A 55,610-nucleotide genomic window follows, 5' to 3' on the forward strand; every position below is an offset into this window, starting at 1 on the left:
CCGGGCCGGTCAAGGGCATCATCGTGCAGCTCGGCGGCCAGACCCCGCTGGGCCTCGCCCGGCGCCTGGCCGAGGCCGGGCTGCCCATCCTGGGCACCAGCCCCGAGGCCATCGACGCCGCGGAGGACCGCGGCATCTTCGGGCAGGTCCTGCTCGACGCGGGCCTCCCGGCCCCGGCCTTCGGCACGGCACGGTCGCTCCCGCAGGCCCGCGAGATCGCGGACCGCATCGGCTACCCCGTGCTGGTGCGCCCGTCGTACGTGCTGGGCGGCCGCGGCATGGAGATCGTCTACAGCGAGGACCAGCTGACCGGGTACGTGGAGCGCGCGCTGGAGGCGGCCGCCGTCTCGCACGCCGACTCCGGGGCGCACGGCACGCTGGCCGCGCCGCTGCTCATCGACCGCTTCCTCGACGACGCGATGGAGATCGACGTCGACGCCCTGTTCGACGGCGAGGAGATGTTCCTCGGCGGCGTCATGGAGCACATCGAGGAGGCCGGCATCCACTCGGGCGACTCGGCCTGCGTGCTGCCCCCCGTGTCGCTGAGCGAGACCGAGATCGCGCGCATCCGCCGCTCCACCGAGGCCATCGCCCGGGGTGTCGGGGTGCGGGGCCTGCTCAACGTCCAGTACGCGCTCGTGAGCGACGTCCTCTACGTCCTGGAGGCCAACCCGCGCGCGTCGCGGACCGTGCCGTTCGTCTCCAAGGCGACGGGCACCCCGCTCGCCAAGGCGGCCGCTCGGGTGATGGTCGGGGACTCGATCGCCGACCTGCGGGCCGAGGGGATGCTCCCGGAGCACGACGGCGCGACGCTCGACCTGGGCGCCCCGCTGGCGGTCAAGGAGGCGGTGCTGCCGTTCAAGCGGTTCCGTACCCGGGAGGGCCTGGTCGTCGACTCGGTGCTCGGCCCGGAGATGCGCTCCACCGGCGAGGTCATGGGCTTCGACAAGGACTTCCCGCACGCGTTCGCGAAGTCGCAGGCCGCGGCGTTCGGCGGGCTGCCGACGTCGGGCACCGTGTTCGTGTCGGTGGCGGACAGCGACAAGCGGCACGTCGTCTTCCCGGTGAAGCGCCTGGTGGAGCTCGGGTTCAAGGTCCTGGCGACCGAGGGCACCGCCACCGTGCTGCGCCGCAACGGGATCGAGGCGACGGTGGTGCGCAAGCACACCGAGGGTCGCGGCCCGGACGGCGAGCTCACGGTCGTCGGCCTCATCACCGAGGGCATGATCGACCTCGTCGTGAACTCGCCCTCCGGCCAGGGCGCCCGCGCTGACGGCTACGAGATCCGCGCCGCCACGACGGCGGCCGACAAGCCGATCGCGACGACCGTGGACCAGCTCGCGGCCGCCGTGCAGGGCATCGAGGCGGTGCTCGCCGGCCCGTTCGAGGTGGCGAGCCTCCAGGAGCACCAGGCCGCGACGGTGGCCCGCCTGGCGGCGGCCAAGCTGGCGGGGGCGAGCGCGTGAGCGACGTCGTGCCGTTCGGCGCCCGGCTCGCGGCCGCGATGGACGAGCACGGCCCGTTGTGCGTGGGCATCGACCCGCACGCGTCGCTCCTTCAGGCCTGGGGCCTGCGGGACGACGTCGACGGGCTGCGCGAGTTCTCGCTGCGCGTCGTGGACGCGCTCGGCGGCAAGGTCGCGGCGTTCAAGCCGCAGGCGGCGTTCTTCGAGCGGCACGGCTCGCGCGGGCTGGCGGTCCTGGAGGAGGTCATCGCCGCGGCTCGTGCGGCGGGCTCCGGCAGTTCCGGAAGCACGGGCAGCACGGGCACGCTGACGATCGTGGACGCCAAGCGGGGCGACATCGGCTCGACGATGGGTGCCTACGCGGAGGCGTTCCTCGCGGAGGGCTCGCCGCTGGCCGGGGACGCCCTCACGGTGTCGCCGTACCTCGGGTTCGGTTCCCTGGCGCCGGCCGTGGAGCTGGCCGCGGCCACGGGCCGCGGGCTGTTCGTGCTGTGCCTCACCTCCAACAAGGAGGGCTTCGAGGTGCAGCACGCCCGCACCGGAGGGCCGGAGGGCGCCCTGGGCGGCACGGTGGCGGCGCTCATGGCCGCGCGCGCCGCGGTGCTCAACGCGGGTGCGGAGCCCATGGGCTCCGTGGGCCTCGTGGTGGGCGCGACGATCGGTGACGCCGTCGCTGCCACAGGGACCGACCTGGTGGCCGTGAACGGCCCCCTGCTGGCGCCCGGTGTGGGCGCCCAGGGCGCGGGGGAGCGGGAGCTCGCCACGACCTTCGGTGACGCCCGGCGGAACGTCCTGGCGTCGTCGTCCCGGGCGGTGCTCGCTGCCGGACCGGACCCGGACGGGCTGGTGAGCGCCGCACGAACGGCCGCGCGGGAGGCGAAGACCGCGCTGCGGGGCTGAAACTCGCGCCTCGGACAAAGCGCCCTCGATCCCTATGGATCGGGGGCGTTTTGTTGTGGAACGTACCAAATGCGTAAAAGCGCATGTGCATGAGTTTTCACGAAGTGGCGTTCTGCGATTGCCGACCGCTGGGGCGGTGGCTACTTTCGATGCAGCAGTTCACACCAGACCGGTCGCGGGCCAGGTCACGGACTTGGGCCACGAGCCCGAGCGAGGACCGGACGTCCGAGCCAGGAGGCCGGTCGAGACACGAGTAGGTGACTTGCGTGGCACTACCTCCCCTCACACCCGAGCAGCGTTCGGCAGCACTCGAGAAGGCTGCCGAGGCGCGACGCGCTCGGGCAGAGATCAAGAACAAGCTGAAGTACTCGCAGGGCTCCCTCAAGGAGGTCATCGAGCAGGGCCAGCAGGACGACGTCGTCGGCAAGCTCAAGGTCGTCCAGTTGCTCGAGTCGCTGCCCGGGGTCGGTAAGGTTAAGGCCAGGGCGATCATGGAAGAGATCGGGATCGCCGAGACCCGCCGCGTCCGAGGCCTCGGACCGCACCAGACGGCGGCGCTCATCGAAAGGTTTGGCTGAGATCAGTACGACACAACCCGCACGGCTGACCGTGCTCGCAGGCCCCACCGCGGTGGGTAAGGGCACGGTCTCCGCCGATGTGCGGGATCGTTATCCGCAGGTCTGGCTCTCCGTGTCGGCGACCACCCGGTCGCCGCGCCCGGGCGAGGTGGACGGAGTGCACTACCTGTTCGTGTCAGCGGAGGAGTTCGACCGTATGGTCGCCGCCGACGAGATGCTCGAATGGGCAGTGGTGCACGGTCGCAACCGTTACGGGACACCACGGCGGCCGGTCGAGCAGAAGCTCGCCGCCGGGGTGCCCGTCCTCCTGGAGATCGACCTCCAGGGCGCGCGCCAGGTGCGCGACGCGGTGACGGCGTCGGGCCTGCAGGCCCGGTTCGTCTTCCTCGCTCCGCCGAGCTTCGACGAGCTGGTCCGCCGGCTCGTCGGACGCGGTACCGAGGACTCCGAGGAGCGTGAGCGCCGGCTCGCCACCGCGCGGGTCGAGCTCGCCGCGGAGAAGGAGTTCGACGTCACCATCGTGAACGACGACGTGCACCGCGCGACGGACGAGCTCGTCTCCGTCATGGGTGTGGGTTCCACCACACCGGTCGCCGGCTAACGCGCGGTGCGCACGCCCGTCCGACGACGGGCGTTTCGCGCTGCCCCCCTCCGAGCGATGGACCAGGTAGACTCATCCCTCGGACTTTCCCCCTGTACCTCAGACTTCTGGAGCTTCACCATGGCCGGAACCGTCGCCGCCCCCGAGGGCATCACCGACCCGCCGATCGACGAGCTGCTCGAGCGTATCGACTCGAAGTACGGCCTCGTGCTGTACGCGTCCATGCGCGCCCGTCAGATCAACGCCTACTACTCGCAGCTCAACGAGGGCCTGCTGGAGAACGTGGGTCCGCTCGTCGAGACCCGCAACCAGGAGAAGCCGCTCTCCATCGCGATGCGCGAGATCACCCAGGGCCTCCTCACGATCGAGGAGGTCGACCCGGCGGAGGTCCAGGCGCAGGCCGACGCCGCCGCGGCAGCCAAGGCCGAGCAGCCGCTGCCCGAGTTCCCGGCCTGACCGGCCTCGACGCGCGGTCACGGACCTTCCTGATGGCTTTCTGATGAGCGTGTCGTCGAGCGTGCCGAGGGGCGAGAACCGATGAGGATCCTCCTCGGCGTGACCGGGGGGATCGCCGCGTACAAGGCGGTGCTCCTGCTGCGTCTGTTGCGCGAGCAGGGGCACGCCGTACGGGTGATCCCGACCCGTTCCGCGCTCGAGTTCGTGGGCGCGCCGACCTTCGAGGCGCTGTCGGGCGAGCCCGTCAGCACCGAGGTGTTCGACGACGTGCCCGGCGTGCAGCACGTGGCGCTGGGCAAGGGCGCCGACCTCGTGATCGTCGCCCCGGCGACCGCCGACTTCATGGCGCGGGCCGTCGCCGGCCTCGCCGACGACCTGCTGACCACGACGCTGCTGGCGGCCCGCTGCCCCGTCGTGCTCGCTCCCGCGATGCACACCGAGATGTGGGACCACGCCGCGACGCGGTCGAACGTGGCGACGCTGCGCGAGCGCGGCGTGCACGTGATCGAGCCCGCGTCGGGCCGGCTCACCGGTGTGGACACCGGTCCCGGGCGGCTGCCCGAGCCCGAGGACATCGCGCGCGAGGCGCTCTCGCTGGTTGATCCTTCGTCGGTCGGCGCTGTCCCGCAGGACCTGGCCGGACGCCGCGTCGTCGTCTCCGCGGGGGGCACGCGGGAACCCATCGACCCCGTCCGGTTCATCGGCAACCGGTCCAGTGGGCGGCAGGGTGTCGCCCTGGCGCAGGCGGCCGCCGCGCGCGGCGCCGACGTGACGCTGGTGGCGGCGAACCTCGCCCAGGACGTGACCGACCAGGTCGACGCCGCGCGTGGAGCGGCAGGCCGGCTCGCCTGCTCCGTCGTATCGGTGGAGTCCACCGCCGAGCTGCGCTCCGCGGTACGCGCCGCGGGCACCGAGGCGGACGTCGTGGTGATGGCCGCCGCGGTCGCCGACTTCCGGCCGGCCGCCACGCCGGACGCCAAGATCAAGAAGGTGCCCGGCCACGGGCCCGCGCCGATCGAGCTGGTGGAGAACCCGGACATCCTGGCGGAGCTGGCGCACGAACGCCTCCGCTCCGACCAGGTGGTGGTGGGCTTCGCGGCCGAGACCGGCGACGCGTCCGGCAGCGTGCTGGACCACGGCCGCACCAAGGCGCGCCGCAAGGGCGCGGACCTGATCGCGGTCAACGCCGTCGGCTCCGGGCGGGGGTTCGGCACCGACAGCAACGAGGTCACCCTCCTGGACGGTGCCGGTGACGTCGTCGGGCACGCGTCGGGGACGAAGCGCGAGGTCGCCGACGCCGTCTGGGACGCCGTCGTCAAGCTGCTGCCGTGAGCCGTTCTCCGGCTCGCCGTGCTGATCGATCCTCAGTCGTGATCGCCGTCTCATCTTTCAGGATCGACTGTTCGCTGTGCGAGACCGTAGGCTGTGGCACATGAGCGAGCTGCGTCTGTTCACGTCCGAGTCCGTGACCGAGGGTCACCCGGACAAGGTCTGCGACCAGATCAGTGATGCGATCCTCGACGCCCTCCTCGAACAGGACCCGGCGTCGCGCGTGGCGGTGGAGACCATGGTCACCACCGGCCTGGTGCACGTCGCGGGCGAGGTCACCACCGAGGCCTACGTCGAGATCCCGCAGATCGTGCGGGACGTGGTGCGCGGGATCGGCTACACGTCCTCCACCATCGGGTTCGACGCCGACTCGTGCGGCGTCTCCGTGTCGATCGGGCAGCAGTCGCCCGACATCGCGCAGGGCGTCGACAAGGCCCTCGAGATGCGGGACGACACGAGCGACCTCGACCCCATGGACGCCCAGGGCGCGGGGGACCAGGGGCTCATGTTCGGCTACGCGTCGGACGAGACGCCCTCCCTGATGCCCGTGGCCGGCTGGCTGGCGCACCGCCTCTCGGAGCGGCTGGCCGCCGTCCGCAAGTCGGGCGAGGTGCTGGGCCTGCGCCCGGACGGCAAGACCCAGGTCACCGTCGGGTACGACGGCGACCGCCCCGTGGCCGTCGACACGGTGGTGCTCTCCACGCAGCACGACGCCGACGTCCAGCAGGAGAAGCTGCACGTCGAGGTGGCCGAGCACGTGATCGCCCCCGTGCTGGCGACCGCCGGCCTCGAGTGGTCGGGCGCCAAGCAGTTCGTGAACCCGACCGGCAAGTTCGTCATCGGCGGGCCGCAGGGCGACGCCGGCCTGACGGGGCGCAAGATCATCGTCGACACCTACGGTGGCATGGCACGGCACGGTGGCGGTGCGTTCTCGGGCAAGGACCCCTCGAAGGTGGACCGGTCCGCCGCGTACGCCATGCGCTGGGTGGCCAAGAACGTCGTCGCGGCCGGGCTCGCGCGGCGCTGCGAGGCCCAGGTCGCCTACGCGATCGGCAAGGCGCACCCCGTCGGCCTCTACGTCGAGACCTTCGGTACCGAGACGGTGCCCGTCGAACGGATCACCGCCGCCATCCGCGAGGTGTTCGACCTGCGTCCGGCCGCCATCGTGCGCGACCTCGACCTGCTGCGACCCATCTACCGCGCGACGTCGACCTACGGTCACTTCGGGCGCGACCTGCCGAACTTCACGTGGGAGCGCACCGACCGCGTCGACGACCTCCTGAGCCTGTTCTGACGGCGGCCGACCCACCCTGGTCCGGGGTGGGTCGGCCGATCCCGGCGTGCGCTCCGGGATGTCGGTGACGCGTGGTGGGATAGGGACGTGAACGGGGACACGGAGCAGGACACGCTGCCGGACGGCGCGCTGCTGGGGCTGGACGAGGTGGGCGCGGCGCCCGCTCGCGGGCGTGGCAAGGGTGGCCGGTCCGGATCGCGGAACCCGCTCGACAAGGCCGAGACCAACGGCATCCCCATCACCGAGACGCTGCCGGTGGCGCACGTCGTGCTCGACCTGCAGCCCGCGCACCTCGACCAGGCGTACGACTACCTCGTCCCGGTCACCATGGCCGACGACGCCCAGCCCGGCGTCCGCGTCAAGGCGCGGTTCGGGCGGCAGGACGTCGCCGGGTACGTCGTGGCCCGTCAGGAGACCTCCGACCACGACGGCCGCCTCGTCCCGCTGCGCAAGGTGGTGTCCGGCGAGCGCGTGCTCACGCCGCAGGTGCTGGACCTGTGCCAGGCCGTCGCGCACCGCTACGCGGGCACGCTCGCCGACGTGCTGCGCCTGGCGCTGCCGCCGCGGCACGCACGCGTGGAGAAGGAGCCCGCGCCGGCCGATGTGCCGGACCAGCCGCTGGTCGAGCCGGTCGAGGCCTCCGGAGCCACGTCCCTGCCGCCGCAGACCTCTGCCTGGGCCCCCTACCGCGGGGGAGAGGCCTACCTGCGCCGGATCCTGGCCGGCGAGGCGCCGCGCGCCGTATGGTCCGCCCTGCCGGGCGTGGGCACGGACACGGACACGGAGACCGACGCCGACACCGACACCGACACCGGGAGCGGAGCCGGCGCAGGCACGCCGCACTGGGCGGCTGCCGTCGCGCAGGCCGTGCGAGCGTGCGTCGCGGGCGGTCGGGGGGCGCTCGTGGTCGTGCCGGACGCCCGGGACGCGGCACGGGTGACCACGGCGCTGGAGGTCGCAGGGCTGGGGTCGGACGATGTCGTGCGGCTCCTCGCGGACGACGGCCCGGCACCCCGCTACCGGGCGTTCCTGCGTGCCCTGCGGGGTGCCGCGCACGTGGTGGTCGGTACCCGGGCGGCGATGTTCGCGCCGGTCGCGGACCTCGGCCTGGTAATCCTCTGGGGCGACGGCGAGGAGACCCTGGCCGAGCCGCACTCCCCGTACCCGCATGCCCGCGACGTGCTGGCGCTGCGGGCGGAGCGGGAGGGCACGGCGTTCCTGCTGGGCTCGCCGGGGCGCACGGTGCAGGCGCAGGCACTGCTGGCCTCCGGCTGGGCGCGTGAGCTGGCGGCCGCCCGGGACGTGGTGCGGTCCCGCGCACCGCGGGTACGGGCGCTGACGTCCGTGGAGCTGGCGCGGGACGGTGCCGCTGCCGCCGCCCGGCTGCCGTCCGCGGCGTGGCGGGCCGCCCGGGAGGCCCTGGAGCACGGTCCCGTGCTGGTGCAGGTCCCGCGCTCGGGATACCTGCCGGTCGTGGCGTGCTCGCGCTGCCGGGTGGCGGCCCGTTGCGGTCACTGTCACGGCCCGCTCGGTCTGCCGCACGCCGACGGCGCACCGCAGTGCACGTGGTGCGGCCGGCTGGCAGGTGGGTGGCGCTGCGAGGAGTGCGGCTGGACAGGGCTGCGGTCGGTCCGCGTCGGTTCGGCACGCACGGCCGAGGAGCTGGGGCGCGCGTTCACGGGTGTGCCGGTGCGGCTGTCGTCGGCCTCGGCTCCGGGCGGAGTGATCGACGCCGTCCCCGCCACGCCCGCGCTCGTCGTCGCGACGCCCGGCGCCGAGCCGGTGGCCGAGTCCGGGTACCGGACGGCCCTGCTGCTCGACGCCGCCGTGATGACAGGCGGTACCGGACTCGCGGCGGGCACCGAGGCGCTGCACCGCTGGCTCGCGGCCGGGTCGCTGGTCCGGCCGGACGGGCAGGTGCTGCTCGTCGGGGACGGTGCTCCCGGTCCGACGCAGGGCCTGGTGCGCTGGGACCCCGCCGGTTTCGCGGAGCGTGAGCTCGACGAGCGGGCCGAGCTGCACCTCCCACCGGCGGTACGGGTCGCCGCGGTGACCGGGGACCGGACGGCGGTCGACGCCGTCGTCGCGCGGGTCGGTCTGCGCGAGGATCCCGGGACGGGTTCGGGCGTGCTGGGGCCGGTCGAGGTCGACCCGGACGCCACCGGGCGCGGGCCTGCAGGCAGGGGCGCGGGAGCGCCGTCGGGTGGCCGGGGCGGAGCGGGCGGGGTGCAGGCACTGGACCTGCCCGTGCGGACCGTGCTGCGTGTCCCGCTCGCCCAGGGCGACGAGCTCGCCCGTAGGCTCAAGGCCAGCCTTGCCGTCCGCTCCGCGCGCCGCGAGGGCGGGACGGTCCGTGTCCAGCTCGACCCGAAGGAGATGCTGTGAGCAGTGCTGACCCTACGACCCGTCCGGAAGCCGGCAGAGCGTCCGGCATCGACACGGTCGTCTACGACTTCGGGAACGTCCTGGTCGGCTGGGACCCCTACGGCCCGTACGTGGGCCGCCCCCGGGCCGAGATCGAGGCGTTCTTCGAGGCGGTGGACTTCAACACGATCAACCACGCGGCCGACGCCGGCACGCCGTACTCCGTGCTGATCGAACGTGTGGGTCGCACCCGTCCGGACCTCGTCGAGGACCTGCGCCGGTACGTCGAGCACTACGAGCTGTCGCTCACGGGACCGATCGAGGGTTCCGCGGAGCTGGTGGCCGAGCTGAAGGGCCTCGGGCTACGGCTGTACGGGCTGACGAACTGGCAGGCCGAGACGTTCCACAGCGCCGAGCCCGCCGCGCCGGCGATCGGGCTGATGGAGGACGTCATCGTGTCCGGCCGCGAGGGCATGGCCAAGCCCGACCGGCGCATCTTCGAGCTGGTCGTCGAACGGTTCGGCGTCGACCCGTCCCGCACGGTCTTCGTGGACGACAAGGACGTGAACGTGGACGCCGCCCGCAACGTCGGGTTCCACGGCGTGGTGTTCACGACCACGGAGGCGCTCCGCAAGGAACTGCGTGGGCTGGGGCTCCCGGTCGCCGAGTAGCGAGAGTCGCCGCAGGGTGGGTGACCCATCCGACGTCGGGCAGCCAGGGGGTCGAGGCGGCCCCGCAGAGGACGCACACCTAAACTGACCAGGTGCGTCTTCTCTTCGCAGGAACCCCTGAACCCGCCGTCGCCTCCCTCGAGGCCCTCATCGGCTCGCGCCACGACGTGGTGGCCGTCCTGACCCGCGCCGACGCGCCGTCGGGCCGCGGCCGCAAGCTCACGCCGAGCCCGGTGCGGTCCCGCGCCGAGGAAGCCGGGATCCCCGTCATCACGGACGTCCCGCGCGGCGACGAGTTCGTCGAGCGGCTGCGCGGCCTGGAGATCGACGCGGCCCCGGTCGTCGCCTACGGGCACATCCTGCGCCCGGCCGTCCTGGCGGTACCCCGCCTCGGCTGGATCAACCTGCACTTCTCGGTGCTGCCCGCCTGGCGCGGCGCCGCGCCGGTCCAGCGTGCCGTGATCGCCGGCGACGAGGTCACGGGCGCCACCACGTTCCTGCTCGACGAGGGCATGGACACCGGCCCCGTGCTCGGCACGGCCACCGAGACCATCCGCCCCACCGACACGTCCGGCGACCTCCTCGGCCGGCTCGCGACCTCCGGCGCCGAGCTGCTCGTCGCCACCCTCGACGCGCTCGAGGACGGCGCCCTCCAGCCCCAGCCCCAGCCCGCCGACGGCGTCTCCGTCGCCCCCAAGCTCACCACCGACGACGCACGCGTGACCTGGACGGACCCGGCGCTCGCGGTCGACCGTCTGGTGCGGGGCTGTACGCCGGCACCGGGCGCGTGGACCGTGCTGCCGGACGGCTCTCGTCTGGGGCTCGGGCCGGTCGCACCGCGGCCGGAGGTCACCGACCTGCGGCCCGGCGAGGTGCGTGCCCTGAAGCACGAGGTCCTGGTCGGAACGGCAACGCACGCCGTGGCGCTGGGTGAGGTGCGGCCCGTCGGCAAGAAGGCGATGGCTGCGCCCGACTGGGCGCGCGGCGGCGGACGTTCGCTCGTCGAGGCGGGCCTCGTGCTCGGTGCGTCGGCGACCGGTCCGTCTACGACGGGCGCCTCGAGCGACTCCACGGAGGTGTCGGCATGAGTGGCTACGAGGGTGCAGGCGGTTCGCGGGACGGCCGGAGCATCGACGACGAACGGCGCAATCCCTCCGGGCGCCAGCGCTCCGCCTCGCGCTCCCGGGGCGACGAGCGGTCACGTACGTCGCAGGCGCCGTCGGAGCGCCGTAAGCGCACCGACCCGGCCCGGACGGCCGCGTTCGACGTGCTGCGCGAGGTCGACGAGTCGGACGCCTACGCGAACCTCGTGCTGCCCCCGCTCCTGCGCGAGCGGCACATCCGCGGTCGCGACGCCGGCTTCGCGACCGAGCTCACCTACGGCACGCTGCGTCTGCGTGGCCGGTACGACGCGATCCTCGCGACCCTGGTGGACCGGCCGCTGCCCGGGCTGGACCCTGCGCTGCTCGACGTCCTGCGCCTCGGCGCGCACCAGGTGCTCGGGATGCGGGTGCCCGTGCACGCCGCGGTCTCCGAGACCGTGGGGCTCGCGCGCAACCGGGTCGGCGCAGGCCCCGCCCAGATGGTGAACGCTGTGCTGCGCCGGGTCTCCGAGCGTCCGCTCGACGAGTGGCTGTCGGTGCTCACGAAGGACGCGCCCGACGCGCTGACGGGCCTCGCGGCCACCGAGTCGCACCCGCTCTGGATCGCCCGGGCCCTGCGTGAGGCGCTGGCGGGCAACGGGCGCGACGCCGACGAGATCGGCGACCTGCTGGCCGCTGACAACGTCTCACCGCGGGTGACCCTGGTCGCGCGGCCGGGCCTGGTCGACGCCTCGGACGAGGTCGCCTGGGGCGACGTCGACCTGGTCGCCGGCCGCTGGGCGCCCACAGCGCTGCGGCTCGAGGCCTCGGACCCGTCCGGCATCCCCGCGGTCAGGGAAGGCCTCGCCGGTGTGCAGGACGAGGGTTCGCAGCTCGTCACGCTCGCGCTGGCCGGTGCGTCCCTGGAGGGCCGGGACGAGCGCTGGCTCGACCTGTGTGCAGGACCCGGCGGCAAGTCGGCGCTGCTCGGCGCCCTGGCCGCGCGGCGTGGGGCGACGCTCGTCGCCAACGAGGTGGCGCCGCACCGCGCTCGCCTGGTCGAGAAGGCGGTGGCCGCGCTGCCCGACGGCGTGGTCGAGGAGGTGCGGACCGGTGACGGACGTGAGGTCGGCGCGGACGAGCCGGGCGCCTATGACCGCGTGCTCGTCGACGCGCCGTGCACGGGGCTCGGCGCGCTGCGCCGTCGGCCCGAGAGTCGGTGGCGGCGGACGCCGTCGGACCTCGGCACGCTCACCGGGTTGCAGCGTGAGCTGCTCGCCTCCGCGCTGGACGCCGTCCGGCCCGGGGGAGTGGTGGCCTACGTGACGTGCTCGCCGCACCTCGCCGAGACGCAGCTCGTCGTGTCGGACGTGCTGAAGAAGCGCTCCGACGTCGAGCGGCTCGACACGCCGGACGTGCTGCGGTCGGTGGTGCGCGCCGAGGCCGCCGACGAGATGCCGCTCGGGGACCGTGACGACGTGCAGCTCTGGCCGCACGTGCACGGCACCGACGCGATGCACCTGACGCTGCTGCGGCGCAAGGCGTAGCGCCGCTCTTCCGAAGACCTGGCCCCTACCGGGGGCCAGCAACGTCGTCACGCTCGACCGGCCGGCGGCTCGCCGGCCGGTCGCGGCGGATGGTGCGGACGAGACGCGGGACGACGGCTGGGATGCTCGCCGCAGCGAACGCGCCGGACGAGACGAGGACGGCGAGCGCGCTCCACTCGGCCCAGCCCCACGGGACGGCTCCCGCTTCGATGACGTTCTCCGGATGCTCTGGGTCGAAGACGATCTTGATGCGTTCTTCCTCGAAGTGCGGCTCTGTCAGGTGCGTGGTCGTCGTATGGACGGTCGCGGTAGGCGGCTCGGCACGCGCGACGAAGCTGACGTCGGCGTACTCGCCCCATCCGGAGACCATGTTCGTACGGTCGACGACCGCGGTACCGGACACCCCGCGCTGGTAGAGCGCGGCAGCCTGTGTGGCCTGGACCACGGCGAAGGTCCCGCTGGTCAGGACGAGCAGACCCGGGATGAGCAGGAACAGGGTGAAGGCCAGGAAGGGCGGCTGGGTGTCGGCGTCGTCGCGCAGGTCCTGCACCGTCGCGGTGTAGGTGGGCCCGATGCCTCGGGAGCCTGATCCGTGCTCCGGCGCCGGGCGCTTCCGGGCGCGGCGGAAGAGCTCCGCGGAGAACGGGAGGACCAGAAGGCCGAGAGGCAGCACGATCAGGTCCAGAACGGCGAACAGGATGATCCCCCCGTCGATCCACGGTGTACTCGCGGCGATCGCTCGGTTCGGATGCTGCGGGTCGTAGGTCAGCTCGAACCGGTCGCCGACCTCGAGGTGGGGAGGAAAGCGATGGAGCAGGACCGAGAACTGCGGACCCTCGATCGTGCGCACGTCGAGATGGGGTGTTCTGCCGCTGCCTCGGAAGTCGACGACCGCCTCGACGGTGACGCCGCGAGCGTCGAGGATCACGGGCTTGGTGAGATGGTCAGCGGTGAACCAGGCGAGGGGGATCCAGAAGACGAGGAGCCCGATGGTGCCGGTCCACAGTTCCGTCGTCGAAGTCTTGGAGAGATGGGTTCGCATGTTGGCGGCGCCGTTGCGGAACTTTTCCACAAGAGTTCTCCCCGGGGCCGACTGGTTCGCCTGAGCCGCGATGCGGCGCTCCATCGCCCTGCGGGCTTCCTTCTGGCGGCGAGTCACCTCGCCCGCCGGTGCCTGAGGTGCCCGCCGAGATCATGCCGGCCGAGATCTCCGAGGCTGTCGCCACTGTCCACCGCGAGAGCGTAGCGGCAGAAGATCATCCGGAACGAGTGGATCGCCAGGTGAAACCGTGGCCCGGGACCTCAGACCTCGCTGAAGGTCCGTCGGTAGGCGCCGGGTGTGGTGCCGAGGTGCGCCCGGAACCGGCGTCGTAGGTTGACCGCCGAGGTGAGACCGACCCGGGTCGCGATGGCCTCGACCGGTAGGTCGGTCTGTTCCAGCAGCGCCCGTGCCGCATCGAGCCGCCGGCCGAGCAGCCACTGTCCCGGGCTGGTGCCGAGCTGTTCGGTGAACCGCCGGGCGAGGGTCCGGCTGGACAGCCCCGCACGCTCGGCGAGCCGGTCGAGGGTCAGCGGGCTGTGGAGCCGGGTGGTTGCCCACTCCAGCAGCGGCGCGAGGGACTCGTCGGTCCTGGCCGGTGCGGGCTGCGTGGCGTACTGGAGCTGGCTGCCCTCCCGGTGCGGCGGCAGGACCATGTTCCGGGCGACCTGGGCAGCGTAGGCCGCACCGTGGTCGGTACGGACGAGATGCAGACACAGGTCGATGCCCGCACCGGATCCCGCACTGGTCGCTACGTCGCCGTGGTCCACGTAGAGCACGTCCTCGTCCACCTCGACGTCCGGAAAGCCGGCAGCGAGCCGGGCGGCGTTGCGCCAGTGGGTAGTGGCCCGTCGGCCGTCGAGCAGTCCGGCCTGCGCGAGGACGAATGCACCGGTACAGATGGCCACGACCCGTGTCCCGCGACGGTGGGCCGCCCGCAGTGCCTCGAGGACGGCCGGCGACACCCGCGCCCCCGGCGGCTGCCAGCCCGGGAGGACGACGGTGTCCGCCTCCTCCAGCGCCGCCAGCCCTGAGTCGACGAGCAGCGAATAGCCGATCGTGGTCCGCAGCGCGCCGGGACGCTCGGCGCAGATCCGGAAGCTGTAGCGGCCAGGCGTCCCTGGCAGGGCGGTGCCGAAGACCTCGGCGGCACAGGAGAGCTCGAAGGGCGACTGCGGCTCGTTGAGCAGGGCGACGACGCGGTGCAGTTCCATGGCAGAAATATACCCATGGGTGTCTTTCTTGACTCTCGGCCGAGCGGCCGGCCCCGGCCACAGTGGTCCCATGAGCGAGATCACCCCAACAAGAGTCCTGCGGAGAACCGTCCAGGTCGACGGCGAGGCCGCCAGCTACCTGACCGTCGAGCACGACGGCCCGCCCGTGCTGCTGCTGCACGGCACCTACTGGAGCCGGGTCTGGCTGCCGGTGCTGGACCACCTCGCCGAGGCAGGGCTGCGGCCCATCGCCGTCGACCTCCCAGGGCTGGGCCGGTCAGGAGGCGAGCTCACCCTGGAGACGGCCACGGTCCCGACCCTCGCCGAATGGGTGACGAGGTTCGTCTCCGCGCTGCGGATCTCCGGGCCGATCGCCCTGGCTGGTCACGACATCGGTGGCGGCATCGCCCAGCACCTCCTGGCCCACGACCGACTGGAGGTATCCCGGTTCGCGCTGGCCAACTCGGTCACCTACGACTCCTGGCCGGTGCCCAGCGTGGCCCGGTTCCGGGATCCGGACGTCGTCGCCGCGACCACCGGGGACGAGATCCTCGCAGCCCGCCGGAAGACCGTGACAGCGGCGCTCGCCGGTGCCGCCATCGAGCAGCGGATCGCCGACTATCTGGAGCCGTGGACGAAGGCCCGGGTCCGCCGCTCCTGGATGGCCATGGCGGGCGCGGCCGACAGCCGCTACACCCTGGAACTGCTTCCCACGCTGCGGCGGTCCGCGACGCCCAAGCTGCTGGTCTGGGGCGAGGACGACGCCTTCCAGAGGGTGGAGTACGCCGAGCGGTTCGCCGCCGAGATGCCGCGGACCACGCTCCTGCGCATCCCGGACGCGGGGCACATCCCCATGGAGAACGCACCCGACCGGATCGCTCGTGCGCTCATCGACTTCTTCAGGTCGTAGACGTAGGCGCAGGCGCGATCAGCTCCTGCGGGACCAGGTGGGCGCCGTCGACACCCGTCAGGAGCAACGGATCGATGGGCTCGCCGGTGCGCAGCACGCTGATGGTTCCCGAGGGTTCCAGCACCGCGATCGCCACCTCCCGGGGATGGCGGATGCCGGCCTGGCGTAGTTTCGCGGCGAGCTCGCTCGGCACGACGTGGCAACGCCGGAGATTGCGCTCCAGGACGGTCTCGCCGGCCATGAGGAGCATCGGGCGCGTGGTGACGGCACGCGCGCCCCAGCCGCGGGTACGCACCAGCCCAACGGCCGCCTGGCAGGCGGCCAGGGTGGCCAGCGCGACAAGTCCGCCGACCAGCCGGGGTGCCTCACCGAGCGCCGCGCGGCCCAAGATCGAACCGATGCCGATGATGGCTGCGAGGTCGAACGTCGACAGGCCTGCGAGCATGCGCTGGCCCAGCAGCCGGACCAGCACGACGAGCGCCCCGTACATCCCAGCGGTGGCGACGGCGACGGCCGCTGCCTCGAGCGGCGTGATTCCCAGGAGTTCTTCCACGCGGGCGATTGTCACGCACGGCAGCACGGCGGGGCGAAAGCGTCGGTGGGCACGAGGGGGTGCCGCGCCAGAGAACGCTTGCCGTCAGACACCCGCCGGCGGCCACACCCCGATGATGACGGCGACGACCAGGATGGTGACCAGCTCGTGCCCCAGGTTGATGGTGGTGAGGGCAGCCGGACGGCCCTCGAAGGCATCGTGTATGGCGACGCGGGCGACGGTGAACCCGACCCAGAGGAGGACGGCGGTCACGATCGCGGCCGTCAGGAAGCTGCCCTCGTAGAACTCCCACGAGATGTAGGTGGCGCCGGCGAGCACCCAGACGGTCACGAAGCCACCCACGATCACCACGACGAACGGCCAGACGGTCGGCTGGTTCGGAGACTTCGGGCCGACCCTCGTCAGCTCCGTCCAGCGGTTGCCGAGCACCTTGGGCGTGTACCAGACGGCGCCCACGACCACCGTCGACAGCGTGGCGACGATCACTGCCCAGTAGTTCACTTCGGGGATCATCTTTGCTCCCGGTCTGTTGGAACCGCGCAGCGGTGCGGGGTTGGGCCCTTCGGCTCGGAACCCGAGGGAATCGCGCTCTAGGCTGGCATCATGGCAGCCCTCATCGCCCCGAGCATCCTGTCCGCCGACTTCGCGAACCTGGAGCGCGACCTCGGCCGGATCGCCGACGCCGACTACGCGCACGTCGACGTCATGGACAACCACTTCGTGCCGAACCTGACGCTGGGCCTGCCGATCTTCGAGCGGCTCGCGAAAGTGTCGCCGATCCCGCTCGACGCGCACCTCATGATCGAGAACCCGGACCGGTGGGCACCCGCGTTCGCCGAGGCCGGGGCGGCGTCCGTCACCTTCCACGCGGAGGCGGCGCAGGCCCCGGTGCGCCTGGCGCGGGAGCTGCGGAAGCTCGGGTCGCGGGCGGGTGTCGCGCTCCGTCCGGCGACGCCCGTGGAGCCCTACCTCGACCTGCTCGCCGAGATCGACATGATCCTCGTCATGACCGTCGAGCCGGGGTTCGGCGGGCAGTCCTTCATCGAGGGCACGCTGCCGAAGATCCGGCGCGCCCGGGAGGCCGTGAGCGAGTCCGGGCTCGACGTCTGGATCCAGGTCGACGGGGGAGTGTCCCGCGAGACCATCGAGCGGGCGGCCGACGCCGGCGCGAACGTCTTCGTGGCGGGCTCGGCGGTGTACGGGGCCGAGGACGTCCCGGCCGAGATCGCAACGCTGCGCGAGCTGGCGAGCAAGCACTCCCACTGAGCTGAGCTGTGCGCGGGACGGGCGGCCCGTCGGGCTGCTCCCGTCATCCCTCCTCCTCCAGAAAAAGTGTGCCAAGCGCCTGTCGCACCACCTCCGCCCAGGAGGGACCTCACCACCAGCCAGGAGGCGCGACCACCGACCGGCGAGCCCTGCTCGTACTTTTGCCTGATCCGGCGGTGCCTCGGGCCCTCGTAGCATGAGCCCGTGTCCGCCATCCGCTCGGTCTGGGACGAACCGCGGCCCGTCGATGCACCTATCCGGGTGTGGCGGGACTGGGTGCTCGTCGCCGTCGTCGTGGGCGGCGCGGTGATCGAAGGGATCACGCGCGCGGACGTCCAGGGACGGTGGCTGGAGCTCGCCACCGTCGCCGTGCTCGCACCGACGCTGCTGTGGCGCCGGACGCATCCGCTGGCGATGGTCGCCGTCGCGTTCGTGGCGTCGGCGGCACCGGCGCTCGTTCTCGGCCGAGACCTGGCCTTCGCCTCGAACGTGTTCATGCTGGTCCTGGCGTACGCGCTGTTCCGGTGGGGGAGCGGGCGGTCGATGGTGCTCGGCGCGGCGGTGGTCCTCGCGAAGATGGGGATGAACGCGGCGCTCGGCTTCCTCACGCTCGCCGACGTGGGCGTCGGCTGCCTGATCCTCGGCTCGACGTTCGCGCTCGGCCTGGCGCTCCGGTACCGGTCCGGGTCGCGCCGGCGCGAACGCGAGCGGGTGGTGCTGCTCGAGCGGGAGCGACTGGCCCGGGACCTGCACGACGTCGTCGGGCACCACATCTCGGCCGTCGCGGTGCGGGCACAGGCAGGGCTTGCCGTGTCGCAGACCGATCCCGGTGCCGCGGCCGACGCCCTGCGCGTGATCGAGGAGCAGGCCTCCCGTGCACTGGCCGAGATGCGCACGCTGGTCCGCGTCCTGCGGTCGGACGAGCTCCGCCCCGAGGAGAGCGAGGGACGTGCCGACGAGCTCGCTCCCGGCCCTGTCCTGGCCGACGTCGGACGTCTCGCCGACCCTGCAGCGCCGCGCGTCGAGGTGGACCTGGAGGGCGACCCCGCCCAGGTGTCGGCGGCCGTGGGCGGCGCGGTGCAGCGCATCGCGCAGGAGTCGGTCACGAACGCGCGTCGACACGCCCGGGGCGCCACCCGGATCGCGGTCCACGTCACGGTGGGCGAGACGTCCGTCCGGCTCCGGGTGTCCGACGACGGCGGTGCGCCGGCCCCTGCGAGCCGCGACGGGTACGGGCTGGCCGGTATGCGTGAGCGTGCCGCGCTCCTGGGTGGCACGCTCGAGGCCGGGCCCGGCGCCCTCGGTTGGACGGTGGAGGCGGTGCTTCCGCTGTCGACCGGGCCGGCGCCGCGGCGGGCGTCCCCGGGCCGGCGGGCGGCATGACGGGCCGCGAGGTCATGGAGGCCCGGAGCATCAGGGTCCTCGTGGCCGACGACCAGGAGATCGTCCGCACGGGCCTCTCCATGATCCTGAACGCCCAGGAGGGCATCGAGGTCGTCGGGCAGGCCGCCGACGGCCGGGCCGCCGTCGAGCTCGCGCGGCGGCTGCGCCCCGACGTCAGCCTGCTCGACATCCGGATGCCGGACGTCGACGGCATAGCGGCCACGCGACTGCTCGCCGGGCCCGACGTCGCCGACCCGCTCGCCGTCGTGGTGATCACCACGTTCGACCTGGACGAGTACGTGTACGCCGCCCTGCGGGCCGGTGCTCGTGGCTTCCTGCTCAAGGACGCCGGGCCGGCGCTCCTGGCCCAGGCCGTCCGGGCCGCCGCGTCCGGGGACGCCCTGATCGCGCCGAGCGTCACCACGCGGCTCCTGCGCACGTTCGCCGACGCCGGTCCGCTCGACGTCCCCGCCCAGCCGCTGGACCCGCTCACCGCACGCGAGGAGGAGGTCCTGCTGGCGGTGGCCGGCGGACGCACGAACACCGAGATCGCGCGCGAGCTGTTCGTCACGCTCAGCACGGTGAAGTCGCACGTCGCGAACCTGATGACCAAGCTGGGCGCGCGCAACCGCGTCGAGGTGGCGCTCTGGGCGTACGACACGGGGCGCGTCCGCCCGGGACGGTCCGCCCGGCGGTCCTGACACCTCGTACTTTCGGCCAGGTCGAGACCGGTCCGCGGGCCGATGACCTGCAGGGGGCTGGCAAAGCAGGCTCGCACCATGACAACACCCCAGGTGATGACCAGGTCCACCAGCCGCCGCGAGTGGCTGGTGCCCGCAGGGCTCCTTCTGCTGGCGCTCGTCCCGGCGCTCGGCGGCGCCGTGCGCGTCTCCGAGCTGGCCGCCGACCCGGCGCTCACGACGGAGAACGCCCGCTTCGTGACCCAGCCGATCCCGGTGCTGGTGCACATCGTCTGTGTCACGGTCTACAGCCTGCTCGGTGCGTTCCAGTTCGTCCCGAGCCTGCGGCGGCGCAGCTGGCACCGCCTGGCGGGCCGCGTCCTGTTCCCCGCGGGCCTCGGTACCGCGCTGACGGGGCTCTGGATGACCGCGTTCTACGACATGCCCGCCAAGGACACCGCGGTGGTCAACGGGGTCCGCTACGTGGTCGGCGTCGTGATGGTGGTGGCACTGGTCCTGGGGGTGCGTGCGGCGCTGCGGCGTGACTTCGTGACCCACCGGGCGTGGATGGTGCGGGCGTACGCGCTGGCCATGGGCGCCGGCACGCAGGCGCTGCTCCTCGGCCCGTTCATCGTGGTCGCGGGCATCCCGGGCCCGGTGACCAACACGGTGCTCATGACCGCCGCGTGGGTCATCAACGCGGCATTCGCCGAGTGGGTGATCCGTCGGCGCCGGGTGGCGAGACGGACGACGGGTCGGGCGGCGGGCAGGGTGGCAGGCCCGGTGTGACGCAAGCCATGCCGACGGCGTCGGGAGTTGTGGCATGCTGGCAAGCAGCAGTACGCACACACGTGCTCCGGGGTCGGTGTAATTCCGAGCCGGCGGTGACAGTCCGCGACCCGCGTCCTTCGCAAGGAGGGCCGGTTGATCTGGTGAAACTCCAGGACCGACGGTGAAAGTCCGGATGGGAGGAAGCACGTGCGGCGGCGCCGTCCCCTGGGGCGTGCGACGTCGTGACGTCGTGCGCGCGGGCAGGGGCCGGTCGGCCTCGTCCGCGTTCCCGTCGTCCACCCCGGAGCGCCGAAGCTCGGGGAGGACCGCATGACCCATGCACCACAGGACCGCGCCGCGGCACACGCGACCACACCCGTGGGAGCGCGCGTCGAGACCGCCATGCGCCGCGCTCTCGCACTGGCCGCACAGGGCCCGTCGTACGGCCCGAACCCGCGCGTCGGCTGCGTGCTCCTGGACCCGGGCGGTCGAACGGTCGCCGAGGGCTTCCACCGCGGCGCGGGTACGCCGCACGCGGAGGCGGCCGCACTGGCGGACGCCCGCTCGCGCGGCATCGACCCGCGCGGCACGACGGCGGTCGTGACGCTCGAGCCGTGCGCCCACCACGGCCGCACCGGGCCGTGCGCCGACGCCCTGATCGAGGCCGGTGTCGCCGCGGTGCACGTCGCGGTCGCCGACCCGAACCCGGTCGCGACGGGCGGTGCCGACCGGCTCCGTGCCGTCGGGATCGAGGTGACGACCGGCATCCTCGCCGACGCGGGGGAGAACCTGCTCCGGACGTGGCTGCATGCGGTCCGGACCGGTCGCCCCTACGTGACGCTCAAGCTCGCCACCAGCCTCGACGGCCGCGTCGCCGCCCCGGACGGGACGAGCCGCTGGATCACCGGCTCGCGGGCGCGTGCTCACGCCCACACGGTCCGCGCGCAGGTCGACGCGATAGCGGTGGGCTCGGGGACGGCACTGGCGGACGACCCGACCCTCACGGCGAGGACCATCGACGGCAGCCTGTTCGAGCACCAGCCGCTGCGGGTCGTGGTCGGCCGCCGCCCGGTGCCCGACGACGCCCGCCTGCGCGGGCCTGGGGGCGAGCTGATCCACCTGCCGGAGCACGACCCTGAGGTCGTGCTCCAGCGCCTCGCCGAGCGCGAGGTGCGCCACGTCCTCGTGGAGGGCGGCCCCACCCTGGCGACCGCGCTCCTCGCCGCCGACGCGGTCGACGAGCTCCACGCGTACGTGGCGCCGGTGCTGCTCGGCGCGGGCGCGACCGCCGTCGGCGACCTCGGCGTCACCACCATCGGCGAGGCCGCGCGCTTCACTACCCAGGACATCACCCGGCTGGGCGACGACGTGCTCATGGTCGCGCGCCGCGCAGAGCCCGCCCAGTCAGTTCAGCCGGCTCAGTCGGTTCAGTCGGTCCAGTCAGGTCGGCTCAGCCGGCACACCAAGGAGGAGATCTGATGTTCACCGGAATCATCGAGGAGCTCGGCTCTGTCGTCGCGCTCGACCACCCGGGCGGCGATGCTGCGGCCGACACCGCAGGCGACGCCGTCCTGACGGTCGCGGGCCCGCTCGTGACGTCGGACGCGCGCCCCGGCGACTCGATCGCCGTCGACGGAGTGTGCCTGACGGTCACCTCGGTGCTGGACGGCGTGTTCGTCGCCGAGGTGATGCCCGAGTCGCTGCGCCGCAGCTCGCTCGGCGGCCTCGTCCCGGGCTCCGTGGTCAACCTGGAGCGTGCCCTGCCCGCGAACGGCCGGCTGGGCGGGCACGTGGTCCAGGGGCACGTCGACGGCGTGGCGACGCTGGTGCGCCGCACACCGGGGCCGCGCTGGGACGACCTCGAGCTCACCGCCCCCGCCGCCCTGACCCGGTACGTGGCAGAGAAGGGGTCGGTGGCCCTGTCCGGGGTCTCGCTCACCGTCACCTGGGTGTCGGACGAGGGCTTCGGCGTGTCGCTCATCCCGACCACCCTCGCCGCGACGACGCTCGGCCGGCTGGTCCCGGGCGATGCGGTCAACGTCGAGGTGGACGTGCTCGCGAAGTACGTCGAACGCCTCATGGTGGCGGGCGCGTCGGTGCCGGGCGCACCAGGTGCGGCCCTCGTCGGCGACCTGGCCGGGGCCGCGCGATGAGCGCGGGCAGCACGGTGCACACGATGCACGCCCCTTCCGGGGGTGCGAGCTCCGCGGGAGGTCCGACGGAGGCTGGCCTGGTCGAACGGGCGCTGGCCGAGCTGGCGGCCGGCCGCCCCGTCCTGGTGGCGGACGACGCGGGTCGCGAGAACGAGGTGGACGTCGTGCTCGCGGCCAGCGTCGCGACCGCCGAGTGGGTGGGTTGGACGGTGCGGCACTCGTCGGGGTACCTGTGCGCGCCGATGCCTGCGCACCGTGCGGACGCGCTCGAGCTGCCGCTCATGGTCGAGCGGAGCGAGGACCCGCGGGGGACGGCCTACACGGTGTCGGTGGATGCCGCCGTGGGTGTGACGACGGGGATATCCGGGGCGGACCGGGCGCGGACGCTGCGTGTGCTGGGCGATCCGGCCGCGGGTCCACGGGACCTGATCCGGCCCGGGCACGTGCTGCCCCTGCGGGCACGGGCCGGCGGCGTGCTGGAGCGCGCGGGCCACACGGAGGCGGCGGTGGACCTGGTGCGGCTCGCGGGCAGGGCCGGCCAGGATCTGGGTGAGGTGGGCGCGATCGCCGAGCTCGTCCGGGACGACGGCGCCGTCATGCGGCTCACCGAGGCGCGTGCGCTGGCCCTGGACAAGGGGCTCGTGGTACTGACGGTCGCGGACCTGGTGGCATGGCGTCGGGCGCACGACCCTGCGCCGGCGTCCGGCACCGAGGCCGGGAAAGCGGTCCCGGCCGACCGGGTGCACCGGGTGGCGGAGGCGTCGCTGCCGACGCAGCACGGGGACTTCCGGGTGGTGGCCTACCGGGACCTCCGGTCCGGTGCGGAGCACCTGGCGCTGACGCCGGCGGTGCTGACCGGTCCGTGGCAGGAGGGTGCGGGCCGCGATGCGACACGCGGGTCGGGGCGGGAGGATTCCGCACGCGGCTCGCTGGTCCGGGTGCACTCGGAGTGCCTCACCGGTGACGCGCTGGGCTCGCTGAGGTGCGACTGCGGCCCTCAGCTGGAGGCTTCGCTGGCGGCGGTCGCCGCAGAGGGCGGCGCCGTGGTGTACCTGCGAGGCCACGAGGGCCGGGGCATCGGCCTGGCGGCGAAGATCCAGGCGTACGCGCTGCAGGACGGCGGCCGCGACACCGTGGAGGCGAACGTCGACCTCGGGCTGCCGGTGGACGCGCGGGAGTACGGCGCGGCGTCGGCGATCCTGGCGGACCTCGGGCTCGACGGCGTGACGCTGCTGACGAACAACCCGGAGAAGGTGTCGGGTCTGCGTGCGGCGGGTACCGACGTCGTCGGGCGCCGGGCGCTCGTGGTGGGGCGCGGCGTGCACAACCGCCGGTACCTGGAGACCAAGCGGAGGGTGATGGGGCACCGCCTCGACACCCTGGACATGGAACGAAGCAGCAACGAGGACGAAGGAGCATGCGCATGAGCGGCGCCGGAGCACCGAAGGTGACAGTGGACGGCAGGGGGCTGCGGGTCGTGGTGGTCGCGGCCAGCTGGCACGACCAGGTGATGGAAGGGCTGCTCGCCGGCGCTCGCCGGGCACTGGGGGAGTCGGGCGCGGACTGGACGGAGGTCCGGGTGCCTGGTTCGTTCGAGCTGCCGGTCGCCGCGGCGAGAGCGGCCGCCGGGGGAGCGGACGCCGTCGTGGCACTCGGAGTGGTGATCCGGGGCGGGACGCCGCACTTCGAGTACGTGTGCTCGGCCGCGACGACCGGCCTGACGGACGTCAGCGTCCGTACCGGTGTCCCGGTCGGCTTCGGGGTCCTGACCTGCGACGACGAGGCGCAGGCGCTGGACCGGGCAGGCCTTGAGGGATCGAGCGAGGACAAGGGCGCGGAGGCGGCGGAGGCTGCTGTCGCGACGGCGGTGACGCTGCGTGACCTGTTCCGCATGACCTGAGGCTGTCGACACGCCGCCGACCATGGCTCGGACCACGACTGGGTTCACCTCTATTAATAGTGTGCCAGGCGTCTCCACAACAACCCACCTCGGTCAGAACACCTCACGACAAGCCCGAAAGAACCGGGGGCCTCGGCACATTCACTGGGCATGAGAACCTCGTCTGCTCGACGGTCGGCCGCGCACACTGCCGGGGGGTCGCGACCAACCGCAGTACTGACGGTCGCCGTGGCTGTGGCCGTGGCGACCGTGCTCGCCGCGTGCGCCACCGCCGGACCCACGGGAGGGGAAGGCCCGCCGGGTGCGGCGGTGTCGGAGGATGCGCCGGAGCCGTTGCCGACCGATCCGCCCGGGACCACGTGTCTCGACTGGATCAGCTTCGAGAGCCCTCGGGAGGCGGCGTCCGCCGCCGGCGCCGTGCTCCTGGGGACCGCCGTGGAGCAGGCGGGCACCGTAGAGCTCTACGGCGTCGACGCGAACCGCTGGACGTTCGATGTCGAGCGGGTGCTCGAACGACCGGAACCACTGCGGACCGGGGCGGAGCAGCCGCCAGAGCTGCCGGTCTCGGCGGGGGACCGGATCCCTGTGGTCTCGACGCCCGAGACCTGTACCGCCGGTGGCGCCTACCCGGACGGTGACCCGCTCGACCCGGCCACCGGTCGCGGGGCCGAGGACGGCACCGTCATCGTCATTCTCTCCGGCGCATGGGGCGGCGAGGGCGAGATCGAGGAACCCTCGCTGATCACGCCCTACCAGGGTGTCCTCACGCCCACGGCTGACGGCGCCCTGCCGCCGGAGTGGCCAGCGCCATAACCGGAACTTGGCCAGAACGTGGGACGGCGGCGGGTAGTGCCCCTGATGCCCGACTAGGCTGAGCCCGTGAAGACCTTCGAGACCCTGTTCGCCGAGCTGACCGAGAAGGCCGAGACCCGTCCAGAGGGTTCCGGCACCGTGGCCCAGCTGGATGCCGGCGTCCATGCGATCGGCAAGAAGGTCGTGGAGGAGGCCGCCGAGGTGTGGATGGCCGCCGAGTACCAGTCGGACAGCGAGACCGCGGAGGAGATCTCCCAGCTCCTGTACCACCTGCAGGTCCTGATGGTTGCCAAAGGACTGACCCTCGAGGACGTGTACACGCATCTGTAGCGGGGTCTCCGGGCCGAGACCCGGACCCCGCATTCAGCTCCGTCGTACACCCAGAGAGGAAAGAACCACATGCTGCGTATCGCCGTCCCCAACAAGGGTGCCCTGTCGGGTCCCGCCTCCGAGATGCTGCGCGAGGCGGGCTACCGCCAGCGCCGCGACACCCGTGAGCTCGTGCTCGCCGACCCCGAGAACGACGTCGAGTTCTTCTTCCTGCGGCCGCGCGACGTCGCGGTCTACGTGGGTACCGGCACCGTCGACGTCGGGATCACCGGCCGCGACCTGATGCTCGACTCGGGTGCGGACGCCGTCGAGCACCTCGGCCTCGGGTTCGCCCGGTCCACGTTCCGGTACGCGGCGCCCGCCGGCCCCGGCGCGACCGACCCGGTGACCGAGGTGAGCCAGATCGCGGGGCGGCGCGTGGCGTCGTCGTACACCACGCTCGTGGCCCAGCACCTGGCGAAGCAGGGCATCGAGCCCGCCGCGATCGTGCACCTGGACGGCGCCGTGGAGTCGAGCGTGCGGCTCGGCGTCGCGGACGTCATCGCCGACGTCGTGGAGACCGGCACCACCCTGCGGGCCGCGGGCCTCGAGGTGTTCGGCGACCCGATCCTGCGCTCCGAGGCGGTGCTGATCCGGCAGTCGGACGCTGAGCCGCCGGCCGGCCTGAAGATCCTGACCCGTCGCCTGGAGGGCGTGATCACGGCCCGCGAGTACGTGCTCATGGACTACGTGGTCCCGGAGTCACGACTGGAGCAGGCGGTGGCGATCACGCCGGGCAAGGAGTCCCCGACCGTCTCGGCGCAGCACCACAGCGACGCCCGCGCCGTGCGCGTCATGGTTCCGCGCCGGGAGACCAACCGGATCATGGACGCGCTGTACGACGTCGGTGCGCGCGCCATCATCGTGACGTCGATCCACGCCTCGCGACTGTAGGCCTCATGGGTGCGGGGACGGGTACCGACGGGGGCGGCGGCGCCTTGGGCAACGGCCGGGGCGATGACCGCTTCCGTACCTTCCGCGGTCGCTTCGGCACGGCGACGGCTTACGGCGTGGCGGCCCTGGCTGCCGGCGGCTGCACGTTCGTCGCACTGGCGTCGGACACCGCCGACGTAGCGAACCGGGTCGCGATGATCATCTTCGGGCTGCTGGGAGCGGTGATCGCCTGGCGCTTCGGTGCGGTGCGCGCCGTGCCCGACCCGGCCGGGCTCACCGTCATCAACTACGTCAAGAGGCGCCGTCTGGCGTGGGCCGAGATCGTGGCCGTGCGGTTCGGGCCCAACGACCCGTGGGTCCATCTGGACCTGGCCGACGGCGACGTACTGGCGGTCATGGGCATCCAGCGTGCGGACGGCGAGCACGGCATGACCGAGGCCCGCCGCCTGGTGGCGCTGATCGCCGAGCTGGGCGAGGTTGACGAGCCCGGCCGCCCTCAGCCGAAGTAGAACTCAGCCGAAGTAGAACTCAGCCGAAGTAGAACTCTGGCGAGACAGGACCGCAGCGTGTGCGGTTCCATCTCGCCAGAGTTCTGCTTCGCCAGGGTTCTATCTCGCCCTGGTTCTACTTCGAGGGACTTCAGCGGCTGGTGCGCGCGTCCCAGTGGGGCGTGGTGCGGGCACGGGGGCCACGCTCGCCGTCCGGGCGGCGGTGGTCGCCACCGCTCCGGGGTGCGCGGTCGCCACCGGCACGCGCCGCGGGGCCGCGGTCGAGCGTGATGCGCAGCGGCTTGCCGGCCACGCGGGCGCGGGCCAGGCGGTCGAGCGCCTCGTTGTCCAGCGGCGCGATGATGTCGACCAGCGAGAAGCTGCCGAAGATGTCGATCTTGCCGACGTCGGCACCGGTGATGCCACCCTCGCCGGTCAGCGCGCCGACGATCCCGCCCGGCTGCACGCCGTGCGTGTGGCCGACGGCGATGCGGTAGCGCGTGCCCCGGGCCGGACGGCGGATGCCGCGGTCGCCCTCGGACCGGCCACGCGGCGAACGGTCACCCGAACGCTCGTGGCGGTCGCCGTCACGGGAGGTGCGCCGGGCCGCTGCCGACTTGGCCTCGGTCCGCTCGCGCTCGTACTCCTCCTGCTCCGCACGGGCACGGGGGCCGTCGTCCCCGACCGCGAGCGCCGCCATGGCGGCTGCGATCTCGACGGGGTCGGTGCCGCTCTCCTCGGCGTAGGTGCGGATCATCTCGGTGTACATGTCGAGGCGTCCGGCTTCGCGGCGTGCCGCGACCTTGCCGAGTGCGCGCTTGACCTGGTGGGCCGAGACGTCGCGGGGGGAGGGGATCTCCACCTCTTCGAGCGAGGCGCGGATGGTGCGCTCGATGCTGCGGAGCTTGCCGCGCTCGTGGGGGGTGACGAAGGTGAGTGCTTCGCCGGTGCGTCCGGCGCGGCCGGTGCGGCCGATGCGGTGGACGTAGGCCTCGGGCTCGCCGGGGACGTCGAAGTTGACGACGAGTCCGATGCGGTCGACGTCGAGGCCGCGGGCGGCGACGTCGGTGGCGACGAGGACGTCGAGGGCGCCGGAGCGGAGGCGCTCGACGATCTTCTCGCGTTCCTTCTGGGCGACGTCGCCGGAGATGGTGGCGGCGGAGATGCCCTTCTCGATGAGGGCGGAGCCGACGTCTTCTGCGGCGCCGCGGGTGCGGGTGAAGACGATGGCTGCGTCGGCGTCGGAGGTGGCGAGGACGCGGGCGAGGGAGCCGACCTTGTGGCGGAAGGGCACGACGGCGTAGGTCTGGCGCACCGCGGTGACGGTGGAGGCCTGCCGGGTGACGGCGATCTGCACGGGGTCGGTCATGTGGTGGTCGGCGACCTTGCGGATGGCCGGGGGCATGGTCGCGGAGAAGAGGGCGACCTGGCGCTTGGCGGGTGCCTGGCCGAAGATCTCCTCGACGTCCTCGGCGAAGCCCATGCGGAGCATCTCGTCGGCCTCGTCGAGGACGAGGAAGCGGATGTCGTCGAGCTTGAGGGCGCCGCGGTCGAGGTGGTCCTTGATGCGGCCGGGGGTGCCGACGACGACGTGGACGCCGTCGCGCAGGGCGCGCTGCTGGGGGATGTAGGGGGCGCCGCCGTAGACGGGCAGGACGCGGACGTCGTCGAGCTCGGTCGCGAAGGACTCGATGGCGTCGGCGACCTGCATGGCGAGCTCGCGGGTGGGTGCGAGCACGAGAGCCTGCACCTTGCGGAGCTTGGGGTCGACGGCGGCGAGGAGCGGGAGGCCGAACGCGGCGGTCTTGCCGGTGCCGGTCTGGGCGACGCCGGTGATGTCGCGGCCGGAGAGCAGCTCGGGGATGGCGCGGGCCTGGATGGCCGAGGGGGTGACGAAGCCGAGCTTGTTGACCGCGGCCATGAGGGGCGCGGGCAGGTTGAGGCTGGCGAACGTCGGTCCGGTGGGCTCGGGCTCGGCGGGTGCGGCGGCCGGCTCGGGCGTGGCCGCGGCGGCGGGCTCGGCGGCGCGCTCCGGGGTGGTGTCCTCGGTGACTGCCGGGGCGGGCGCCTCGGTGGTCGGGTCCTCGGGGGTGCTGCTCGTCGAGGTGGTGTCCTCGGAGTGGGTGACGGCCTCGGGGGTCGTCTGGTCGCCGGTGTCGGCGATGGCCTGCTCGGTTGCCAGCTCAGCGGGCACGATCAGGTCATGGGTGTCGATAGACATGCAGTGATGCACCGTTCGTCGTCGGAAGGGGAGTCAGGGCCGAGGTGAGGACCCTCGCGTCGCTTGCTCCCGAAACACCTTCCCCGCAACCGAGGCTGCGGGCCTGTCTCGCACGTTGTGTGCACACACGGGATGACGACGAACTCCAAGGGGATGTGTCACCACCCTATCGGCTGTGGGGGCGTTCGGCACAGATGTGGGCGGCGTGACGTGCAGCACGCGGGTGATGTTGTCGGTGGTGAGGGCGTTGCGGAGCGGTCGGACGGCGCGCCAGTGCGGATATGCAACGCCCGCCCCGTAGTATTGCGGCGAGACGAAACCGGCGTGAGCAAGGGCGGTGTGCGTGTCCACTGGGGCGGAGATGAGCTCCCGGGTCCTGACCGTGCCCAACATCATCAGCCTGGTGCGGCTGGCGCTCGTGCCAGTCTTCGCCGTGCTGATCGTCGTGGGCGAGGACGGCTGGGCCCTGCTGGTCCTTGCGGTCTCGGGCGCCACGGACTGGCTCGACGGTGTGCTGGCCCGTCGCCTGAACCAGGTCACCCGGCTGGGGCAGATCCTGGACCCCTTCGCCGACCGGCTCTTCATCTTCGTGACCCTGATCGGTCTGGCGTGGCGCGAGGTGGTGCCGCCGTGGCTGGTCATCGCGATCATCGCGCGTGACGTGCTGCTCGCGCTGACGGTGCCGGTCCTGGCTCGGCTGGGGTACGGCACGCTGAACGTGACGCTGGTCGGCAAGGTCGCGACGTTCGCCCTGCTGTACGCGTTCCCGCTGCTGCTGCTCGCGGAGGTACCCGGCTGGGTCGGGGCCAGCGCGCACGTGGTGGGCTGGGCCTTCACCTGGTGGGGTGTCGGACTGTACTGGCTCGCGGGGCTCCAGTACGTCGCCCAGGTGCGGCGCCTGGCGGCCAGGGCATGACCGCTCCGGGCACCGCGGTGGACCGGACGGCGGGCACGGCAGGGGGTGGGGCGCGTCGTCGCCCGGACGAGTCGATGACGCTGCTGCGCGAGGTCACCGAGCGCCCCCTGGACCCCGGGTACGCGCAGATGGCGCAGCGGCGCGCGGCGGGGGAGACGACATCGCGCCGCAGCGGGGTGAGCGTGGTGGGCCTGCTGCTGGTCGCGCTCCTGCTCGGCGCGGCGACGACCGTCGCGGTGATCGACCTGCGAGCGCCGCAGCCGGTGGTGGCGAAGGGGCGGACGGTGCTGATGGAGCAGATCCAGGAGCGCAGTGGAGAGGTGGAGGCGTTGTCGCAGCGTTCCGCGGTGCTGAGCGCGGAGGTGGACGGTCTGCGGACCGGGGGGTTGCTGCCGTCCGCGCTGCTCGAGATCAACGAGCTGGACCGGTGGGTCAACGGTGCGGTGCCGGTGCGGGGTCCTGGCATGGTGGTGAAGCTGACGGACGGCGCGGGTGGTGGGCTGGTGGAGCCGGGTGACGCGCCGGCGGAGTCGCGGGTGCGGGACGCGGACGTGCAGTTCGTGGTCAACGAGCTGTGGGCGGCGGGTGCGGAGGCGGTGGCGGTGAACGACGAGCGGTTGACGTCGTTGTCGGCGATCCGGAACGCGGGTGACGCGATCCTGGTGGACCTGCAGCCGTTGAACGGGCCGACGTACACGATCGAGGCGGTGGGGGACCCGGAGGACATGCAGGTCGATTTCGCGCGGTCGGCGGGGCTGGGGTTCCTGCAGCTGCTGAGCGCGGAGTACGGCATCGAGAACGAGGTGACCACGAGCGAGGGGATGTACCTGCCGGGTACGGGTTCCCCGACGCTGCGGTACGCGCACGCTCCGCGCTCCGGGGACGCGCACCGGGACGAGCCCACCACGGACGCACCAGCCACACCACCAACCACAGAGGACCGTCCCGAGGAGGACAACGGATGATCGCGATCGTCGGGCTCGTGATCGGGGTGGTCGCCGGCCTGGTGCTGCAGCCGACCGTCCCGCTGATGCTGCAGCCGTACCTGCCGATCGCGGTGGTGGCGGCGCTGGATGCCCTGTTCGGCGGGCTGCGGGCGATGCTCGACGGTGTGTTCGACGACAAGGTCTTCCTGGTGTCGTTCCTGTCGAACGTGGTGGTGGCGGCGTTCATCGTGTTCCTGGGTGACCAGCTCGGCGTCGGCGGGCAGCTGTCGACGGCGGTGGTGGTCGTGCTCGGGATCCGGATCTTCTCGAACGCCGCCTCGATCCGCCGGCACATCTTCAAGGCGTGAGCATGGGCGACGAGCGCGACGGCACCGAGGACCAGACCGAGGACCGTACCGAGAACCGGATCCAGGACCAGATCCAGGACCAGACCGAGTCTGAACCCCGGGAGCCGGAACCGGCGTCGGGCTGGAAGCGCGTGGCACAGCTCCTGCGGCCCCGTGGCACCCGTTCGGAGCTGCTCACCGGCCTGCTGTGCCTGGCGCTGGGGTTCGCCCTGGCGGTCCAGGTGGGGCAGTCGACGGGCGACCAGCTCAGCAGCCTGCGCCAGGACGAGCTGGTGCGGCTCCTGGACGAGGTGACGCAGCGCGCGGAACAGCTCGACGCGGAGGTCGCGAACCTGGAGGAGATCCGGGACGACCTGCGCTCCGAGGACGGGCGCGACCAGGCGGCGCGGGACCTCGCACGGCAGCGTGCCGAGCAGGAGGGCATCCTCTCCGGCAGGCTCCCCGCCCACGGCCCGGGCGTGCAGATCCACGTGGCCGACGGCGACCGGCCGCTGGAGGCGCAGGTCCTGTTCAACCTCCTCGAGGAGCTGCGCAACGCGGGAGCCGAGGCGATCCAGGTCAACGGGGTGCGGCTGGTCACCACCAGCTACTTCATCGACTCGGGCGGCGGCGTCGTGCTCGACGGCGCGGCCATCACGTCCCCGTACGAGTGGACGGCCATCGGCAACCCCGAGACGATCGACCGCGCGCTCGAGATCCCCGGCGGTGCGCTGCCCCGGATCCGGGAAGAGGGCGGCGAGGCGACCACGACGGTCTCCGACCAGGTCAGTGTCGACGCGGTGCGCATCCCGGGCGAACCGGAGCATGCCGAACCGGCCGAGGACGAGTGACCCCTGCCACGTTCGGCCGTGCGCGCGGCCCGATCACGGGCCCATCGGACCGGGCTCCGGACAGAGCTTCGGACAGGGCTGTGGAAACCGGCATGCGGAACCGGCACGACGTGGGTAGTTTTATCCGGGTTGGTTCCCGTCTTTGGTTCCCGCGTCCATCTCGATCGAGGTAGGTTGAGTGGAACCCGGACGCGGTCCCAGCCGTTGTCCCCACGTAGCACCCGCCTCATCGTCACCGCAGTTCACCACCGCAGTCCCCCGAACATCACCATCGCACCCGAGGAGACCTGATGACGGACCCCAGCGCCCATCCGGTCGGGCCCGATACCACGGCCAACCTGGGTCGCATCGCGTTCCCGACCTCCGACGAGCAGGCGCCCCGCACGGCGCTCAGCCCGGAGGAAGCCGCCGCCGTCGCCGCACTGCCGCGACACTCCGCGCTGCTCATCGTGCAGCGCGGGCCAGGGTTCGGCGCACGCTTCCTCCTGGACACCGGCCGCAGCGTCGCCGGCCGCAGCGAGCAGGCCGACATCTTCCTCGACGATGTCACCGTGTCCCGCAAGCACGCCGAGTTCGTGCGCGAGGGCGACTCGTTCGTCGTCCGCGACATCGGCTCCCTGAACGGCACCTACGTCAACCGTGGCCGCATCGACGCCGCCACGCTGGTCACCGGCGACGAGGTGCAGATCGGCAAGTTCCGTCTCACCTTCCACGCCAGCCCGCAGTCGCCGGCGCAGTGGGGCGCGGGGACGCCCGCCCCGTGACCGCCGGCGCCGCACGCGACCATCGTGGGGTCCACGGCGGCACCGACCCACGCCACGACCGCGCCCACGAGCACGCCCACGACGGCGAGCACGGCCAGCCGGACGACGGCTTCGACGCGCCCTGGCCCCGCGGGATCTCCCGCCAGCCCACCATGCGCATCAGCGACGTCCTGCGCGCCCTGGGCCAGGAGTTCCCGTCCGTCTCGCACTCCAAGCTCCGCTTCCTCGAGGAGCAGGGCCTGATCGAGCCGGTGCGCACGCCGTCGGGCTACCGCCAGTACAGCCAGGCCGACGTCGAACGCCTGCGATTCGTCCTCACCGAGCAGCGCGACAGCTACATGCCGCTGAAGGTGATCAAGGAACGCCTCGCCGCGATGGACGCCGACCCGGACTCGGCCGAGCACCCCGCACCCCGCCTGGCCGGCACCGGCTCACCCGCCCGCCGCCGCTGGACCGCGCAGTCCGTGGCCGACGCCGCCGGCGTCACCGAGGAGTTCGTCCAGGACCTCGCCCAGGCAGGCCTCCTGCCCGCGTCGGGCGGCTCGTTCGGCTCGGGAGCCGTCGAGGTCGCCCGCATCGCGGGCGCCCTGGCAGAGTTCGGCATCGAACCCCGCCACCTGCGTTCCTTCCGCACCGCCGCCGACCGGCAGGTCGCACTCGTGGACCAGGTCGTCGCACCCCTGCGCAGCCAGCAGGCCACCGCCGCTCGCGGCCGCGCCGCGAGCATGGCGAGCGACATGGGCGAGCTGTTCACCCGCCTGCACGCCGCCTGGGTCCGCCAGGGCATCGACGACCTCGGCTGAACACCGCCCCACCACACCGGACGCCCTCCCCGCGCGGCGCCCGCGCCACCCGTCCGCGCCTCCGCACGCCCAAAAAATCACCCGCCTTTGCCGCCCGGCGACCAGTTCGTGACCAGGAACTTGTCCCGAGCGCGCGACGAGTGACCACCCGACGCCGTACGGTGAAAGCGTGAGGCCGGACGACGTGCCGATGGTCCCCGTGGAGATCCTCGGCGTTCGACAGCAGCAGCGCGATCAGGAGATCGTGGTGCTGCTGCTCGACAGCGCCGCCGACCTGGCCATCCCGATCGTCATCGGAGCACGTGAGGCCAGCGCCATCGCGATGGCACAGGCGGGCCTGGCCACACCCCGCCCCATGACGCACGACCTGCTGCGCGACGTGCTCGGCGCCGTCGGCGTCACCCTCGAACGGGTCGACATCGTCGCCCTGGAAGGCGGGATCTACTTCGCCGAGCTCATCCTGAGCAACGGCGTGCACCTCGACTCCCGGGCCTCCGACGCGATAGCGCTGGCCGTGCGCACCGGCAGCCCCGTCCTGTGCTCCGCCGAGATCGTCGCCCTGGCCGGTGTCGAGATCGTCGACGTCGACCAGCAGGCCGAGGTCGAGCGGTTCCGCGACTTCCTGGACCACGTCACACCCGAAGACTTCCTCGGGCCCCCCGGCAGCGGCAACCAGGGTGGTGGCCGAACCGGCTGAAAGTGGACGAACTCGCGACACGCCGAGGGTTTCACGGCGCGCATCTTTGAAATCACCTTCGACGCGCCATAGCGTGGCCACGACACCCCAGGAGGCACAGTGAACACCAGCGGTGAGAGAGCCACACGCGCTACGGTCCCGCACGGCGCGCAGGGTCTCCTCTTCGGTGAGGACCTGACGGAGCAGGACGCCACGACGGGCTACCGCGGCACCACGGCCTGCCACATTGCCGGCATCACGTACCGTCAGCTCGACTACTGGGCCCGTACCGGCCTCGTGGAGCCGAGCATCAAGCCGGCCACAGGATCCGGGACGCACCGGTTGTACAGCTTCCGCGACATCCTCGTGCTCAAGGTGGTCAAGCGACTCCTCGACACAGGCGTCTCCCTGCAGCAGATCCGCACCGCCGTGACCGCACTGCGCGAGCGCGGCGTCGACGACCTGGCACAGATCACCCTCATGTCCGACGGCGCGAGCGTGTACGAGTGCACCTCACCCGACGAGGTCGTCGACCTCGTCGCCGGCGGGCAGGGCGTGTTCGGCATCGCCGTCGGGCGGGTCTGGCGCGAGATCGAAGGCACCCTGGCCCAGATGCCCACCGAGACCCTCGACCAGGGCGAGACCGGCGACGTCCCCGTCGTCGAGGGCGACGAGCTCGCCCAACGCCGGGCGGCCCGGTCAGCCGGCTGACCGGACCACCACCACGCTTCACTCAGCCGTCTGGAACGGGGCTGCTCCGCACCCCGACCAGGCGGTCTGCCGTATCCGGGAGGCAAGCGTAACCTGCCAGCATGCAGCTCACCTTCCACGGTCACGCATGCGTCTCCCTCCCGCTGCCCGACGGCGGCGGCACCCTCGTGATCGACCCAGGCACCTTCAGCGACACCGCCGCGGCCCTCACGAGGGCCGCGGCCGTGCTGCTCACGCACGACCACGTCGACCACGTGGACGTCCCCACCCTCGTGGAGCACCTCGACACAGCCCCCGACGTCCACGTGTGGGCCACCGGTCCCGCGGCGGACGCACTGCGCGAGGGCGGCGCGCCCGCCGGGCAGGTGCACGAGGTGGAGTCCGGCCAGGTGCTGGACGTGGCCGGCGCGCGGGTCACGGTCGGTGGTGGCGCCCACGCGCTGATCCACCCGGAGGTGCCGCGAGCGGTGAACGCCACGTACCTGGTGGAAATCGGCGGGGCGAGCGCCTACCACCCCGGCGACTCGTACGTGGCGCCGGCCGCACTGCCCGAGGGCGGCCTGGACGTGCTCCTGGTCCCGGTGTCCGGGCCGTGGATGAAGCTGGCCGAGGCGATCGACTTCGCCCGGTCGGTGCCCGCGAGCGCCGTCGTACCGATCCACGATGCGCTCCTGTCGGAGGTCGGGCACACGCTGACCGGGCGGTGGCTGGACACGGCGCGGCTCGGCGGGGAGTACACCTACGCGCGGCTGTCGCCGGGGGAGTCGCTGGCGGTGTGACGCACGCTCGTCCGCCCCGCCGTCACGGGTGAATCTCACCCGGAACCCGTCCTGTCCGGGATGCGGAGTTTGCGGCATGTGGTGGAGGTGGGCGACGCTGTGCCCGTGGCAGAGGAAGAGATCGAACAGGCAACCAATCTCGCCGTCACGCTGGGGTGGGTGGTCCTTGCGGTCACGGTGGCGTACTTCGCGGTGACTCTGGTCTCGAAGCTCGTGCGGTACGCCGCTCGGAGCCACGACACCGTCCGGGAGATCGCGCTCCGGTTGCGCAATCCGGCGCACGCCACGTTCATGGTCCTCGGGATGTGGATCGCCGTGTGGTCGACCGCGAACCGGGGGGACCACTGGCTGCCCGTGCTGCAGCACGTGGTGCTCGTGTCCGTGATCCTCAGCTCGGCCTGGATGGTCGCCACGATCGCGCTCGTGATCGAGGACCGGGCCCTGCACCGGGTGGGCAGCCGCCTCTCGGGGCGGCACGCTCGCCGGCTGCGTACGCAGATCATGGTCGTGCGCCGCCTGACCATCGGCCTGGTGTCCGTCGTGGCCTGCGCTGCCGTCCTGTTCACGTTCCCCGAGGCGCGGGCAGCGAGCGCCAGCCTGCTGGCCTCGGCGGGGGTGCTCTCCGTGGTGGCGGCGCTGGCGGCGCAGTCGGCGCTGGGGAACGTGTTCGCGGGGCTGCAGATCGCGTTCAGCGACGCGGTGCGGGTCGGTGACGTGGTGGTCGTCGAGGGCGAGTGGGGCACGATCGAGGACATCACCCTGGCCTACGTGGTGGTGGGGATCTGGGACGAGCGCAAGCTGATCCTGCCGTGCACGTACTTCACGTCGACGCCGTACGAGAACTGGACGCGGCAGTCCTCGGAGGTGCTGGGCACCATCGAGATCGACGTCGACTTCCGGGTGCCGCTGGACGCCATGCGGGCGGAGCTGCGGCGGCTCGTGACCGAGTCCCCGTTGTGGGACGGGCGCGTGGTGAACCTGCAGGTCACCTCGGCGGTGTCGGGGGTGGTGCGGGCCCGGGCGCTGGTCAGTGGCGCGGACAGCTCGGCGCTGTGGGACCTGCGGTGCCTGGTGCGTGAAGGGCTGGTGACCTGGTTGCAGCGGGAGGCGCCGGACGCCCTGCCTCGGACACGGTGGGAGGACGGCGCGAGCGGTGCGTTGGTGCGGGGCTCTGCCGACGCCGCGGCGGCTAGAGCAGGGGCCGGAGCGGGATGATGAGGGACTCGGCGATCTTGGCGAGGGTGCCGCGTTCCTCCCACTGGGCGAGGGTGAGCTCCTGCGCGTTGGACAGGTCCATGGCGAAGATGTCCTCCATGCGGCCGGCCAGCCCGGGGTCGACGATCTCGAGGTTGATCTCGTAGTTGCCGGTGAGGCTGAGCCGGTCGATGTTGGCGGTGCCGATGGTGGTCCAGCGGCGGTCGATGGTGGCGGTCTTGGCGTGCACCATGGCGCCCTGGTACAGGAAGATCCGCACGCCGCCGCGCAGCAGGGACGCGTACTGGCCGCGGGCGAGCCAGTCGGCGACCACGTGGTTGGAGCGGTGCGGTACCAGGACGCGGACGTCGACGCCGCGGGAGGCGGCGGCCAGCAGCCCGGCGTGGATGTCGTGGTCGGGGATGAAGTAGGCCTGTGTGATGTAGACGTGGCTGATGGCCCGGTCGATGGCGTCGAGGTAGATCCCGCGGATGGGGAACACGAGCTCGGACGGCGCGTTGCGGGCGGCCTTGAGGTGGGGCAGCCAGGTACCGGAGCCGGCGTCGGCCAGGATGGGGTGGCGCTGCTTGCGGTGCCGGTTCCAGAAGTCGACGAAGGCGTTGCGCAGCTCCCACGCGGAGGGCCCTTGGAGGCGCACGTGGGTGTCGCGCCAGTGGGTGGCGTAGAGCGAGCCGATGTTGTAACCGCCGACGAACCCGGTCTCGTCGTCGACCACGAGGATCTTGCGGTGGTCACGGCCCGACGTGCGCACGTTGAGGTACGCCCACCCGGGGCGCAGCACCGGGAAGCGCAGCACGTGCACGGCGGGCGGGAAGCGGAAGAACGAGTACGGGACGACGAGGTTGGCGAAGCCGTCGACGATGACGTAGACGTCCACGCCGCGTGCGGCGGCGTCGATCAGCGCCTGCTTGAACCGCTGCCCCATCGCGTCGTTCTTCCAGATGTACGACTCCAGCATCACGGTCTTGCGGGCGCCCGCGATGGCCTCGAGCATCGCCTCGAACAGGTCGGCACCGTAGGTGTAGACGGTGGTGGCGGTCTGGTCGATGTGCTCGGTGAGCGGCTTCTCCGTGGGGAAGTCCGACGTGAGCGGGTGCAGGCGCCGTCGGATCTTGTCCGTGACGGTGAGTGCGATCGCTGCCCCGACGGGCACGGCGGCGGCGATGATCGCGGCCCGGGTCGTGAGCGTGCGGGCACGTTGCATGAAGCCGGAGGGGATGTCCAGCGTGAGCTTGGGAAGGTTGCGAGGGACCTTGCGAGACGCCACGCGCTCACGGTACCCGGTCTCACGCCCAGGTTCGCGGAACCCGGCCGCGACCGGCCGTGTCAGTGGAACGTCGTCGCGTAGTAGGTCTGCTGGTCCACGCTCTCGACCGTCACGTCCCGGGTCCGCTCGAGATGGCGGCGCAGGTTGTCGGCGAACCGCAGGGAGTCGTCGTTGAACCGGGAGACGTCGTAGGCGCACACCACCCGGTGCTCGGCGAGGTGGGCGACCAGGGCGTCGAGCATGTCCATGAAGGTCCGCGTGGAGCGGCGGCCGGGGTGCGCGAGCGTGAACCCGATGTACCAGACCGCTCCCCGCGCAGCCTGCTCGGGATACCGCGCGGCGAAGAACTCCGGGCTGACCCACGGCACCGCGGCGAGGTCCGTCGCGAGCGTGGTCAGCCCGACCGCCGCACCCCGCTCGTCACGAGCGAGGATCTTGGTCACGCGGTCGTCGGCCATCTCCGCGTCGAACTCCTCACGGAGCAGCACGTGCCGGGCGGCCGCGCGGGTGCGCAGCGGTGCGAAGGCCTCGAGGTAGAGCTCCCAGAAGTGCTCGGCCACGTCGCCGTCCACGGTCGACTCGAAGGTGATGTCAGCGGCCACCGCCGGCCTCCTCCCGGCCCGCGTGCCATCCCGCACGGCGGAAGGTCGCCACGACCACCGCGCAGACGGGCAGCGTGGTGCAGGTGATGCCCGTGACCAGCCGGCCCGCCGGCTGGTACGTCCCGCCACGCGTCGCCGACAGGTCCTCCAGGCTGTGCGTGAGGTCCGTGGAGACCTGCTCGCGCGAGGGGCCCTCGTGCTCGACGAAGAGGCCGGCGCCGCTGTGGTCGTCCCGGAGCGACCAGGCGACGCCGGCCCAGGCCTCGTGCCCCGGCAGCACCGCGTGCTCCCGGGCATAGACGCAGTACAGGACGTCACCGTGCTCGCCACGGAGCTGCTCCCGGCCGTCGACCTCGAGCACCCGGCTGCCGGGCGGGACGATCGAGCTCAGGCGGACGAGGTTGAAGTCGCTGACGCCTGCGGCGGCCAGCGCGGCGTCGAACGCGGCGAGCGTGGTCCGACCGGTTCCGGTGCCGGCACTCACCCGGATCGTCAGGGGATCGGTCATGGGGTCCTCACTGGTCGGAGCTGTCCGCTGGGGCGCGGAGGGACACGGGGGAGCGTGAAGCGAAAGCTCGATCCCTGGTCCTCGCCCTCGCTGATGGCCCACAGGCGGCCACCGTGCCGTTCGACGATGCTGCGTGCGATGGCCAGGCCGAGACCGGTGCCACCGCGTTCGCGGGTGTCGGAGGCGTCGACCTGCACGAAGCGGTGGAACACGGCGTCGAGCTTGTCGGGTGGGATGCCGCGGCCCTCGTCGTCGACGCGCAGCTCGACCAGGTCGCCGGCGGGCAGCGCCGACACGCGGACGGAGCTGCCGTGCGGTGAGAACCGCACGGCGTTGCCCAGGAGGTTCGTCAGCGTCTGCACGATGCGTTCGCCGTCCGCCCGGACGATCTCGGGGGTGGTGTCGGGCCGGAGGCGGACCCCGGCCTTGTTCGCCTGGACGGAGACCTGTTCGACGGCGGCGGCCACCAGGTCGTCGACGCGGTGCTCTTCAAGGTCGAAGTGGGTGGTGCTGGCGTTCAGGCGCTCGGTGTCGAGGATGTCGTCGACGAGCCGGCCGAGCCGTTCGCTGCTGGTCAGTGCGATGTGGACCATGTGGGCCGCCTGCTCGGGGCGGCTGTCGAGGGCTTTGCTCTCCAGGAGGCCGAGTGCGCCGCGGATGGCCGTCAGGGGTGTGCGCAGCTCGTGGCTCACCACGGACACGAACTCGTCCTTGATGCGCTCCATCTCGCGCCGCTCGGTGACGTCGCGGAACGCGACGACCGCACCGCGGATCCCGCCGTCGTCACGCAGCGGGCTGGCGGTGACCTCGACGGGTACGTCGGTGCCGTCGAGGCACCGGTAGACGTCCTGCTCGGCCGTGGCCGTGGTCCCGTCCCGGAGGGCCTCGGTGACGTAGCAGTTCTCCACCGGGTGCGGGGTGCCGTCCTCGGCCGGGGCGTGGAACGTGGCGTGCGCCTCGTGTCCGACGAGGTCGGTCGCGGAGGCGCGGAGCGTGTGGGCGGCGGCCGCGTTGATGAAGGTCACCCGGCCCTGGGCGTCGACCCCGTAGATCCCGTCGGCCACGGACTCCAGGGTCCGTTCGCGTTCACTCGCCAGGGAGCGCAGCTGGGCGGTGCGCTCCAGCACGCGCTGCTCGAGCCCGTAGCGCAGCGACTCGTTGTCCAGGACGACGAGGATCTGGCGGCAGACGACCGCGACGAGCACGGCGACCCACAGGGCGTTCGCCACCCAGGGCAGCCCCTGGTCGGACTGGGCGACGCGTACCAGGGCGGCGGCCAGGAACAGGCAGAACGTCACGACCGTGCGGAGCACGGGTGTGCCGGCTCCGGACCGGGCGGTGGCCGGTCCGCCGGATGCCGCGGGGTGACGGGCGGCGAGCGCGATGGCGACGTAGCCGCCGACCCAGCCGGCGTCGAGGGGGCTGCCGAAGGTGAAGCCGTCCGACGCGGCCAGGAGCGCGAAGGCCACGTCGGAGACGGCGTACAGGACGAAGCCGCCACCGACGAGCACGAGCGGTGTGCGCTCGGCGGCGTTCGAGCGGGTCATGACGAGCACCGCAAGGGTGGCGAGCAGGGCGTCGACCAGTGGGAGGGCGTAGGCGGTGGGGTCGAGCTGCGGGTGCGACCCTTCCTCCAGGGCGAGGGCGAAGAGCGCGATGTACAGGACGGACCCGCCGACCACGAGGCTGTCGAGCAGCATGCGGACCAGCTCCTGGCCGCGTGGGCGGACGGCCGGGAAGAGCGAGAGGCCGACGACGCCGAGCAGGAGGGCGGCGATGTAGGCGGCGTCGCCTGTCTCGGGGTCGCGGACGAGCCCTGCGTAGATATTGCCGGCCAGCCCGACGACCCCACCGAGGCAGAGGATTCCCCACGCCCGTCTGCGGCGGCCCGCCGATCGGGCGGCGCGCCACCCGCAGCTGATCGCCGCGACGACGCCTGCCGCGGCGATCGCGGTCATCGAGATCGTCTCGCGGGTGGTCTGGTCGAACGGGCCAGCCAGGACCAGGGCGAGGGTGGCGACGGCGACGCCGGCTACCCAGGACCAGCGCAGGAAGCTGTTCCTCGACCGCTCGGCAGCGCTCTGCGACCCCATGTCCCTCAAGGTATGGCACCGTCGTTGGCCTCGCCGTTCGGGCAGGTGGGGCCGTTCGGGCGGGTCGGGCGGGTCGGGCCGGGGGTCAGCGGCGCCAGCCGAGAAGGCCGGCGATCTCGTCGGGCAGCGCGAGCGGGTCGAACGGCTTGGCGAGCACGCCGGCGACGGGCAGGTCCTCGTACCGGCGCCGTTCCGCCGGCTGCACCTTGGCGGTCAGCAGGATCACGGGGATGCTGCGGGTGCGCGGGTCGTCCTGGAGCCTCGTGAACGTGGTCGGTCCGTCCATCGCGGGCATCATCACGTCCAGGAGGACGGCGTCCGGCGGGTCCGCGCGGCACAGTGCGATCGCCTGGGCGCCGTCGGTGGCGACGTCCACGGTCCACTCGGTGACCGCTTCCAGGCCGATGCGGATGACGTCCCGGATCGCCTCTTCGTCGTCCACCACGAGCAGGCGGCGGCTCATCGGGCCGTTCCCGGTCTGGCCGTGTCGAGCAGCTCCGTCTTGAGCAGCTCCGTGCCGAGCAGCACCAGCATGCGCCGACCCACCTCCTCGCCGTCGGGCCGAGCCCTCCGCGCCGCGTGGCACCGGGTGCCGCCGGGACGAGGGCTGCCGCCTCCGTTCATGGTGCCACGCCCGGGATCGTCACGGCCCGACGACAGGCGGTGCAGGGCATTCGTGCATACGGTCGAGGCATACGGCGTCGAGGCATACGGTCGACGTAGCGGGGCGACCAGGGGCGAGGCCGTCCCGTGAGCACGAGGGGGACCGATGACAGACGCTGAAGCGACTCTTCCGTCCGCCACCTGGTCCGCGCTGATCTCCACGCACAGCGACCGCGACCGGCACCAGAACCACCGACCGGCCGGGCCGGAATGACCCCGCGCTCGCCCGATGACCTGGCCGATGTCGTCGGGCACGAGCTGCGGTCGCCCCTGACCTCGGTGCTCGGCTACGCCCAGCTCCTGGGCGCGGACACCCTGACCGAGGAGCAGCGGCACTACGTGGCCGTCATCGAGCGCAACGGCCGCCGCCTGCTGCGCCTGATTGACGAGGTGCTGGTCAGCGCGCAGCTCTCGGCCGGAGAGTTCAGTGTCGCCCGGCGCGACGTGGACCTGGCCGGCGTGGTGCGCACCTGCGGCGACGAGCTCGGTCCGGCGGCCCGGGGCGCCGGGGTGTCGCTCACGGTGACGGCCCCCGGTCCGGCCCACGTGTCGGGAGACCGCGAGCTCCTGGCGCAGCTGGTCACGAGCCTGCTGGACGGCGCGCTCAAGCGCACCCAGCGCGGCGGCGCGGTGACGGTACGGGTGACGACGCGGGCTGCCACACCGGAGACGACACCGGAGGTGGTGATCGAGGTCGCCGACACCGGGGCAGGGCTCGGGCCCGAGGAGCTCGACAGGCTCGGCGTACGGCTCTACCGGTCGCGCGGCGTGGAGGGCGGCGTGGAGGACGGAACCGGTGGGGCGCTCGGGATCGGCGTCGGGCTACCCGTCGCGCGGGCCATCACGGACGCACACGGGGGCACACTGCGTGCTGACAGCCCGAGCGGTGCCGGAACCACGGTCACGGTGATCCTGGCGAAGTGTTCGGCGACGAGGGACGGGTCCACACCTCACTGAGCGCGCTCCAGCGGTCCCGGGTCACCAGGGCGTACGGCGTGGCGTTGACCGCGGCGGTGCGTTCCAGGAGTCCGGCGATGAGCTGCGAGCGCCTGGAGGTCGTCAGGCACGTGTCACTCGATGGCGGCCGCCAGCGGATGGGACCGGATGGCCGCGGCGAGCTCACCCTCGATGCGGTCGAGGTAGACACCGGTGGTGGCGATCGAGGCGTGCCCGAGCAGCTCGGCGACGACCTTGACGTCCCACCCGTCCGCCACGAGCAGGGTCGCCGTGGTGTGCCGCAGCGCGTGCGGGGTGGCCTCACGCTGGTACGGAGCGGGCATCCGGCGCACGGCGCGGGACAGCAGCGCCCGGATCGCCTGGGTGTCGATACGGCGCCCGCGCCAGGACAGCAGGAGAGCACGTTGCGCGTCGGCGTCCTGGGGGCGCTTGGCGGCCAGGACGGGGCGCAGGTCGGTGAGGTAGTCGTCCATGGCCCGCGCCAAGGGTGGGGAGAGCGTCACCGTGCGCGTGCTGCCCCCCTTGCCGCGGATACGCCAGGTGGTCCGCTCGGGCTCACGGGAGACGTCGTCGACGTCGGTACGCGCGAGCTCCGAGACCCGCGGGCCGAGGACCAGCAGGAGCGCCACCACCAGCCGGTCACGCAGGGCGAGGTCCTGGTCGGTGCGCGCCGGCGTGTCCGACGGCGGCGTCGTCAGCAGGCTGCGTGCCGCACCCGCCGACAGCGCCGTGCGGGCGGTGCGCAGCGTGCCACGCACCTTCGCCGGCGGAGCGGCCCACTGCATCGGGTCCGCCTGCACCCAGCACTCACGGGCGGCATACGCGAAGAACCGGGTCACCGACTGTCGGAACCGGTTGACCGTCGCGGTGCTGCGCCCGGGACCTGGCTTGCGGTCCGGGTCCGTGTACCGGGCGTCCGGCGCCGACTGGTACCGCACCAGCACCGTGTCGACGTCGGACCCCGTGACGTCGTCCAGGATGCGCTCGCGGCCCGTCAGCCGACCGAACTCGGTGACGTCGCGCGTGTAGCTGCGTGCCGTGGCGGGCGACAGGACGCCACGGATCGTCTCGACCTCGACCGCCGCGAGGTAACGACGGGTGGCTTCGGCGACGGTGATGCGCTCGAGGCGCGGGGGAGCGACCATGACCGTCACCCTAGGCGGGACCACTGACACTCCCGATATGCCGGAATATCCTCCTGACCTGCGGCGCAACCCACACCTCTCGACAGGTACACCCGCACCCGGCAGGACGGCGCGGGCCTGGCCGAGACACCGCACCACGACGAGCACCACCACGGTCCGGCCGACGGCGCTCGCGGCCACCCACCAGGGCCGTGATTCAATCCGCTGGTGCGTGCCATCGTCTTCGACCAGTTCCAGGGCCCCGCCGACGTCCGCGAGGTGCCCGATCCGCGGGCTCCCGACGGGGGCGTGGTCGTGCGGGTGCACGCCACCGGCCTCTGCCTGAGCGACTGGCACGCCTGGGCCGGGCACGACGACGACATCACCACCCTGCCGCACGTCCCCGGTCACGAGCTCGCCGGCACCGTCGCCGCGGTCGGCGCCGGCGTCACGAGATGGCAGGTGGGGGACCGGGTGACCGTTCCGTTCGTCAGCGGCTGCGGCACCTGCGAGTGGTGCCTCGGTGGGCAGGCGCAGGTCTGCCCCGACCAGACCCAGCCCGGCTTCACGCACTGGGGCTCCTACGCCGAGCTGGTCACGCTGCACTCGGCCGACGCCAACCTGGTCGCCGTCCCCGACGACGTCTCCTTCGAGACGGCGGCGAGCCTCGGCTGCCGTTTCGCCACCGCCTACCGCGCGGTGGCCGGCCGGGCGCAGGTCAGGGCAGGGGAGTGGGTGGCGGTGGTCGGCGCGGGCGGCGTCGGGCTCAGCGCGATCATGGTCGCCGTCGCCCGCGGAGCACGCGTCGTCGCGGTCGACCGGTCGGCGGCCGCCCTGGACGCGGCCCGTCGTGCCGGGGCCGAGCGCACCGTGCTGGCCGACGGCCTCGACGTACCCTCCGTCGTCCAGCAGGTGACCGACGGCGGCGCGCACGTCGCCGTGGACGCCGTCGGGAGCGAGCAGACGTGCGCCGACGCGATCGGCAGCCTGCGCCGTCAGGGGCGCCACGTCCAGGTGGGCCTGTTCGCGCCCGCCGACGGCGGCCCGCGCGTGCCGATGGGCCGGGTGATCGCCTGGGAGCTCGATGTGCTCGGCAGCCACGGCATGGCGGCTGCCGACTATCCCGAGATGCTGGAGCTGGTCGTGTCCGGCGCGCTGCGACCCCAGGACCTGCTCGACCGCGTGGTCGGCCTGGCGGAGGCGGCAGCGCTCCTGCCGACCATGGACACGACGCCGCGCGCCGGCATGGTCGTGCTGGACCCGCGCCGGGCCTGACCTGCCACGACACCCCGGCCTGCCGCGATCGAGGTGGTGCGGTCAGGTGGTGCTGCTCAGGTGGCCCAGCGCAGCACCGCGTCCAGCGGGGCCGGTACCCGGTCCAGCGGCAGTGCCTCCGCCAGGCGACGCCCGTAGCGCTCCTTGCGCCCTCCCTTGGACCCGATGAAGCGGTGCAGCTGCTGAGTGGTGGTGCGCTCGCGCTGAGCCGGCTGTCCCTGCAGCCGCTCGAAGCTGCGCAGCTCGCCCTCCGCATCGATCAGGGCGAGGAACCCCTCGACGCCGACCGCCCGGATGAGCTCGTCCTCCAGGTCCCGGTCGCAACGGAAGAAACCGAGATCGGTCAGGGGAGTGGTCGCCGCGAACGGGCGCAGGCCCACGCGGTCGAGCCCTTTGATGACGAAGCGTTCCTCCGCGGCGTCGTACAGGCCGCCCAGGCGCAGGTCCTGCCCGCCGAGCGCGACGAGATGGTGCCCGATGTTGGTGATACCGCCCATCGCGAGAACCTGCACCCCGAGGTCGGCGAGGGGGAGGCCCAGCCGTGCGGCGAGCGTCTCCACCGCCGCACGATCACTCTCACCCTCCACGAGCACCGCGGTGCTCGTGGAGGCGGCGAGGACTCCTGCGAGGTTCATGGTCTCCGGATCGTATGTCTTCACCCGGGGAGGAGCCGCAGCATTTCCGCCGGTGCTACTGTGTTGATCTTCGTTGCTGTCGTTAGACCGTTGTGTTGCGCTATACACAATGCTTTAGAGTTCTTGCCGAGCAGGGGTGAGCTCAGGGTCTCGTGAGGACCTCAGGCCGCGTGGGGAGCGGGGTGGAGCGCCGCCGATCACGAGGCCCGTTCTGGCAGCGATTCTCGCTGCTGTCCCAGGCCGGCGCAGTGCTGCTCGGGGAACCGATCGAGCACAGCCGATCGAGCACCTGCCGGGCTGCTCAAGCGGTGCAGTGCTCGGGGGCGGAACGGCGGTCCGTGAGATCGGTCCGTTGCATCCTTGAGATCGGTCCGTTGCACGGGGCGGCACGTCACTTCGGTCGGTTGCTCTGACTTCGGTCAATCAACCGACCGATGTCAGAGCAACCGACCGAAGTCAAGGATGGCGCCCCGCAAGCGACCGAAGTCAGAGAGCTTCGCCGAGGGTGATCCCGCCTCGGGCTCGACGTGAGCGCACTACGACGAGCACAGGATGCAGCCACGATGCAGCCACAAGCCCACGAGCGGGGCAGTAGATCAAGGCTTCCTTCTCGCCGTAATGACATAATGTACATTATCGGTTGTCGACCAGCTGCCGGTTGATCTGGCTCTACGGGCCCGTCCTGAAGCGAACGTGGCGCCGTGGCGTGCCAGACTGCGGCCGTGGCTCAGCACACGTCGCACACGTCCTCTCCCTACGAACCGGCGCCCCGAGCAGCGCCTGAACGAGTGCCTGAACCAACGCCCGACGCCTCGCCCGAAGCGCCCGCCGCCGCTCAGCCACCTGAGCCGTCGCCTGAGCCGTCGTCCTCTGACTTATCGCCCGACCGAGCGCCATCGGGACCGGCCGAGCTCGTCGAGCACCTGACGCGTTGGGCGTGCGAGACCCCGTGGGTCGAGTGGCTCGAGCTCGCCGGCTCCCTGGGACGAGGCGCCGGCGACGAGCTCTCCGACATCGACGCCGGCGTCGGCCTGCTGGACGGCGGTGACCCCGACGCGGTCGAACGTGCCGTGACCGGGTTCGCGCCCACCGCCGCGGTGCTGCGCCAGCCCTTCGGGCCGGACACCACCCACCTCGTCAGCATCTACCAGGACGGCCGACAGCTCTCGCTCGTCGTCATGCCGTGCACCACGCGCACCGGCCTCGCCCCCGAAGCGACCGCCCTGGTGGACAAATCGGGCAGGTTGGCGACCGCGCTGGACCGGGCGACGTGGGACCCGGATGCCGCACGACGCCGCGAATGGGCCTTTCTCGCGTGCATCGCCGCAGGTGACGCGCTCAAGCATGCTCGTAGGGGCGCGTACTGGAGAGCGCTGCGCAGCCTGACCGAGGCTCGCGACCTGTACCTGCAGCTGATTGCCGCACGGGAGCAGGTCGTCTTTCCGCAGTTCGGGGCCGTCAGCCTGGAGAACGCGGGCCGGCCCGTACCTGATGAGCTCGCCGCCACCCTGGTCGGCTCCCCCGGCCGGCAGCCGATCGTCGACGCCGTCGAAGCACTCGTGTCACTCCTGGCCCCGTTCGTCCGGGAACACGACCTCGAGGAGCTCTGCGACGCGCTTCGCCTGGACGTCCCACGATGAGCGCCGAGCACACGACCGCAGACCTGGCCGAGGCGCTCCGCATCAGTCCGACGGTCCGGCTCGGGGACGACGTCGAGCCCGGCTGGCGGGACGCGATCGCTGCCTGGGCCCGCTCACGGGATCTGGAGATCACGGGCCCCGAGGTCACCGGGCGCGCCGCGACGCTCGCGATCACGACCACGCCCGGCAACGCGGCAGGAGCGGCCTGGGTGCACTCCCCCTACGCTGGTGTCGAGCACCTGGCGCCGGCGCTGCCCGGCCACGTGCTCCTGACCCGCACGACCGGGACCATGCCGCAGCGCATCGCCGAGTACGTGCTCGCCTGGGTCCTTGCCGAACGCTGGCAGACGGCGCGCTACGTCGCCGACTCGGCGTCAGCCACCTGGGACCCGTCGGACCCGCCGGCGCCACCGGGACGCAACGGGACCGTCGTCGTCGGCACGGGCGCCATGGGCACGGCGATCGCCCGGACCCTGGCCACCCTCGGGCACCACGTCACAGGCCTCAGCAGGAGCGGGCGCCCCGATGCCCCCTTCGACGCCGTACTCCCCCTCGGCGGGACGCCCGACCCGTCCGCTCTGGACGGACTGGACGGCCCAGGGGTCGACGTCCTGGTACTCGCGCTCCCCCACACCCCGCAGACCACCGGACTGATCACACCGGAGTTCCTGCGGGCGTTCGACGGCGTGCACCTGGTCAATATCGGCCGCGGGTCGGCGGTCCGCACGGACACGCTGCTGGACGCGATCGCCACCGGCCACGTGCGCCACGCCACGCTCGACGTCACCGAGGAAGAACCGCTCGGCCCCTCCTCTCCCCTGTGGCGCCGCCCCGAGGTCACCATCACGCCCCACGTCTCGGGCCTGACGCTGCCGTCCGACGTCGTGGCCGGCCTCGACGCCGCGCTCTCCCAGGTCCGTGCCGGCGTCCGTCCGACGTCGGCGGTCGCGCTGGACCGCGGCTACTGACTCACGCTGAGCCGGTCATGTCTCGAGCTGAGCCAGCCGCTGTGGTGCGGGCTGTGGTTCTGGTCGGTCGACCTGTGCGGCGAGGTTCTGGGGCGCCTGGATGCAGTAGGAGTCGGTGAGGAGCTCGGCGAGCTCGTCCCAGTCGGTGTCCTGGTCGAGGATCATGCCGACGACGTTGGTGCCCCAGCTGGCCTTGAAGTACTGAGGGCCGAGGTGCTGGAACGCTTCGACCTCGTCCGGCTCAGCGCGGAAGGTGATGCGGACGAGGCCGTCCTCTCCTCCGAACACGTGGCCTACGGTCGCGTCCCGGACCTTCCAGGCGAGGCCGGTCCAGGCGTCGTGCTCGTTGCACTCCGGAAGGTGCTCCAGGATGGCGGTGAGGCGCTGGACGGTGTCGGTCGGGACGGGGGCTCTCTCGGTCACGGCAGGAGTCTTGCACCTGTCACTGACACCGCCTCAGACGAGGCCGAGCTCCCGTGCGCGCACGCCGGCCTGGAAGCGTGACTCGGCGCCCAGGGCATCCATGAGCTCGGCGACGCGGCGCCGGTAGGTGCGGACGCCGAGGCCGAGGGCCCGGGCGGCGGCCTCGTCCTTGACGCCCTGGCTGAGGAGGTCCAGCACCCGGGGCGCGAGCTGTCGGATCTCGGCGATCTGGGTGTCGTAGACGTCGAGGTCGGTGGCTGAGCGCCAGGCGGCGTCGAACAGGGAGGTGACGCCCTGCACGGCCTCGCGCTGGGTGATGACGCTGTAGCTGCGTACGCCGGCGGAGAGGTCGCCGGCCAGGATCGCCAGGCGGCGGTCGAGGACGATCGTCTCGTTGATCTCGTCGCTGGTGATGCGGATCTGGGCACCGTGCCGGTCGCGGGCCGCGGCCAGGGTGCGGGAGGCGACGGGGTCGAGCAGAATGCCGGACCGGTAGACCTTGCGGATCCGGGTGTCGGCCAGTGGCCGGGTGCGATACCTCTCGGTGAGGTCGGCGGTCTGTGCCCTCGCCCAGGTGAAGAGGTCGTTGGCGGCGCACGCGACGTCGGTCGCGGAGGCGAACAGGTGCGCGGTGCGTTCCATGAGCTCCTGCTCGCCGCGCACGATGGTGACGGTTTCGCCGGTCTGCATGGTCTAAATCCTGCCTGGCGTCGCTCGCGGGGGCCAGGCCCGGCAACAAGCTGCCATCGTCGGCGGGCCCGGCCCGGGCGGCGTGATGCTGGCTGCATGACGACAGACCTGAACACGACAGCAGCCGGCCCCGACACCACGAGCCCCGCCGCCACCGGCCCGGGACCGGCCGTCCCGGACGCGGCTGCCGCCGGGACCTGGCAGCTCGGTGATCGCACGGTCAACCGGGTCGGGCTCGGCGCGATGCGGCTGGTGGGCATGCCCTGGGACGAGACACCGCGCGGGCGGGACGGGTCGCTCGCGGTCCTGCGGCGCGCCGTCGAGCTCGGCGTGAACCACATCGACACCGCGGCCTTCTACTTCATGCCGCTGCGCTCGGCCAACGAGCTGATCAGCACCGCCCTCCAGCCCTACGGGGACGACCTGACGATCACCACGAAGGTCGGGCCGTCCCGTTCTCGCGACGGCGGTTCCGAGCAGATGGCACGCCCCGACCAGCTCCGCGGCCAGGTTGAGGAGAACATCCGCCAGCTCGGCCGCGACCATCTCGACGTCGTCAACCTGCGCTGGGGCACACGCATGGCCGGCGAGGGGCGTGCGCCCGAGTCGGTGGCCGAACACTTCGGTGCGCTCGCGGAGCTGCGCGAGGCGGGTCTGGTCCGGCACCTCGGCATCTCCAACATCCTGCCGGAGCAGCTGCTCGAGGCGATGGCCGTCGCACCGGTGGTATGCGTGCAGAACCAGTACGGCCTGACCAGCCGGGAGGACGACGACCTGGTCACCCTCTGCGGTGAGCACGGCATCGCGTTCGTGCCGTTCTTCTCCGTCGGGGCCGCTGTGCCAGGTGCCGCACCGCACGGCGGTGCCGACGTGACCGGTCAGGCGCAGGTCGCGGCCGTCGCCGCCGCGCACGAGGCGACACCGGCGCAGGTCCGGCTCGCCTGGACCCTGCACCGGGGCCCGCACGTCCTGGCCATCCCGGGTACCAGCAGCGTGGCGCACCTGGAGGAGAACGTCGCCGCGGGCGGCCTGCGCCTGACCGGCGACGAGCTCACGCTGCTGGACGGGATCGCCGACGAGACCGGCGACGACACGCCCCCGGGAACGGCCGCCGTGGCCGACCGGTAGCCTGACCGCCGTGAGAATCGCCGTCACCGGCTCGACCGGCACGCTCGGGAGCCAGGTCGTGGACCTGCTGGCCACCACCGTCGGAGGCCCGCAGGAGGTCCTGGCGCTCGCGCGCCGGCCCCAGGCGGTGCCGGCCGCGCTGGGCCCCGCAGCGAGCGCCTCCGGTGTGGTCGTGCCGGTGCATGCCGACTACGACGATCCTGGTTCGCTGCGGGCGGCCCTGGGCGGGGTGGACGTCCTGGTGTTCGTGTCCAGCGACGGCGAGGCCGCTCGGATGCTGGTCCAGCACGAGAACGTGGTGCGGGCGGCGAGCGCCTGCGGGGTGGGGCACGTGGTGTACCTGAGTGGTGTGGACGCGGATCTGGCGTCGCCGTTCTGCTACGCGTTCACCAACGGGTTCACGGAGCGGTTGCTCGTGGAGAGCGGGTGCGGGTTCTCGTTCGCCCGGGCGTCGCTGTTCACGGAGTTCTTCGAGGCGTTCCTGCGGCCGGCGCTCAGGTCGGGTGAGCTGCGGGTGCCTGCCGGTGGTGGGCGGGTTGCCCTGGTCTCCCGGGCCGATGTCGGGCGGTGCCTGGCGGCGCTCGCGCTCGTGCCGCCGAGCGGGCGGCACCACGATCTGACGGGTCCTGAGGCGCTGGCGGCCGAGGGTCTCGCGGGTGTGCTCACCGGGATCGCGGGGATCCCGGTGAGCTACACGGACGTTCCGGCACGGGTCCAGGTCGAGGAGCTGGCCGGGTCCGGGGAGGACCCGTGGTGGACGTACGCGTACTCGTCGATGTTCGCGTCCGTCCGCGAGGGTCGCTGGGCCGCGGTGTCGGGTGAGGTGTTCCGGCTCACGGGCCGGGTGCCGCTGTCCGTCGCTGACGTGGTGGGTCGGGCCGCCTGACCGTTGCCACCGGGTGTGCCGGTGTGGTTACCGGTACTGCGCGGCGATCGGGCAGTCCATCGGGTCGGCGTAGCCGAGGCCCACGCGGTTGAGGTACGCGGTGATGATCCCGTACGACTCGAACAGGCCGGTCTCGGTGTAGGGGATGTCGCGCTCGGCGCAGAACGCCTGGACGATGGGGCGTGCCTTCTTCAGGTTGACGCTGGCCATGCGCGGGAAGACGTGGTGCTCGATCTGGTAGTTCAGGCCGCCCATGGCCAGGTCGACGAACCAGCCGCCGCGGATGTTGCGGGAGGTGAGGACCTGGCGGCGCAGGAAGTCGACCTTGAGGTCCTTGGGGATCAGGGGCATGCCCTTGTGGTTCGGGGCGAAGGTGGCGCCCATGTACAGGCCGAACGTCGCGAGCTGTACGGCCATGAACGCGGCACCGAGCACGGGGCCGAGGGTGAGGAGGACGAGGGTGGGGAACCCGATGAGCCGCAGGCCCAGGAGCCATGCCTCGGCGGCGCGGTGCTTGATCGCGGGCGTGGTGGCGAGGGTCTGGACGGCGTTGGCGTGCAGCACGGGGCCGAACAGGGCGAGCATCGGGAAGAACAGCCAGCCCTGGTGCCGGGTGACCCAGCCCATGAAGCCGGTGCGGCCGACCTCTTCGCCCGGCACGAAGACGAGGGCGCCGGTCTCGATGTCGCCGTCCTTGCCGATCACGTTGGGGTTCGCGTGGTGCTTGTTGTGCTTGCGGGCCCACCAGCCGTGGCTGAGGCCGACGACGAGGTTGGCGATGATCCGCGCGAACCACTCGTTGCGGCGGCCGGAGCGGAAGATCTGCAGGTGGCCGGCGTCGTGGCCGAGGAAGGCGCCCTGCGTGAAGACGACACCGAACAGGACGGCCACCGCGAGCTGCCACCACGTGTCGCCCAGCGTCAGCAGCAGGGTGAACGCGAGGGCCAGGCCGGCCGCGAGGGCGGCGGTGCGGGCTGCGTACCAGCCGACGCGACGCTCCATCAGGCCGGCTGCCTTGGCACGCTCGGCGAGGTCGAAGTAGTCGTTGGTCTGCTTGTTGCGGGCGGTGCGCGGTGCGCGGGTCTGGCGGGCCGAGCGAGGCGGCGCGTCGGTCGTGATCGTCATAGCGTCAACCTAAGAACCGGGCTGCCGGTCGCGCGTCCCCCGTGGGAGCCAACCTCACCCCCTACGTGAGTAGCAGGTGCTCGCGACTACGTGAGCAGCGGGTGCTCGTCCTCGCCGACGGGCAGGGTGACGGTGAGCTCGAAGCCGCCGTCGGGGGTGGGGCCCGCGGTGACGGTACCGCCGAGGGCGGCGGCGCGTTCGCGGGTGCCCGCCAGGCCTAGCCGGGCGCCTGGTGTGGGTTCGTCGTCGCGTGCTGGGGCGGTGTTGGTCACGCGGACCCGCAGGTCGTGCTCGTCGTCGGTGATGGTGACGGTGATCGCGGAGCCGGGGGCGTGCCGCAGGGCGTTGCTCAGGGCCTCCTGGACGACGCGGAACGCGCTGAGTCCTACTGCGTCGGGAACCACTGCTTCCGTTCCCACGTAGGTGATCTCGGCGCCGGAGGCGCGGGTGGCTCGGACGAGCTCGGCGATGTCGGACAGGCCTGGCATCGGTGCGGTGGGTGCGGTGTCTTGGCCGCGCAGGAGGCCGAGCAGTCCGCGCATCTCGCCCAGGGCGCGTCGGGAGGAGGCGGCGATCTCCTCGAACTCCTGCTGGATCGCGTCGTCGAGGCCGGGCTGCCGGTAGCGCGCGGTCGAGGCCTGGACGGTGATGACCGACATGCTGTGCGCGACGACGTCGTGCAGCTCCCTGGCGATCCTGTTGCGTTCCTCGAGCTCCCGGCGTCTGCCCGCCTCGGCGGCGCTCTGCCGTTCGGCCTGTTCCATGCGGACGACGCTGAGGATCCACAGGCGCACGAGGACGCCGACCAGGGCGATCCCGCCGCTGAGGGAGACCAGCACCACACCGTTGGCGCCGGCGGACGCGCTGGCGTCGCCGATGATCAGCGCGGGGGCGAGGACCGTCATCATGGCTCCCGCGAGCCAGAGGGACGCCGCCCAGTACCAGGAGTGGCGCAGGGCGAGCACGAACACCGTCAGGCAGTGCGTGAGCAGCACGGTGACCGGCCACGGCCATGGCCACTCGGGCGCCGCGTTGGCGGTCACGATCATCAGCCCGAGCGCGGCCGGGATGGATGCGCCGAGCCCGGCCCATGCCCAGCGCACCGCCATGATCGCGGCGGCGCAGTGCACGATGGTCAGGGCCATGGCGGCTGCCGGATGGGTGTCGTACCCGGACGCGGTCACCGGCCAGCCGACGGCGACGAGCGCCACCGCGGCGATGGAGACCACGGTCCACATCCAGACCACCTCGCGCCGGGCGATCGAGAACGTGCTGAGGTCCAGCCGGGTCAGTGAACGCAGCCGCCGGTACCGGGCGCCAAGGCTGGCCGCGGCGACGGCGCCCGCCACCTGTGGAGGAGCATGTGGGTGGTCCATTCTCTGCAGATTATGCGGCAGACGTGTGCGGCGCGTCACCCGTGAGAGGGATCCGGCGTCATACTTTCGGGTTTACTGTCGGGCGTCCATTACTTTGGTCCTATGCCGCCAGCTCCCGACGTTGCCGATAGTGCGATCCGGGTGCTGATCGTCGACGACCAGTCGATGATCCGGGCCGGGTTCGCCGCCCTCCTGGACGCGCACGAAGGGATCACGGTCGTCGGCACCGCCGAGGACGGCGCGGGGATCTCCGACGTCGTGCGCCGTACGCAGCCCGACGTCGTGCTCATGGACATCCGCATGCCGAAGGTCAACGGGCTGGACGCGACCCGCACCATCATGGCCATGCCGGGCACCCCGCCGAAGGTGATCATGCTGACGACCTTCGACGCCGACGACTACGTGTTCGCGGCCCTGCGCGCGGGAGCCAGTGGCTTCCTGCTGAAGGACTCCCCGCCCGAGGAGCTGACCCAGGCGGTCCACGTGGTCGCCGCGGGCGAGGCACTCCTGTCCCCGAAGGTCACGCGGGCGCTCATCGCCGACTACGCGGCGCGCCCAGAGCGGCCAGCCTCGACGGACGCCAGGCTGGCCGCTCTGACCGACCGCGAGCTCGACGTCATGAAGCTGGTCGCCGCTGGTCAGTCGAACGCGGAGATCGCGACCGACCTGTACCTGGCCGAGCAGACCGTCAAGACCCACGTCTCCCGCATCCTGAACAAGCTCGACCTGCGCGACCGGACGCAGATGGTGGTCTGCGCCTACGAGTCCGGGCTGGTCCGCGCGGGCCGCTGACGGCTCAGCGGGTGGCGACCGGCTCCCCCACGTACCGGGCCAGGTGCTCCCCCGTCAGGGTTGGCTCCCCCGCCCGGGCCTGAGCCACGAGGTCGGCCGGCGTGCCCTCGAAGACGATGCGGCCGCCGTCGTGCCCCGCGCCCGGACCGAGGTCGATGATCCAGTCCGCGTGCGCCATGACCGCCTGGTGGTGCTCGATCACGATGACCGACTTGCCTGACTCGACGAGTCGGTCGAGGAGCGCGAGCAGATTCTCGACGTCAGCCAGGTGCAGTCCCGTGGTGGGCTCGTCGAGCACGTACACCCCGCCGTCGCGGGCCATCTCGACGGCCAGCTTGAGCCGCTGCCGCTCTCCCCCGGACAGCGTGGTCAGTGGCTGACCGATCCCGAGGTAGCCGAGCCCGACGTCGGACAGGCGCTCCAGGATCTTGTGCGCCGCCGGGACCGGAGCGGGGCCACCCCTGGCGAAGAACGCGGCGGCCTCGGCCACCGGCATCGCGAGCACCTCGCTGATGTCCTTCGCGTCCTC

59 protein-coding genes and 1 riboswitch (2 of these 60 only partly in view) are annotated in these 55,610 nt (G+C 72.3%); of the genes, 41 read left to right on the forward strand and 18 right to left on the reverse strand.

Features of this window, described 5'->3' with window-relative positions; translation table 11 throughout:
* From carB to LUM46_RS04115, 11 genes are all read left to right on the forward strand, one after another.
* On the forward strand, window positions 1-1,466 hold the end of the coding sequence (gene carB, locus LUM46_RS04065; protein ID WP_274992439.1) for a carbamoyl-phosphate synthase large subunit. Its footprint begins 1,912 nt before the window's first position; only the last 1,466 of its 3,378 coding nucleotides appear in the window; its start codon lies off the left edge, out of view; it ends in the stop codon at window positions 1,464-1,466.
* Complete coding sequence (gene pyrF / locus LUM46_RS04070; RefSeq protein ID WP_274992440.1) at window positions 1,463-2,365, forward strand: orotidine-5'-phosphate decarboxylase; 903 nt, start codon at window positions 1,463-1,465, stop codon at window positions 2,363-2,365. The genes carB and pyrF overlap by 4 nt, the downstream gene beginning before the upstream one ends.
* Window positions 2,366-2,631: 266 nt before the next feature.
* Complete coding sequence (gene mihF / locus LUM46_RS04075) at window positions 2,632-2,943, forward strand: integration host factor, actinobacterial type (protein ID WP_274992441.1); 312 nt, start codon at window positions 2,632-2,634, stop codon at window positions 2,941-2,943.
* Window position 2,944: 1 nt separating this feature from the next.
* Window positions 2,945-3,544, forward strand: coding sequence for a guanylate kinase (gmk, locus tag LUM46_RS04080; RefSeq protein ID WP_374726993.1), 600 nt, complete (start codon window positions 2,945-2,947; stop codon window positions 3,542-3,544).
* A gap of 120 nt (window positions 3,545-3,664) precedes the next feature.
* A complete protein-coding gene (gene rpoZ / locus LUM46_RS04085; protein WP_129788923.1) occupies window positions 3,665-4,000 on the forward strand; it encodes a DNA-directed RNA polymerase subunit omega in 336 nt (111 codons plus the stop codon).
* 81 nt (window positions 4,001-4,081) lie between these two features.
* Window positions 4,082-5,332, forward strand: coding sequence for a bifunctional phosphopantothenoylcysteine decarboxylase/phosphopantothenate--cysteine ligase CoaBC (coaBC, locus tag LUM46_RS04090; protein WP_274992443.1), 1,251 nt, complete (start codon window positions 4,082-4,084; stop codon window positions 5,330-5,332).
* Window positions 5,333-5,432: 100 nt separating this feature from the next.
* On the forward strand, window positions 5,433-6,623 hold the full coding sequence (metK, locus tag LUM46_RS04095) for a methionine adenosyltransferase (RefSeq protein ID WP_274992444.1): 1,191 nt from the start codon (window positions 5,433-5,435) through the stop codon (window positions 6,621-6,623).
* A gap of 87 nt (window positions 6,624-6,710) precedes the next feature.
* A complete protein-coding gene (locus tag LUM46_RS04100; RefSeq protein WP_274992445.1) occupies window positions 6,711-9,008 on the forward strand; it encodes a primosomal protein N' in 2,298 nt (765 codons plus the stop codon).
* Window positions 9,005-9,658 (forward strand): HAD family hydrolase, encoded by a 654-nt coding sequence (locus tag LUM46_RS04105; RefSeq protein ID WP_274992446.1) that lies wholly within the window; start codon window positions 9,005-9,007, stop codon window positions 9,656-9,658. The genes LUM46_RS04100 and LUM46_RS04105 overlap by 4 nt, the downstream gene beginning before the upstream one ends.
* A gap of 92 nt (window positions 9,659-9,750) precedes the next feature.
* On the forward strand, window positions 9,751-10,746 hold the full coding sequence (fmt, locus tag LUM46_RS04110) for a methionyl-tRNA formyltransferase (protein ID WP_274992447.1): 996 nt from the start codon (window positions 9,751-9,753) through the stop codon (window positions 10,744-10,746).
* A complete protein-coding gene (locus LUM46_RS04115; RefSeq protein ID WP_274992448.1) occupies window positions 10,743-12,287 on the forward strand; it encodes an RsmB/NOP family class I SAM-dependent RNA methyltransferase in 1,545 nt (514 codons plus the stop codon). Before fmt ends, LUM46_RS04115 begins: the two co-directional genes overlap by 4 nt.
* Before the next feature lie 25 nt (window positions 12,288-12,312).
* Here the strand turns inward: LUM46_RS04115 and LUM46_RS04120 are convergent, their stop codons facing one another.
* Both LUM46_RS04120 and LUM46_RS04125 read right to left on the reverse strand, forming a co-directional pair.
* A complete protein-coding gene (locus LUM46_RS04120; RefSeq protein WP_274992449.1) occupies window positions 12,313-13,413 on the reverse strand; it encodes a DUF3592 domain-containing protein in 1,101 nt (366 codons plus the stop codon).
* 176 nt (window positions 13,414-13,589) lie between these two features.
* A complete protein-coding gene (locus LUM46_RS04125; RefSeq protein ID WP_274992450.1) occupies window positions 13,590-14,540 on the reverse strand; it encodes a helix-turn-helix domain-containing protein in 951 nt (316 codons plus the stop codon).
* Between the two features lie 70 nt (window positions 14,541-14,610).
* Between LUM46_RS04125 and LUM46_RS04130 the strand changes: the two genes are divergently transcribed.
* Window positions 14,611-15,450 carry an alpha/beta fold hydrolase gene (locus LUM46_RS04130; protein WP_274992451.1) on the forward strand — a complete coding sequence of 280 codons (840 nt, stop codon included), beginning with the start codon at window positions 14,611-14,613 and terminating at the stop codon, window positions 15,448-15,450.
* Here the strand turns inward: LUM46_RS04130 and LUM46_RS04135 are convergent.
* A complete protein-coding gene (locus LUM46_RS04135; RefSeq protein ID WP_274992452.1) occupies window positions 15,440-16,003 on the reverse strand; it encodes a DUF421 domain-containing protein in 564 nt (187 codons plus the stop codon). The two genes, LUM46_RS04130 and LUM46_RS04135, sit on opposite strands and share 11 nt — an antisense overlap.
* A gap of 84 nt (window positions 16,004-16,087) precedes the next feature.
* Complete coding sequence (locus tag LUM46_RS04140) at window positions 16,088-16,516, reverse strand: DUF1761 domain-containing protein (protein WP_274992453.1); 429 nt, start codon at window positions 16,514-16,516, stop codon at window positions 16,088-16,090.
* Window positions 16,517-16,606: 90 nt separating this feature from the next.
* Between LUM46_RS04140 and rpe the strand changes: the two genes are divergently transcribed.
* From rpe to LUM46_RS04200, 12 genes are all read left to right on the forward strand, one after another.
* Window positions 16,607-17,269: a ribulose-phosphate 3-epimerase gene (gene rpe / locus LUM46_RS04145; protein WP_274992454.1), complete on the forward strand. Its 663-nt coding sequence runs from the start codon at window positions 16,607-16,609 to the stop codon at window positions 17,267-17,269.
* 204 nt (window positions 17,270-17,473) lie between these two features.
* Window positions 17,474-18,652, forward strand: a complete 1,179-nt coding sequence (locus LUM46_RS04150; protein WP_274992455.1) for a sensor histidine kinase — start codon at window positions 17,474-17,476, stop codon at window positions 18,650-18,652.
* Window positions 18,649-19,353 carry a response regulator gene (locus LUM46_RS04155; RefSeq protein WP_274992456.1) on the forward strand — a complete coding sequence of 235 codons (705 nt, stop codon included), beginning with the start codon at window positions 18,649-18,651 and terminating at the stop codon, window positions 19,351-19,353. Before LUM46_RS04150 ends, LUM46_RS04155 begins: the two co-directional genes overlap by 4 nt.
* Window positions 19,354-19,431: 78 nt before the next feature.
* On the forward strand, window positions 19,432-20,121 hold the full coding sequence (locus LUM46_RS04160; protein WP_274992457.1) for a DUF2306 domain-containing protein: 690 nt from the start codon (window positions 19,432-19,434) through the stop codon (window positions 20,119-20,121).
* A gap of 58 nt (window positions 20,122-20,179) precedes the next feature.
* Window positions 20,180-20,314, forward strand: a riboswitch (FMN riboswitch).
* A gap of 119 nt (window positions 20,315-20,433) precedes the next feature.
* Entirely contained in the window at window positions 20,434-21,582 is a 1,149-nt protein-coding gene (ribD, locus tag LUM46_RS04165; protein ID WP_274992458.1) for a bifunctional diaminohydroxyphosphoribosylaminopyrimidine deaminase/5-amino-6-(5-phosphoribosylamino)uracil reductase RibD, read from the forward strand.
* On the forward strand, window positions 21,582-22,256 hold the full coding sequence (locus LUM46_RS04170; protein ID WP_274992459.1) for a riboflavin synthase: 675 nt from the start codon (window positions 21,582-21,584) through the stop codon (window positions 22,254-22,256). The genes ribD and LUM46_RS04170 overlap by 1 nt, the downstream gene beginning before the upstream one ends.
* 23 nt (window positions 22,257-22,279) lie before the next feature.
* Window positions 22,280-23,683, forward strand: coding sequence for a 3,4-dihydroxy-2-butanone-4-phosphate synthase (gene ribB, locus LUM46_RS04175; RefSeq protein WP_274992460.1), 1,404 nt, complete (start codon window positions 22,280-22,282; stop codon window positions 23,681-23,683).
* Window positions 23,680-24,156 carry a 6,7-dimethyl-8-ribityllumazine synthase gene (gene ribH, locus LUM46_RS04180; RefSeq protein WP_274992461.1) on the forward strand — a complete coding sequence of 159 codons (477 nt, stop codon included), beginning with the start codon at window positions 23,680-23,682 and terminating at the stop codon, window positions 24,154-24,156. Before ribB ends, ribH begins: the two co-directional genes overlap by 4 nt.
* Before the next feature lie 228 nt (window positions 24,157-24,384).
* Window positions 24,385-24,969, forward strand: coding sequence for a hypothetical protein (locus LUM46_RS04185; protein ID WP_274992462.1), 585 nt, complete (start codon window positions 24,385-24,387; stop codon window positions 24,967-24,969).
* A gap of 66 nt (window positions 24,970-25,035) precedes the next feature.
* A complete protein-coding gene (locus LUM46_RS04190; protein WP_274992463.1) occupies window positions 25,036-25,299 on the forward strand; it encodes a phosphoribosyl-ATP diphosphatase in 264 nt (87 codons plus the stop codon).
* Window positions 25,300-25,368: 69 nt separating this feature from the next.
* Complete coding sequence (gene hisG, locus LUM46_RS04195; RefSeq protein WP_274992464.1) at window positions 25,369-26,232, forward strand: ATP phosphoribosyltransferase; 864 nt, start codon at window positions 25,369-25,371, stop codon at window positions 26,230-26,232.
* A gap of 5 nt (window positions 26,233-26,237) precedes the next feature.
* Window positions 26,238-26,741 carry a PH domain-containing protein gene (locus tag LUM46_RS04200; protein WP_274992465.1) on the forward strand — a complete coding sequence of 168 codons (504 nt, stop codon included), beginning with the start codon at window positions 26,238-26,240 and terminating at the stop codon, window positions 26,739-26,741.
* A gap of 130 nt (window positions 26,742-26,871) precedes the next feature.
* Here the strand turns inward: LUM46_RS04200 and LUM46_RS04205 are convergent, their stop codons facing one another.
* Window positions 26,872-28,941, reverse strand: a complete 2,070-nt coding sequence (locus LUM46_RS04205; protein ID WP_274992466.1) for a DEAD/DEAH box helicase — start codon at window positions 28,939-28,941, stop codon at window positions 26,872-26,874.
* A 343-nt stretch (window positions 28,942-29,284) separates the two neighbouring features.
* On the opposite strand from LUM46_RS04205, the gene clsA reads away from it, so the two are divergent.
* The 10 genes from clsA to LUM46_RS04255 all read left to right on the forward strand — a co-directional run bounded on the left by clsA (window position 29,285) and on the right by LUM46_RS04255 (window position 36,929).
* Window positions 29,285-29,857: a cardiolipin synthase ClsA gene (gene clsA / locus LUM46_RS04210; protein ID WP_274992468.1), complete on the forward strand. Its 573-nt coding sequence runs from the start codon at window positions 29,285-29,287 to the stop codon at window positions 29,855-29,857.
* Window positions 29,854-30,822, forward strand: coding sequence for a DUF881 domain-containing protein (locus LUM46_RS04215; protein ID WP_274992469.1), 969 nt, complete (start codon window positions 29,854-29,856; stop codon window positions 30,820-30,822). Before clsA ends, LUM46_RS04215 begins: the two co-directional genes overlap by 4 nt.
* Window positions 30,819-31,151: a small basic family protein gene (locus tag LUM46_RS04220; RefSeq protein WP_274992470.1), complete on the forward strand. Its 333-nt coding sequence runs from the start codon at window positions 30,819-30,821 to the stop codon at window positions 31,149-31,151. Before LUM46_RS04215 ends, LUM46_RS04220 begins: the two co-directional genes overlap by 4 nt.
* Window positions 31,152-31,153: 2 nt before the next feature.
* Complete coding sequence (locus tag LUM46_RS04225; RefSeq protein WP_274992471.1) at window positions 31,154-31,981, forward strand: DUF881 domain-containing protein; 828 nt, start codon at window positions 31,154-31,156, stop codon at window positions 31,979-31,981.
* Between the two features lie 290 nt (window positions 31,982-32,271).
* Window positions 32,272-32,745 (forward strand): FHA domain-containing protein, encoded by a 474-nt coding sequence (locus tag LUM46_RS04230; RefSeq protein WP_116675148.1) that lies wholly within the window; start codon window positions 32,272-32,274, stop codon window positions 32,743-32,745.
* On the forward strand, window positions 32,742-33,548 hold the full coding sequence (gene ftsR, locus LUM46_RS04235; RefSeq protein WP_274992472.1) for a transcriptional regulator FtsR: 807 nt from the start codon (window positions 32,742-32,744) through the stop codon (window positions 33,546-33,548). Before LUM46_RS04230 ends, ftsR begins: the two co-directional genes overlap by 4 nt.
* Window positions 33,549-33,738: 190 nt before the next feature.
* Entirely contained in the window at window positions 33,739-34,245 is a 507-nt protein-coding gene (locus LUM46_RS04240) for a bifunctional nuclease family protein (protein ID WP_274992658.1), read from the forward strand.
* A gap of 99 nt (window positions 34,246-34,344) precedes the next feature.
* Window positions 34,345-34,935, forward strand: a complete 591-nt coding sequence (locus tag LUM46_RS04245) for a MerR family transcriptional regulator (RefSeq protein ID WP_274992473.1) — start codon at window positions 34,345-34,347, stop codon at window positions 34,933-34,935.
* Window positions 34,936-35,036: 101 nt separating this feature from the next.
* A complete protein-coding gene (locus LUM46_RS04250; RefSeq protein ID WP_274992474.1) occupies window positions 35,037-35,714 on the forward strand; it encodes an MBL fold metallo-hydrolase in 678 nt (225 codons plus the stop codon).
* A 105-nt stretch (window positions 35,715-35,819) separates the two neighbouring features.
* On the forward strand, window positions 35,820-36,929 hold the full coding sequence (locus LUM46_RS04255; RefSeq protein ID WP_274992475.1) for a mechanosensitive ion channel family protein: 1,110 nt from the start codon (window positions 35,820-35,822) through the stop codon (window positions 36,927-36,929).
* On the opposite strand, the gene LUM46_RS04260 is transcribed toward LUM46_RS04255, so the two are convergent.
* From LUM46_RS04260 to LUM46_RS04285, 6 genes are all read right to left on the reverse strand, one after another.
* Window positions 36,904-38,133, reverse strand: a complete 1,230-nt coding sequence (locus LUM46_RS04260; protein WP_374726992.1) for a phospholipase D-like domain-containing protein — start codon at window positions 38,131-38,133, stop codon at window positions 36,904-36,906. The two genes, LUM46_RS04255 and LUM46_RS04260, sit on opposite strands and share 26 nt — an antisense overlap.
* 122 nt (window positions 38,134-38,255) lie before the next feature.
* A complete protein-coding gene (locus LUM46_RS04265) occupies window positions 38,256-38,798 on the reverse strand; it encodes a hypothetical protein (RefSeq protein WP_274992476.1) in 543 nt (180 codons plus the stop codon).
* Window positions 38,788-39,306: a pyruvoyl-dependent arginine decarboxylase gene (locus tag LUM46_RS04270; RefSeq protein WP_274992477.1), complete on the reverse strand. Its 519-nt coding sequence runs from the start codon at window positions 39,304-39,306 to the stop codon at window positions 38,788-38,790. Before LUM46_RS04270 ends, LUM46_RS04265 begins: the two co-directional genes overlap by 11 nt.
* On the reverse strand, window positions 39,303-41,399 hold the full coding sequence (locus tag LUM46_RS04275) for a sensor histidine kinase (RefSeq protein WP_274992478.1): 2,097 nt from the start codon (window positions 41,397-41,399) through the stop codon (window positions 39,303-39,305). Before LUM46_RS04275 ends, LUM46_RS04270 begins: the two co-directional genes overlap by 4 nt.
* Window positions 41,400-41,484: 85 nt before the next feature.
* Entirely contained in the window at window positions 41,485-41,862 is a 378-nt protein-coding gene (locus LUM46_RS04280; protein ID WP_274992479.1) for a response regulator, read from the reverse strand.
* The gene (locus LUM46_RS04285; RefSeq protein ID WP_274992480.1) at window positions 41,859-42,023 is read right to left on the reverse strand and encodes a hypothetical protein; all 165 of its coding nucleotides are present in this window, start codon (window positions 42,021-42,023) and stop codon (window positions 41,859-41,861) included. The genes LUM46_RS04280 and LUM46_RS04285 overlap by 4 nt, the downstream gene beginning before the upstream one ends.
* Before the next feature lie 249 nt (window positions 42,024-42,272).
* Here LUM46_RS04285 and LUM46_RS04290 point away from each other — a divergent pair, with 249 nt between their 5' ends.
* Window positions 42,273-43,019 (forward strand): sensor histidine kinase, encoded by a 747-nt coding sequence (locus tag LUM46_RS04290; RefSeq protein WP_274992481.1) that lies wholly within the window; start codon window positions 42,273-42,275, stop codon window positions 43,017-43,019.
* Between the two features lie 113 nt (window positions 43,020-43,132).
* Here the strand turns inward: LUM46_RS04290 and LUM46_RS04295 are convergent, their stop codons facing one another.
* Complete coding sequence (locus tag LUM46_RS04295; RefSeq protein WP_274992482.1) at window positions 43,133-44,164, reverse strand: tyrosine-type recombinase/integrase; 1,032 nt, start codon at window positions 44,162-44,164, stop codon at window positions 43,133-43,135.
* Between the two features lie 207 nt (window positions 44,165-44,371).
* Here LUM46_RS04295 and LUM46_RS04300 point away from each other — a divergent pair, with 207 nt between their 5' ends.
* Window positions 44,372-45,418, forward strand: a complete 1,047-nt coding sequence (locus LUM46_RS04300) for an alcohol dehydrogenase catalytic domain-containing protein (RefSeq protein ID WP_274992483.1) — start codon at window positions 44,372-44,374, stop codon at window positions 45,416-45,418.
* A 56-nt stretch (window positions 45,419-45,474) separates the two neighbouring features.
* Here the strand turns inward: LUM46_RS04300 and LUM46_RS04305 are convergent, their stop codons facing one another.
* Window positions 45,475-46,053, reverse strand: coding sequence for a TOPRIM nucleotidyl transferase/hydrolase domain-containing protein (locus tag LUM46_RS04305; protein ID WP_274992484.1), 579 nt, complete (start codon window positions 46,051-46,053; stop codon window positions 45,475-45,477).
* Window positions 46,054-46,841: 788 nt separating this feature from the next.
* Here LUM46_RS04305 and LUM46_RS04310 point away from each other — a divergent pair.
* Together LUM46_RS04310 and LUM46_RS04315 are read left to right on the forward strand one after the other, a co-directional pair.
* Window positions 46,842-47,693 carry a hypothetical protein gene (locus tag LUM46_RS04310; protein WP_274992485.1) on the forward strand — a complete coding sequence of 284 codons (852 nt, stop codon included), beginning with the start codon at window positions 46,842-46,844 and terminating at the stop codon, window positions 47,691-47,693.
* A complete protein-coding gene (locus LUM46_RS04315; RefSeq protein ID WP_274992486.1) occupies window positions 47,690-48,661 on the forward strand; it encodes an NAD(P)-dependent oxidoreductase in 972 nt (323 codons plus the stop codon). The genes LUM46_RS04310 and LUM46_RS04315 overlap by 4 nt, the downstream gene beginning before the upstream one ends.
* Before the next feature lie 15 nt (window positions 48,662-48,676).
* Here LUM46_RS04315 and LUM46_RS04320 read toward each other — a convergent pair whose 3' ends face one another.
* Both LUM46_RS04320 and LUM46_RS04325 read right to left on the reverse strand, forming a co-directional pair.
* Window positions 48,677-49,084: an MmcQ/YjbR family DNA-binding protein gene (locus LUM46_RS04320; RefSeq protein ID WP_274992488.1), complete on the reverse strand. Its 408-nt coding sequence runs from the start codon at window positions 49,082-49,084 to the stop codon at window positions 48,677-48,679.
* Window positions 49,085-49,117: 33 nt separating this feature from the next.
* The gene (locus tag LUM46_RS04325; protein ID WP_274992490.1) at window positions 49,118-49,774 is read right to left on the reverse strand and encodes a DNA-binding response regulator; all 657 of its coding nucleotides are present in this window, start codon (window positions 49,772-49,774) and stop codon (window positions 49,118-49,120) included.
* Window positions 49,775-49,870: 96 nt separating this feature from the next.
* Between LUM46_RS04325 and LUM46_RS04330 the strand changes: the two genes are divergently transcribed.
* Window positions 49,871-50,902, forward strand: a complete 1,032-nt coding sequence (locus tag LUM46_RS04330; RefSeq protein WP_274992491.1) for an oxidoreductase — start codon at window positions 49,871-49,873, stop codon at window positions 50,900-50,902.
* A gap of 10 nt (window positions 50,903-50,912) precedes the next feature.
* Window positions 50,913-51,788, forward strand: a complete 876-nt coding sequence (locus tag LUM46_RS04335; protein WP_274992492.1) for an NmrA family NAD(P)-binding protein — start codon at window positions 50,913-50,915, stop codon at window positions 51,786-51,788.
* Between the two features lie 27 nt (window positions 51,789-51,815).
* Here the strand turns inward: LUM46_RS04335 and LUM46_RS04340 are convergent, their stop codons facing one another.
* Entirely contained in the window at window positions 51,816-52,913 is a 1,098-nt protein-coding gene (locus tag LUM46_RS04340) for a fatty acid desaturase family protein (protein ID WP_274992493.1), read from the reverse strand.
* A gap of 86 nt (window positions 52,914-52,999) precedes the next feature.
* Window positions 53,000-54,289, reverse strand: coding sequence for a sensor histidine kinase (locus LUM46_RS04345; protein WP_274992495.1), 1,290 nt, complete (start codon window positions 54,287-54,289; stop codon window positions 53,000-53,002).
* Window positions 54,290-54,391: 102 nt separating this feature from the next.
* Here LUM46_RS04345 and LUM46_RS04350 point away from each other — a divergent pair, with 102 nt between their 5' ends.
* Entirely contained in the window at window positions 54,392-55,081 is a 690-nt protein-coding gene (locus LUM46_RS04350; RefSeq protein WP_274992496.1) for a response regulator, read from the forward strand.
* Between the two features lie 4 nt (window positions 55,082-55,085).
* Here the strand turns inward: LUM46_RS04350 and LUM46_RS04355 are convergent, their stop codons facing one another.
* Window positions 55,086-55,610, reverse strand: partial view of an excinuclease ABC subunit UvrA gene (locus LUM46_RS04355; protein ID WP_274992497.1) — the end only. 1,914 nt of this gene lie beyond the right edge of the window; the window shows 525 of its 2,439 coding nt (coding positions 1,915-2,439); the start codon falls outside the window, past its right edge; it ends in the stop codon at window positions 55,086-55,088.

Source organism: Promicromonospora iranensis, assembly GCF_028994805.1.
Classification (GTDB): domain Bacteria; phylum Actinomycetota; class Actinomycetes; order Actinomycetales; family Cellulomonadaceae; genus Promicromonospora; species Promicromonospora iranensis.

Coding starts and splice junctions, on each gene's coding strand:
- LUM46_RS04315 (WP_274992486.1), top strand. CDS start 47,690: ATGAGCGCCGAGCACACGACCGCAGACCTGGCCGAGGCGCTCCGCATC.
- LUM46_RS04305 (WP_274992484.1), bottom strand. CDS start 46,053: ATGAACCTCGCAGGAGTCCTCGCCGCCTCCACGAGCACCGCGGTGCTC.
- ribH (WP_274992461.1), top strand. CDS start 23,680: ATGAGCGGCGCCGGAGCACCGAAGGTGACAGTGGACGGCAGGGGGCTG.
- LUM46_RS04155 (WP_274992456.1), top strand. CDS start 18,649: ATGACGGGCCGCGAGGTCATGGAGGCCCGGAGCATCAGGGTCCTCGTG.
- LUM46_RS04120 (WP_274992449.1), bottom strand. CDS start 13,413: ATGGAGCGCCGCATCGCGGCTCAGGCGAACCAGTCGGCCCCGGGGAGA.
- LUM46_RS04220 (WP_274992470.1), top strand. CDS start 30,819: ATGATCGCGATCGTCGGGCTCGTGATCGGGGTGGTCGCCGGCCTGGTG.
- LUM46_RS04230 (WP_116675148.1), top strand. CDS start 32,272: ATGACGGACCCCAGCGCCCATCCGGTCGGGCCCGATACCACGGCCAAC.
- LUM46_RS04115 (WP_274992448.1), top strand. CDS start 10,743: ATGAGTGGCTACGAGGGTGCAGGCGGTTCGCGGGACGGCCGGAGCATC.
- LUM46_RS04140 (WP_274992453.1), bottom strand. CDS start 16,516: ATGATCCCCGAAGTGAACTACTGGGCAGTGATCGTCGCCACGCTGTCG.
- ribB (WP_274992460.1), top strand. CDS start 22,280: ATGCACGCCCCTTCCGGGGGTGCGAGCTCCGCGGGAGGTCCGACGGAG.
- LUM46_RS04340 (WP_274992493.1), bottom strand. CDS start 52,913: ATGACGATCACGACCGACGCGCCGCCTCGCTCGGCCCGCCAGACCCGC.
- LUM46_RS04170 (WP_274992459.1), top strand. CDS start 21,582: ATGTTCACCGGAATCATCGAGGAGCTCGGCTCTGTCGTCGCGCTCGAC.
- LUM46_RS04350 (WP_274992496.1), top strand. CDS start 54,392: ATGCCGCCAGCTCCCGACGTTGCCGATAGTGCGATCCGGGTGCTGATC.
- LUM46_RS04260 (WP_374726992.1), bottom strand. CDS start 38,133: ATGCAACGTGCCCGCACGCTCACGACCCGGGCCGCGATCATCGCCGCC.
- hisG (WP_274992464.1), top strand. CDS start 25,369: ATGCTGCGTATCGCCGTCCCCAACAAGGGTGCCCTGTCGGGTCCCGCC.
- LUM46_RS04130 (WP_274992451.1), top strand. CDS start 14,611: ATGAGCGAGATCACCCCAACAAGAGTCCTGCGGAGAACCGTCCAGGTC.
- LUM46_RS04200 (WP_274992465.1), top strand. CDS start 26,238: ATGGGTGCGGGGACGGGTACCGACGGGGGCGGCGGCGCCTTGGGCAAC.
- LUM46_RS04250 (WP_274992474.1), top strand. CDS start 35,037: ATGCAGCTCACCTTCCACGGTCACGCATGCGTCTCCCTCCCGCTGCCC.
- LUM46_RS04240 (WP_274992658.1), top strand. CDS start 33,739: ATGGTCCCCGTGGAGATCCTCGGCGTTCGACAGCAGCAGCGCGATCAG.
- LUM46_RS04330 (WP_274992491.1), top strand. CDS start 49,871: ATGACGACAGACCTGAACACGACAGCAGCCGGCCCCGACACCACGAGC.
- coaBC (WP_274992443.1), top strand. CDS start 4,082: ATGAGGATCCTCCTCGGCGTGACCGGGGGGATCGCCGCGTACAAGGCG.
- LUM46_RS04270 (WP_274992477.1), bottom strand. CDS start 39,306: ATGACCGATCCCCTGACGATCCGGGTGAGTGCCGGCACCGGAACCGGT.
- rpoZ (WP_129788923.1), top strand. CDS start 3,665: ATGGCCGGAACCGTCGCCGCCCCCGAGGGCATCACCGACCCGCCGATC.
- LUM46_RS04280 (WP_274992479.1), bottom strand. CDS start 41,862: ATGAGCCGCCGCCTGCTCGTGGTGGACGACGAAGAGGCGATCCGGGAC.
- LUM46_RS04325 (WP_274992490.1), bottom strand. CDS start 49,774: ATGCAGACCGGCGAAACCGTCACCATCGTGCGCGGCGAGCAGGAGCTC.
- ribD (WP_274992458.1), top strand. CDS start 20,434: ATGACCCATGCACCACAGGACCGCGCCGCGGCACACGCGACCACACCC.
- LUM46_RS04345 (WP_274992495.1), bottom strand. CDS start 54,289: ATGGACCACCCACATGCTCCTCCACAGGTGGCGGGCGCCGTCGCCGCG.
- LUM46_RS04290 (WP_274992481.1), top strand. CDS start 42,273: ATGACCCCGCGCTCGCCCGATGACCTGGCCGATGTCGTCGGGCACGAG.
- LUM46_RS04125 (WP_274992450.1), bottom strand. CDS start 14,540: ATGGAACTGCACCGCGTCGTCGCCCTGCTCAACGAGCCGCAGTCGCCC.
- LUM46_RS04285 (WP_274992480.1), bottom strand. CDS start 42,023: ATGAACGGAGGCGGCAGCCCTCGTCCCGGCGGCACCCGGTGCCACGCG.
- rpe (WP_274992454.1), top strand. CDS start 16,607: ATGGCAGCCCTCATCGCCCCGAGCATCCTGTCCGCCGACTTCGCGAAC.
- LUM46_RS04160 (WP_274992457.1), top strand. CDS start 19,432: ATGACAACACCCCAGGTGATGACCAGGTCCACCAGCCGCCGCGAGTGG.
- metK (WP_274992444.1), top strand. CDS start 5,433: ATGAGCGAGCTGCGTCTGTTCACGTCCGAGTCCGTGACCGAGGGTCAC.
- LUM46_RS04275 (WP_274992478.1), bottom strand. CDS start 41,399: ATGGGGTCGCAGAGCGCTGCCGAGCGGTCGAGGAACAGCTTCCTGCGC.
- LUM46_RS04225 (WP_274992471.1), top strand. CDS start 31,154: ATGGGCGACGAGCGCGACGGCACCGAGGACCAGACCGAGGACCGTACC.
- LUM46_RS04205 (WP_274992466.1), bottom strand. CDS start 28,941: ATGTCTATCGACACCCATGACCTGATCGTGCCCGCTGAGCTGGCAACC.
- LUM46_RS04295 (WP_274992482.1), bottom strand. CDS start 44,164: ATGGTCGCTCCCCCGCGCCTCGAGCGCATCACCGTCGCCGAAGCCACC.
- LUM46_RS04215 (WP_274992469.1), top strand. CDS start 29,854: ATGACCGCTCCGGGCACCGCGGTGGACCGGACGGCGGGCACGGCAGGG.